Origin of the sequence: Novosphingobium sp. (assembly GCF_041905565.1) — a bacterium.
Lineage (GTDB): Bacteria > Pseudomonadota > Alphaproteobacteria > Sphingomonadales > Sphingomonadaceae > Novosphingobium.
The window spans coordinates 1-55,767 of the sequence record NZ_JAYRKX010000007.1 but is presented as its reverse complement, the minus strand read 5'-3'; the positions used below and the strand labels follow the sequence as shown (position 1 = coordinate 55,767).

Below are 55,767 nucleotides of genomic sequence, written 5' to 3'. Positions count from 1 at the left end.
GCATGGACCTGAAGCAAGGGAAACACGCAATGCCGACCAAGCCAGCAACGACCAGCGCCAAGCAGCCGAAAGCCGCTTCCAGCCAGCGTCCGAAGGGTCCAAGCGAAACCGAACTGTCCGAACAGCTGGCCGAACGGTTCGCCGAAGTGGCCACGCTGACCCGCCTGCTGGCCGAGGCCGAGCAATCGAGGCAGGGTGGCGACTGGCGGTTCGAATGGCTGTGCAAGGTGGCGCCGTTGATGCGCAGCCACATGCTGGCGCGCGGCCGCTTCGGGCTTGCCGCACCCAGCGACGAGCGGCTGATGAGCCAGCTGCGCGACGCTAAGCTGTTCGATCCGGACGCCTATCTGGCCAGCAATCCGGATGTCCGCGATGCAGGCGTCGATGCTCTGCAGCACTTTCTTTCGCACGGCCTGGCCGAAGGGCGTTCACTGGGCGTCTGAGGAGGCGTGCTGCACATGCATTGTGATTATTGCATCGTCGGTGGCGGGATTGTCGGCCTGGCGACGGCGTGGGCGATCAGCAACCAGCGCCCGGATGCCAGCATCGTCCTGCTGGAAAAGGAAACCACCCTCGCCGCGCACCAGACCGGGCACAACAGCGGGGTCATCCACGCGGGGATCTATTACGCACCCGACAGCCTGAAGGCGCGCCTGTGCCGCGAGGGGCTCGACGAGACGCTCGAGTTCTGCCGCACCCACGAAATCGCCCATGACCAGTGCGGCAAGCTGATCGTCGCCACCAATCCACTGGAGGAACAGCGCATCGCCGCCCTGTTCGAACGGGCCAAGGCGAACGGCCTGGACCTGCAGCAACTTGACCCGGAAGAGCTGAAGGAACGCGAACCGGCGATCCGGGGCACCACGGCGCTGCTTTCCCCGAAGACCGCGATTGTCGACTACCCGGCCATGGCCCGCAAGCTTGCCGACCTGCTGCGCGCGCGGGGCGCTTCGATCCTGCTGGGCGAACAGGTCACCCGGATCGAGGAATATCCCGACCGCGTCGCGATCAGCACGCCGGGCGGCACCTGGACCGCGGATCGCCTGGTGGTATGCGGCGGCCTGCAGGCCGACCGTCTGGCGCGCATGGCGGGACTGCCGATCGATTTCCGGATCGTTCCGTTCCGGGGTGAATATTTTCAGCTCCCGGCCAGCCGTAACGCGATCATCCGGCACCTGATCTATCCCGCGCCGGATCCAGCCCTGCCGTTTCTCGGAGTCCATCTCACCCGGATGATCGACGGCAGCGTGACCGTCGGCCCCAATGCGGTGATCGGCTTTGCCCGTGAAGGTTATCCGAAGTTCTCGCTCGACCTGGCCGACGTCGCCTCGTTCGCCAGCTATCCCGGCTTCTGGCGCCTGGTCTGGGCCAATCGCGGCCACGCGGTCCACGAGCTCAAGGGCTCGCTGCTGCGCTCGGAATATCTCAAGGAATGCCGCAAGTACTGCCCGGAACTGGGCCTGGACGACCTGCAACCCTATCGCGCCGGGATCCGCGCGCAGGTGGTGATGCGCGACGGCACCGCGATGCACGACTTCCTGTTTCGCAAGACATCGCGCTCGGTCCATGTCTGCAATGCGCCCTCGCCCGCGGCGACTGCCGCGCTGCCGATCGGCCGCATGATCGCCCAGGAACTGTTCTGACCTGACCCCCGACCACCAGGGTGCCGCTTGGCGCAGCCGCGCTGCCGGCCACGAATTAACCAAGGATACCAGATGCTTCCGACTGTCCGCCAAATCTATGACCGGGTTCGCTTCGCGCGGGTCAGCCAGTTCGATCTCAAGGCAGTCAACCTGCGCCTGGTGTCGCGGATGAAGCGGCAGTTCGATCACGACGAGGCGATGGAGCGCGCCATCGGCGGCGGCTTCGAGGAATTCGGCAAGATCGAACTGGCAGTGCTGCGGCAATTCGGCCTGGAGCCGGACCACAGCCTGATCGACGTCGGCTGCGGGGCCGGACGACTGGCCAGGCCGCTGTCCGAGTACCTGACCGGATCCTACCTGGGGATCGATCTCGTCCCGGACCTCATCCAGCACGCCCGCAAGATCAGCGCCAGGCCCGATTGGCGTTTTGAAGTGATCGACCATATCGGCATTCCCGCACCGGACAATTCGGCCGATTTCGTCTGCTTCTTCTCGGTCCTGACCCACCTGCTGCACGAACACAGCTACTGGTATCTCGAAGAAGCCAAGCGCGTGCTCAAGCCGGGCGGCCGGGTGGTGTTTTCGTTCCTCGAAGTGCGCAACCCGCTGCACCAGGAAGTGTTCTGGAAGACCGTGCGGCTGGCCAAGGCACGGGCAGTCGAACCGCTCAACGTATTCATCGAGCGCGACGCGATCGAATTCTGGGCGCGCTCGCTGGAAATGGAACTGGAGCACCTGGTGTCCGGCGATCAGGCGATCGTCGCGGAAGGCGCGCTGGGCCAATCCTGCGCGGTGCTGCGCAAACCCGGCTACTGAATCGATCGTCCGCATCTGCGGCTTGTGACCGAATGCACATCGCGAGTTGTTGATGTTAACAATGATTCGAACTATCGCGTTGCCTGAATCCTGGTCGATCCGGGTTTGCCCGTAGTCGATCTGAAAGACTGGCGGGGACGATTGCTCCCGTCTTGGACCAACCTGTCGTAGCCGAGCCTACCGATCGATTATATCGGATGGCAACGGTCCGACACATGTTGAAAGAACTTGATCAGATGCATGTCCTTATCACCGGCGGTGCTGGTTATCTTGGTTCGATACTTGTCCCCGAGCTGCTCAATCGCGGCCACAGCGTGACGGTGATCGATACCTTCCAGCGCAACGATGCCTCGCTGGCCCATGTCATTGCCAACCCCAAGTTCGAACCGGTCCGCGGCGATGCCCGCGACGAAGACCTGGTCAAGAGCCATGTCGCCAAGGCCGACCTCGCCATTCCGCTCGCCGCCCTGGTTGGCGCTCCGCTGTGCAAGCAGGACCCGATCGCGGCGACCACGCTGAACCGCGACGCGATCCTGATGATGCTGAGCCACATGTCCAAGGACCAGCGCATCATCTACCCGACCACCAATTCGGGTTACGGGGTTGGCCAGAAGGGCATCTTCTGCACCGAGGAAACCCCGCTCAACCCGATTTCGCTGTACGGCACGACCAAGGTGGAAGCCGAGCGCGCGATCCTCGATCGGGGCAACGGCATCACCCTGCGCCTGGCCACGGTGTTCGGCATGGCGCCGCGCATGCGCCTGGACCTGCTGGTCAACGATTTCACCTATCGCGCGGTGACCGACCGGGCCGTGGTGATTTTCGAGGGCGAAGCCAAGCGCAACTACATCCACGTCCGCGACGTGGCCAAGGCGTTCATCCACGGCATCGACAACTACGAAACCATGAACGGCGAGCCGTACAACGTCGGCCTGTCGTCGGCGAACCTCTCGAAGCTTGAGCTGTGCGACAAGATCCGCCAGTTCGTGCCCGGTTTTGTCAGCCTGACCGCGCCGATCGGCGAAGATCCCGACAAGCGGGACTATATCGTTTCGAACGAAAAGCTGGAAAAGACCGGCTGGACCCCCGATCACACGATCGAAATGGGCATCCAGGAACTGATCCGGGGCTACCGGACGATCCGCAACGGCATCTTCAGCAACGTCTGAGCCGAACATGCTCCTGTCATCCCGAACCCCGCTCCGGGTCAGTTTCTTCGGTGGAGGAACTGACTATCCCGATTATTTCGAACGCTTTCCCGGCGCCGTGGTCGGGATGGCGATCGACCGCTATGTCTATGTCAGCGCCCTGCGCCTGTCGGACATCATCAACTACAAATACCGGCTGAGCTATTCCCGGCTTGAAATGGTGAATGACAGCAGCGAGCTGGAGCATCCGGTGGTTCGGGCCGTGCTCGATCACTACGGGATCGAACAGCCGCTAGACATCTCGATCCAGGCCGATCTGCCCGCCTCCAGCGGGCTGGGCAGCTCGTCCGCCTTCACGGTCGGGCTGGTCAACCTGATCGGGGCGCTCAAGGGCCGCACGCTGACCCGGCTCGACCTGGGGCAGGCGGCGATCCACGTGGAGCAGGTCCTGCTCAAGGAAAACGTGGGCGTGCAGGACCAGCTGCATGCCGCCTTCGGGGGGCTCAACCGGTTCGACTTTGTCGATGGCAGGACCCGGATCACTCCGGTGCAGATGACCTCTGCCTGCGAAAGCCACCTGCTCAATTCGCTGGTGCTGGTCTATACCGGCCAGACCCGCTTCGCTTCGAAGGTCCTGACCGAACAGGTCCAGGCCACCCGCGAACGCAAGATCGATGCCGAACTGTCGCACTTGCTGGCCCTGGTCAGCCAGTCGATCGATGTCCTCGAAGGCCCCGATCCGGAAGCCATGCTGAAGGATTTCGGCGCGATGATGCACGAAGGCTGGCAGACCAAGCGGCGCCTTTCGGCCGGGGTGTCCAACCCCGCGATCGACGAATTGTACGACGCCGCACTGGCGGCGGGCGCGCTCGGCGGCAAGCTGTGCGGTGCGGGCGGGGGCGGCTTCCTGCTGATGGTCGTGCCGCCTGAACGCCGCGCCGCCTTTGAAAGTGCAATGCAGGGTTGCAGCCTGATCCCGGTTGGCATGGATCGCCACGGATCGGTCATCCTGACCCAATAGAAAGACAGCTACTGTGACGAAGAAGATTCTGCTTACCGGCGCGACCGGCTTTCTCGGACGCCATGCCCGCCCCGTGCTGGAAGAACGCTATGGCGCGGAAAACGTCGCCAGCGTCTGCTCGGCCGACTATGACCTGATGCAGCCCGACCAGGTGCGCCGCATGTTCGACGAGATCGCCCCGGACGTGGTGGTCCACCTGGCCGCCTATTCGGGCGGCATCGGCGCCAACCGCGCCTTTCCGGCCGACTTCTATTTCCGCAACACGATCCTGACCGCGCTGACCTTCGAAGAAGCCGCGCGGCGCAAGGTCGACAAGCTGGTCTATACCATGGGCGGCTGCTCCTATCCCGCCAAGGCGACCAGCCCGATCGACGAGGACCAGCTGTTCTGCGGCTATCCGCAGCCCGAAAGCGCCGGCTATTCAACCGCGAAGATGATGGGTGTTGTCGCCGCCCGGTCCTATCGTGACCAGTACGGGTTGAACGCCACCGTGCTCATCCCCGGCAACCTCTACGGCGAATTCGACAACTTCCGGAACAGCGAATCGCACGTCGTGCCGGCCATGGTGCGGCGCTATTTCGAAGCGATGCGGGACAAGGTCCCCGCGGTCGAAATGTGGGGCACGGGCGCCCCGACGCGCGATTTCACCTATGCCGGCGATGTGGCCCGGATGCTGCCGTTCTTCATCGAATCCTACGATGAAGTCGGGCCGGTGAACCTGTGCACCGCCACTTCGACCTCGATCCGCACGCTGGCGGAAACGATCGCACGCCTGGTCAACTACCAGGGCGAGATCCGCTGGGACGAAACCAAGCCCGACGGCCAGATGATCAAGATCTTCTCCAACGAACGGATGAAGGCGCTGGGCCTGACCTGCGAGACGCCGCTTGAGGAAGGGCTGCGCCGCACGATCGCCTGGCTCGAAAAGAACTACGACGACCGCGGCGAGGGGCTGCGCCTGTGATCTTTCTGCTCGGCGGAAACGGCTTTGTCGGCAGCGGCTTTGTCCGCGCCATGGAAACGCGCGGACTTGCGTTCCGCGTCATCACCAGGGCCAACTATGCCGAATTCGCCGGGCAGGAATGCGACCTTTTCATCAATGCCAACGGCAATTCCAGCAAGCTGCTGGGCCGCGACAACCCCAAGCTTGATTTCCAGGCCTCGGTGGCTTCGGTGCGCGACTCGCTCTGCGACTTTCGCTTCAGGCGCTACCTGTTCCTGTCGACCAGCGACATCTATCCCGATTGCTCGTCGCCCGAGATCACGCGCGAGACCGAGACGCCGCCGGTCGAACGGCAAAGCCCCTACGGTTTTCACAAGTACCTGGCCGAACAGCTGGTCCGCCATGCCGCGCCCGACTGGATGGTCGTGCGCCAGGGCGGCTTTGTCGGCCCGGGGCTGAAGAAGAACGCGGTTTACGACGTGCTCAACGCCGACCGGATCTGGGTCCACCCGGAAAGCCGGTTCCAGTACATCCATGTCGACGATTCGGCCCATGCGATCCTTGATCTGCTGGACCGCGCGCCGCGCAACGAAATCTACAATCTGACCGCCCGCGGGACCGTTGCCGTCCAGGACGTGATGGCGCTGGCGGGGCGGACCTGCACCGCGCCGGACGATGCCCGCCCGGCAACCTACGAGATTTCGACCGACAAGGCAGCGCAATATGTCGATCTGCCGACCACCCGGGACTGCGTGATGCGCTACCTGACCGAACAGGGTATGGGCTGATGAAAGTACTGTTGATCCTGGTCGATCTGTACAAGGACGTCGGGGGCGGCCAGACAGTCTATCGCAAGATCATCGAAGAAACGCCCGACGTCGAATTCTTCTATTTCCGTTCGCAGGAACCGGCCGATGCCAAGCGGCCGGCCAATGCACGGGCCATTCCGCTGGCGCCCCGGCGCGAACTGGTGGTCAATGCCCCTCCGCCCCATCCCGAACATCTGCTGGGCGGACTGAACGAAGCGGACAGCTATGCCCGTTCGGTCGCCGGCCGCTCGTTCGACATCGTCGAACTGCCCGATTTCTTCACCTGCGGCGCGTTCCTGCGCGCGGCCTTTGCCCATCACGGCGTCAAGGTGGGCCGCACGGTGCTGTCGCTGCACGGCAACATCTCGACCTCGATCGACCTGAACTGGTCCAGCCCCGGCGACCGCACCTTCGAATTGCAGCAGCTGGAACGGCTGCAATTCGATAGCGTCGACGCGGTCTACGGGATTTCCAGGCGGTATATCGCACAGTGGCAGGAACAGGTCCCGCGCGAGGTGTCGTTCCTGGATCCGGCGCATTTCGTGCCCCGCTCCAAGCGCGAGAGCTGGAAGGCCGAGCCGGATACCCTGCCGTCGCTGTACTGCATCGGCCGATCCGAACGCCTCAAGGGCAATGACCTGTTCGTCGAGCTGGCGCGCTGGACCAATCCGAACCTGTACCGGACGGCCGAACATATCGGCGGGGTCGACCGGACCGAGGGGATCGCGTCGAGCACGCGGCTGAGCAACTTTGCCGATGTGCGCCAGGCGCTGGTATCCTATCGCGGGACGCTCACCCATGACGCCTTGCTCGACCTGTTCGCCCACAAGTCGTTGGTCGTCCTGCCTGTCCGGTTCGATACCCTCAATCTGGTGGTGCTCGAGGCGCTGTTTGCGGGCTGCCCGGTCATGGTTTCGACCAAGGCCGGGGTATGCGACTACCTCGACGAATTCCATCCCAAGCTGCCCTACACCAAGATTGACCTCGAGGACTTCTATGGTGCCCTGCCGCAGCTTGAAGACCTGTTGCAGAACTATGACCAGCATCGCCAGGCCCTGAACCGGGCGCTCGACCGCAATTCGCCGTGGCCAAGCAAGCCGCTGGACATGCGCGGGCTCTATGCCTCGTTCCTCGCTCGTCCCGAGCGCGTGCCGACGCTGACCTACGGCTTCAAGACGCTGGGCGGATTGCCGGCCTACGGGATCCCCGACCGCCAGCCGGAAGCCAACCCCGAACAGGCCAGGGAAGCGATCCATTCGGCCGGCCTGTCGATCGATCCGCACATTTCGGCACTGGCGGCCAGCTCGTCGGCGGTCCTGCATCATCTGGGCGATGCCGGGCGCATGACCGAGCGTAACGCCGACGCGCTGTCCGACAAGCTGTCCTATCTTTACGGGGTCGCGCCGCACGTGCTGCTGCGCGGCAATTTCTGGATGGAAATCGCCCGGGTGCACCGGATGCGCGGGCAGGAACACATGGCCGCGACCTATGAACTACGGATGCTGCGGTCGATGGGCGACGATCGCTTCGGCCTGCTGCCCCGGATTACCGAAACCCTGGCGCGGCGCGGCGCCACCAGCGAGGCGGAAGCCGCCGAAGCGCTCTATGCCGACCCGATGCAGGCGGCAGACCGGGTCCATGGCCTGCTCAAGGCCCGCTACGAGCGCCTGCGGACCTACAAGGAACGGCCCCTGGCAATCCGCGACGATCGCCGCCGCAATGCCAAGCCGCGGCTTTCGGTGATCGTCTCGCTCTACAACGCGGCCGACAAGCTGTACAATTTCCTGACCATGCTGTGCCGGCAGACGATGCTGCGGCGCGGCGAGGTCGAAGTGATCCTGGTCGACAGCGGATCGCCGTCCGACGAACGCTCGGTGTTCGAGGCGTTCCACCGCGATCATCCCTTCGATGCGCTGTATGTCAGGTCTGCCGACCGCGAAACCATCCAGGCGGCCTGGAACCGCGGCATCGCGCTGGCCCGTGCGCCCTACCTCGCGTTCCTCGGCGTCGATGAGGCGGTCTATCCCGAAGCGTTCGACCTGCTGGCCGAACACCTCGAGCAAAACCCCTCGGTTGACTGGGTGCAGGGCAATTCGATCGTCACCGATGTCGACGATTTCGGCCTGCACAAGAACGATGTCATGCCCTACAACCGGCAGGGCGGAACGGACGTCCATCCGATCCTCGACACGTGCTACCTCACGTTCGTCGGCGGGATCTATCGCCGCAACCTGCACGATCGCTTCGGCTACTTCGACGAACAGTTCCGCGGCGCCGGCGATACCGAGTTCAAGAACCGGATCCTGCCGCACATCGGGGTCGGATATGTCGACTGGCGGCTGGGCCTGTTCATGAACTATGCCGATGGCCAGACGACGTCGAGCCCGATGGCCGAGCTGGAAGACAACCGCTCGTGGTACCTGTTCCGCTCGGAAGGGGGGCTGCGCTACCTGTTCGACGACCGGCCGGTCGAGGATGCCGAACGGCTGCTCCTGCATTGCCTGGGCTATCGCAAGTCCTACTGCGGGCACACCAGCTGCGATGTCGACCTGGGGGTGCACACCGCCAACTACATCCTCAAGCGCAAGCCGCATTCCGCGCTGGCCCGGTTCGTCCGCGGCGATCTGCAACAGTTGCAGGAAGCCTATCGCTCGCTCGAAGTGATCGACGCCAGGGTTTCGGCTGAAGAACTGCAGACGCGGGTCTATCGGGCCTGGCTGCTGTGCCAGACCATCCAGGCGCGCCATGCGTCCGGCCTGGCCCGCCTGGGGCTGCATGGCCAGCCGACCTATCTGCTGACCAACGACAACCGCTACGAGCAGCATTCCTGGCTCTGGAAGAGTCTCTGATCATGGTGCATTGGACGCTATATGGTTGAAAACGATACCGCCTCGCTCAATCGCCAGATCCGGCAGATCACTGCCGAACGCGATGCGCTGCAGTTGCAGGTGGCCGAACTGGTCAACGAACTGCGCCAGCTCGGCAAGGCGCCGAAGACGGCAGACAATGCCGCCGACGGGGGCCAGTTCGATGCGGCGTGGTATCGCCAGCAATATCCCGATGTCGATCAGCTCGGCATGGATCCGCAGGAACATTACGACTGGATCGGTCGGCGGCTGGGCAGGGCACCCAATGCAAGGGCGATAAAAAAAAAGGTAACGGCGCTCGCTGGATTTTGGCAGACCCCTCGCTAAGGGACTACGCCGGACACTGCGCCAATTACCTGCTGGCGATCGGCCGTGGGGTCAGGAGCCGCGGTGATACGGCAGTGATAGTCGGCAACCGCGCCCTGGCAGAGCAAGCGGCTGGCCTGCAACTGGGCCATCCCGGATTCAGCCTCGGCTGCGATGAAACCCCCGCAAACCTGGCACACACCACGAATGATGCCGCGCAGCGCAAGGCCATGCTGGCCGCGCATGCCCGCGAAATCGAAGCCGACCTGCGCATTCTCGACGGCCGGCTGTCCTTCCAGGCCGATGACGTCCTGCTGATCAATAGCCTGCGCCAATGGCAACTGGGCGGGATCGCGAACTGGCTCGCCGCGCTGGACCCCGACCGGCTGCCGACAGTGGTGCTGATCCTGCACTACACGCCGTTTCCCGTTCCCGGCCGGCTGGACCCGGAAGCGGACGAATACCGGACTGCGCTCGCCCGGTTCCAGGAGCTGGCGCCGGCACGGCGGCCGCTCCTGTTCACGGATTCGAACATCCTGCAGGACCAGTTCGGCCAGCTGACCGACCTGCCGATCGGCCTGCTCCCGATCCCCCACTGCGAACCGGGGGAGCCGAAACCGGCCCGGCGCGCGGTGCGCCAGGGGCGCAACGCCGTGTTCCTGGGGCAGGCCCGGCGCAACAAGGGCTTTGCCCTGCTGGACCAGGCAATCGAACGGACCCAGACGCTGGTGCCAGCCGGCGCGCTGCATTTCCGGCTACAGGCCGTCGATCCCGACTTTCCCGACGAGGAATGGAACCGCCTGCACCAACGGCTTGATGCGCTGGGCGCCGAGATGATCGCCCAGACCCTGGACGAGGAGGAATATGCAGCGCTGCTGCAAGCCGCCGACATCGTCCTGCTGCCCTACCTGAAGGCGCACTACGATTCGCAAACCTCAGGCGTGCTGGCCGAAGCGCTGGCGCTGGGCAAGCCGGTCGTCGTGCCCTCGGGGACCTGGATGGCCGAACAGGTCGACGGGCACGGCAATGCCGAACTGTTCGTATCCGGCGATGCCGCCAGCCTGGGCGATGCGATTGCCGCGATCGCCAATGACTTCGACCGCTACAGCCGGGCCGCACAAGTGCTGGCCCAAAGCTGGGGGCGGTTTCACAATGCCGACAACCTGATCACCACCATTGCCCGCCAGGCCCTTGCCCTGCGGCACCGGGAGACCATGACGTGACGTTTCATCCGGAACCCGGAACCTTTGCCATGCGGTTCACGCCCGGCGCCTTTGCCGGGAGCCCGTGCCTGTTCCTCGACCGCGACGGGGTCGTGGTCGAGGAAACCAATTACCTGCACCGGATCGACGATGTCCGCTTCATCCCCGGCGTTGCGCAGGCGGTCGCCCGGATCAACGCCGCGGGCCTGCCGGTGGTCATGGTCACCAACCAGGCCGGGATCGGCCGGGGCTATTACAGCTGGAGCGAATTCATGGCGGTGCAGCAGCACATCTATGACCACTATGCCCAGCACGGCGCGCATTTCGACATGGTGCTGGCCTGCGCCTATCACGAGGACGGCCGGGAGCCTTATGCCGTGGCCCGGCATCCCTGGCGCAAGCCCGAGCCGGGCATGTTGCTGCATGCCGCCGGGCATCTTCAGGTCGATTTGCCGCAATCCTACATCGTCGGCGATGCGGCCACCGACCTGCGCGCGGGCCAGGCCGCCGGGCTGGCGGCCGGGGCCATGGTCCTGACCGGACATGGCCAGCGCGAATGGCAAGCCGTGGACGAGGACCAGCTGCTGCGGTGGAGCGGGTCGGGCTTCAAGGCCAGCCGGCAGCCCGACGCGGCCCACGCCATCGCCGCCTGGCGTCCATGACGCCCAGGCCAGGCGCGGATCAATCGGGCGCGGATCAATCGGGCTGGGCTTGTCCCAGGTGTTCGTGGACGAAAGCTTCGGCCTGGCTGATCGTTTCGGGCGTGCCGATATCGATGAACGGCGCCTCGCCAGCGCCGATCACCCGCAGGTTGGCACCAGCCGCCAGCATCTCGGGAAACAGGTCGGTTTCGATGCTGAGATTGCCGGGACGGTACAGCGCGCGCAGCAGCTCGGTCCGTAGCAGATAGATCCCGCCGTTGATCAGCCCGCGCCCCGGCACTTTCTCGCGAAAACCGGTCAGCCTGCCATCGGCATCGCTTTCCAGGCTGCCATAGCGGCTCGTATCGTCAACCTCGACCCCCAGCAGGCCGCCATCGCCGGGCGCATCGGCCAGCGCCAGCAGCTGCGCCATGCCGCGCATCACCAGCCCGTCGCCATTGACCACCATGGTCCACTCACCGCAGCGGTCGATGCAGTTCATCAGCCCCCCACCGGTGCCCAAGGGAACGTCCTCGCGCACGCATTCGCGTTTGAGGTCGGGCATCGATGCGTCGGCAGCCCACTCCTCGACCTGCTGCGAGAGGTGGCCGGTCGAATAGACGAAGTGCTGCGGGCCGTGCAGCGCGATCCAGCGCGTGATCCAGTGCAGGAACGGCTTGCCCGCCACCGGGATCATCGGCTTTGGCGTATCGGGATACAGCCCCTTGAGCCGGGTACCCTTGCCCCCGGCTAGCACCACCACGGTAATCTGGCTGGCGACGGTCATGCCGCCAGCTTTGCTTCGACCATTTCGCAGATGTAATGGTACAGGCAGATGTGGACCTGCTGGATGAACGGGGTCGAGCGCGACGGCACGTCGATCAGGATGTCGCTCCATTCGGCCATCTTGCCGCCGCCTTCGCCGGTCAGGCCGATGGTCGTCATGCCATGGGCGCGCGCCACCTTGAACGCTTCGACCACGTTGCCGGAATTGCCCGAGGTGCTGATCCCCAGGATCACGCCGCCACGCTTGGCATAGGCTTCGGTCTGGCGCGAAAAGACAGTTTCATAGGAGTAGTCGTTCGACCAGGCGGTCAGCACCGAGGGGTTCGACGACAGGCAGATGCAGTTGAGCGCGCGCCGTTCCTTCAGGAACCGCCCGACCAGTTCGCCGGTGATGTGCATGGCATCCGACGCCGAACCGCCATTGCCGCAAACCAGCAAGGGAAGATCGACCGCCAGTGCGGCAGCGATGGTCTCGATTGCCGGTTCGCAATTGCGCACGCCAGCATAATTGCGCGACGCGGCCAGAACTTCTTCGGAGCGCGCAAGATATTCAAGTACATCCATTGTTACGAACTCCATTGTCCAGTCGAGACGATAGTACAGAGAGATATTGCTTGCCAACTACTTCAGGTGAATAGGTAGAGGCAACAAGTCTTTGTCCCGCAGCGGCAATTTCCCTTGCCAGTGCGCGATCCGCGAAAATCTGCCGCATCTGGCTGGCCGCAGCGTCCAGATCAGGTTCGGCCCATTCCAGCCCTTCGCCGAACGGATAGTCCCCGGCGGCCAGTTCGCGCAGCTGCCAGGGCACCACCATGCTGGTGTCCGGCCGGACGAAATCGGCGTTGCCGGAAAAGCCGGTGGCGATCACCGGCCGCCCCAACAGCATCGCCTCGGCAATATTGCGCCCAAAGCCCTCGCTGCGGTGCAGGGATACAAAACAGTCGATCGAGCGGAACAGGTCGAGCAGGGCGCCGCGACTGAACGATCCGGTCAGCAGATGAATGCGCGGATCTTCGCGGGCGGCCAGCTGCAATTCGCGCCAGCGCGGGTCGTCTTCCACGCGCAGCCCCTTCAGCACCAGGCCAACCGGTTCGTCCCCCCGGGGAAAGGCGCTGCGGAAGGCCTGCACGCAGCCCTGCGGGTTCTTGCGCCGGAACGAGGAGAGGCCATCGAACGCGAAGGCGAACAGGAACGGGGCGGCCGGCAGGCCGAAATCAGCCCGGCCCAGTCCGTCCGACTGATCGACACTGACCGCCATCGGCATCTGATGAACTGGCCTTGGCGAACTGAGCCGGAACGCCTCTGCCGCAAACGCGCTGGATGCCCAGACTTCGTCGACATAGTCATAGGCGTGCTGCCACAGCTCGGGCCAGCGCGGCAGCTCCCAGGGCCAAAACCCGATGTTGAGATGGTCGTCGAAACTGCCCCGCCCTCGCGCCAGCATGGTCGATACGGTTTCCATCCCGGTCATGCAGAACAGGTTGATGGCATAGGGCATCGCCGTGGTGATGTGCTGGTCGAACCCGGTTTCCTCGGGGCTGATCTGCCCTGCCGCGACATCGCAGATGACAAAGGGTACCCCGGCTTCGGCCAGGGCCAGCGAAGCCATGCGAACATCCTCACCCACGCCCAGCCGCGCCCGGGCATGCCCGAACAGATTGACCCCGAACGGCAAGCGGCGAAGCGGAACCGCCGGAGAACGGCGCGGCGGCGCCAGGCCGATCAGGGGATGGGCCAGGATCGGCCAGCGGGTCCGGCCATGTTCGCGGCACCAATCGACAATTGCCGGATCGGCCGGATCGGGAAAGCTGCGCTGCAATTCGGCGTCGGCATCCCAGATCAGCCTGACCAGGCGCGGCACCCCGCCCTGGCCGCCGAGCGGTTCGAGCAAGGCGCGCGCCTGGGCCTGATCCAGCAGGCCCAGCAGGTTCGCTTCCGCCAGGCCGGAGGTGAAATACCAGGCCAGCAGCCGGGCCTGTTCGCCGCGCCGATTGATCCCGCCATAGCGCCGCTGCCAGGCCCGCCGCAGCCGCCGCAGGCGGCGGTGCAGCCATCCGCTGGCGGCGGGACCGGCCGCCTGGCCGGATCGGCGCGTGTGCAGCTCGTGCATCAGGCGCGAAATGGGAACGAATCCGCGCTGCCTGACCCCGGGCTGGTGCTGGTTGAGGTATTTGCCATGATCGTCCGGCCGGGGTTCAAGCCCCATTTCGCGGAAACCGTGGAGGAAATACCACCAGACCAGATTGGCGGCACCGGACGGGGTGGCGGGATCGAACGCGGCCTGCAAATCCGGGCGCGCGCGCCAGATCGCCAGCGCCCGCGCCGGAATCGCGGCGAACGGATTGCCCGAAACAGAATCGGAGCTTGCGGGTGACAGCGGTTCGCTACGATCCATCGCCGCACGAGCTATCGCGCACTGCCTAGGCGGTCAATGCGATTGAAGCCACTTGTGATGGATATCGCATTATCCAGCCAAGGCAAGAACTTGCCGGGACAGCCGCGCGGGCGATGGGCAAAAGACACATTGTGCCAGCCCAAGCGAAGCCTTATTGGCAGCGCGTCTACAGGCGCTGCCTGTTCGATCTGGAGACTATCATTGCGCCCACAGGCACCGACCGCACAGGCCCTGGCCACCACCACGCTTGCGCTTGTTTTACTGGCCCTGGGCGGATGCAGCTCGCTTGGCTCATCCGGGCCCACCACCAAGGCCGTCCGCAGCGCCGGAACGAAGGGGGCGGTCGGAAACGCCGACATCAAGGTTGTCGAACTGTCCGAGCCGACCGCCAAGCGGGTCATGTCGGCGCAGCGCGAGCAGCGTTTTTCGGACTCGCTGGGCGATGGGTCGGCCTATGGAGCCGTCATCGGCCGGGGCGATGTGCTGGATGTGGCGATCTGGGAAGCGCCGCCTGCGGCACTCTATGGTTCGGCGCTGGGTGATCCCCGCCTGACCTCGTCCGGTTCGACCGCGCGCGGCACCTCGCTACCTGAACAGATGGTCGATGCCGCCGGCCAGATCAACGTGCCCTTCGTGGGCGCGGTGCGCGTGGCCGGGCGCACGCCCCAGCAGATCGAACGGGAAATCGTGCAGCGGCTGACCGGTCTGGCCCACCAGCCGCAGGCGATCGTGCGCGTCATCCGCAATGCCACCGCCAACGTGACGATTGTCGGCGAAGTGACCAACAACACCCGCATCCCGCTCACCCCGAAGGGCGAACGGTTGCTCGACGTGCTGGCCACTGCCGGCGGGGTGCGCCAGCCCGTGGGCAAGACCACGATCCAGATTTCCCGCTTGGGCAAGGTCGCGTCGATGCCGCTCGACCAGATCATCCGCGATCCCGATCAGAACATCCGGATGCAGGCCGACGATGTCGTCACGGCCCTGTTCCAGCCGTTCAGCTTCACCGCCCTGGGAGCGGTGGGCAACAATGCCGAAATCTCGTTCGAAGGGACCGGCATCACGCTGGCCCAGGCCCTTGGCCGGATCGGCGGCCTGCGCGACGACCGGGCCGACGTTCGCGGCGTGTTCGTATTCCGGCTGGAAGAGCCCGACGCGCTCGACAGCAGCCTGGCCGGATCAGCCCGGCGCACGCTCGATGGCAAGATTCCGGTGATCTACCGACTTGACCTGCATGACCCGGCGAGTTTCTTTGTCGCGCAAAGCTTTCCGATCAGAAACCGCGATGTGGTCTATGTATCGAATGCCCCGGTTGCCGACCTGCAGAAATTCGTGAATATTGTATCGTCGATGGCATTTTCGATTGTAGGCGTGGCCAATACGCTGTGATTTGAATATAGTTCAAGCTTACGCCTTATTGGCCGATTGATAAGAAGCAGTCGTATCAGAACGGTTGTTTGCAGTTATGAGGATTGGACCAGACTTGCCCGAACCTGGTGAACAGGCCAGCCTGGCCAATTTTGACTGCATTGAGCGCGGGCGCAGTGTCATCACGGCCGAACAGCAGGCCCTTGCCGCGCTGGCCGACACGATCGACGAATCGTTTACGGCCGCCTGCGAAGCGATCCTGGCCACCCGGCGGCAACTGGCGGTTACCGGCATGGGCAAGTCCGGCCATATCGGCCGCAAGATTGCGGCCACCTTCGCCGCCACCGGCACCCCGTCGATCTTTGTCCATCCCAGCGAAGCCGGGCATGGCGATCTTGGCATGGTGACGACCGGCGACACCCTGCTGGTGCTGTCCAATTCGGGCAACACGGCCGAATTGCGGACGATCCTGCGCTTCGCCCGGCTCAACAAGATCCCGATCATCGGCATCGCCTCGCGCAAGAACTCGCTGGTGTGCGAGCTGGCCGATATCCCGATCCTGCTGCCCTCCGTGCGCGAGGCCTGCGCGGCGAATATCGCCCCGACGACCTCGACCACCATGCAACTTGCCCTGGGCGACGCCCTGGCCATGACAGTCATGGACATGCGCGGGGTTTCGAAAAACCATTTGCAGCGCCTGCACCCGGCCGGCTCGATCGGGCTGGCGCTCGCTCCGGTCAGCGAACTGATGCACGGCGCCGATCGCCTGCCCCTGGTCGATACGCATGCCGGCATGCCCGAGGCGATTTCGGTGATGACCTCGGGCTGCTTCGGACTGGCCGGCGTGGTTGACCAGACCGGCGTGCTGGTCGGGATCATCACAGATGGTGACCTGCGGCGCCGCTTCGGGGTGCTCAGCACCGCCTTCGCGCACGAGGTGATGACCTCGTCGCCCAAGGTCATCCCGGCCGACATGCCCGCCGGAGAGGCGCTGGTGTTCCTCAACGACAGCAAGATCACCGCCGCCTTCGTGGTCGAAGATCCCACCACCGGGCCGCAAGTGCCGCTGGGGATCATCCACATCCACGACCTGCTGCGCCACGGCCTCAACTGACGCCGGGCATGACCGCCGATTTCGCGATCCTGATCCCGGCGCGCTATGCCTCGACGCGCTATCCCGGCAAGCCGCTGGCGAGCCTGCGCGGCGCGGATGGCCAGCCGCGCAGCCTGATCCAGCGCAGCTGGGAGGCCGCTGTTGGGGTAGCCTCGGCCGACCGGGTCTGGGTCGCCACCGACGATCAGCGCATTGCCGATGCCGTGCGGGCCTTTGGCGGCCAGGTGGTGATGACCCTCGAGAGCTGCCGCAACGGCACCGAACGCTGCGCTGCGGCGCTGGACGTGCTGGGCAATGTCGCCCCGATCGTGGTCAACCTGCAGGGCGATGCTCCGCTGACCCCCGATTTCGTGGTCGCCGACCTAGTCAGGGCGCTGGCCGCAGACCCGGACGCGGCGATGGCCACCCCGGCGGTGCGCTGTTCGGACAGCCTTTACCGCCACCTGGTGACCGACCAGGCGGCGGGCCGCGTCGGCGGCACGACGGTGGTATTCAACGCCCATCACACCGCGCTCTATTTCTCGAAGCGGGTCATCCCCCATGTCGCGCCGGACCGGGCCGATGCCCATGCCCATGTCCACCTGCACCTGGGTGTCTATGCCTATCGCCCGGCCGCGCTGGCTGACTATGCCGCCACGCTGCCCAGCCCGCTCGAGGAACTGGAAGGGCTGGAGCAGCTGCGCTTCCTTGAAACCGGGCGGCGCATCCGGGTGGTGCCGTTCGATCCGATCGGCTGGGATTGCATCGAGCTCAACAACCCCGAGGATGTCCCCGCGATCGAAGCCATTTTGCGCGAACGCGGGATCCGGTAAGGGGACGGCATGACCGGCCCTCGCATCACGCTTCCCAACGGGATCACTTTCGCCAACGACGCCCCTTTCGTGCTGATCGGCGGCATGAACGTGATGGAAAGCGCCGAGCTGATGCACGAGGTGGCGTCACACTTCGTCGACGTCACGACGCGGCTCGGCATTCCCTATGTGTTCAAGGCCAGCTTCGACAAGGCCAACCGCTCGTCGATCCATTCGTTTCGCGGGCCGGGTCTGAATCGCGGCCTCGACATGCTGGCCGAGATCAAGCAGCGCTTCGGCCTGGCAGTGCTGACCGACGTGCACGAGCCGCACCAGGCCGCCCCCGCAGCCGAAGTGGCCGACATCATCCAGCTGCCCGCGTTCCTCGCCCGGCAGACCGACCTGGTCACGGCCATGGCCCGCACCAGCGCGGTGATCAACGTCAAGAAGCCGCAGTTCCTGGCGCCAGAGGAGATGCGCCATATCCTGAACAAGTGCCGCGAGGCCGGGAACGAACGCGTGCTGCTGTGCGAGCGGGGCACCAGTTTCGGCTACAACAACCTGGTGGTCGACATGCTGGGAATGGACCTGATGAAGCCGCTGGCGCCGGTGGTGTTTGACGTCACCCATGCCCTGCAGAAGCCCGGCGGGCGGGCCGACAGCGCGGATGGGCGCGGGCCGCAGGCCGCCGCCCTGGCGCGGGCCGGGATCGCCGTGGGCATCGCCGGGCTGTTCCTCGAAGCGCACCCCGATCCGGCCAAGGCGCTGTGCGACGGCCCGAGCGCCCTGCCGCTGGCCGAGCTTGAACCCTTCCTGGCGCAGCTCAAGGCCGTCGATGCCGCGGTCAAGGGCTGACCGGCATCTTGCCTCTGCCCTTCCTTCGCATTCCGCCCTTTCCCGGCCGCCGCGCCGCGCCGCTGGCGCAAGTAACGGCTGACCCTGGCACGGCGTTCGACGCGGATGGCGTCGCGGCGGCGCTGCGCAGCGAACGGGTCGGGGGAAGCTTCTGGGCGGCGCAGCCCGCGCTGCCATCCGGCCGCGACATCCTGCTGGCCCCGGCCAATGCCGCGCAGCTTGCCGAAATGGTTGCCGCGCTGACGCCGGATGAGCAGGCCCGCGCCTGCGTCCTGGTGCCGGAAGGCGGCGGGGTGCGAACCGCGCTGCCCGTCCTGCACGCGCCGTGCGATCCGTGGTGGCTGGCAGAACGGGCCGCCTTGATCCTGTGCGATGCCAATGCCGAACTGGCCTTGGTCGCCGCGCTGGAAGGGGCGGCGCTGCGCCTGTTCGGCGCCGGGCGCTTTGCCGGCAGCACCGATTCGCTCACCCCGGCCCTGCGCAGCGCCATCGGCACACTGGCCTGCCGCGATCCGTTCAGCGGTGAAGCCATCGGCCCGCTGGCGGCCATCGCCCAGCTGGGCGAATGGCGCCGGCTGATTGACGCCAACCGCAGCATCGCCGCCGTGTTCGGCGTAGCGCGGTGGAAGCGGGTTACCGCCGATGCGATGCTGTGGGACGGTTCCGGCCCGGTCCGCTACCGGCACCGCCCTTCCCCGGACCTGGCCCCGGGCGGGCGCGTGCTGGCCTGGAAATCCCGCACGCCGCCCACGGTGCTGGCCGATCTTGGGGCCAGCGACCTGGCCCTGGGCGAACTGGAAGACGGCTTCATCCGTTCGGTTGGCCTTGGTGCCAACTGCGTCCCGCCGCTGTCGCTGATCGCGGATTTCGCCGGGGTTTACTTCGATCCGGGAGGTCCCAGCGACCTGGAAGCGATTCTGGAAAGAAATCACATTCCGGATGAACTTCGTGGACGGGCGGAGGCGCTTCGGCAAATGCTCGTTAAGGCTGCGATCAGCAAGTATGGGCATGGTGGCACCGCAGTAAGCCGCCCGGCGGGAAACCGGCGGCGGGTTCTGGTTACGGGGCAAGTCGAAGATGACCGATCAGTACTCAGCGGCGGCGCAGGAACATCCAATCTGGAACTACTTGCCCGGGCGCGGGCCTTGGAAGGCGATGCCTGGATCATCTACAAACCCCATCCAGATGTTGAAGCCGGTCACCGCAAAGGCCATGTCCCCGAACCAGACGCCTTGCGTTATGCAGACGAAGTGCAACGCGATGCCCCGATCATTCCGCTCATCGATTCGGTCGATGCGCTCCACGTCATCACTTCGCTGGCGGGGTTCGAAGCGCTGCTCAGGGGCAAACCGGTGACGACCCACGGCGTGCCCTTCTATGCCGGCTGGGGCCTGACCCGCGACCTGGCGCCGATCCCGCCGCGCCGCAGCCGCCAGCGCAGCCTGGATGAACTGGTGGCGGCGACGCTGCTGCTCTACCCCCGTTATCTCGATCCGGTCACCCGCCTGCCCTGCCCGGCCGAAGTGGTGGTGCGCCGGATGGCCGCGGGCGAGGCGCGGATCACATCGCCCCTGATCCGGCTGCGCGAATGGCAAGGCCGCGCGCAGCTGCTCTGGCGGCGCTTGCGGGGTGTGCGATGATGATGCCGCCAGGCGCGCCGCGCCGCGAATTCCTGTTCCTGCAAGGCCCGCCGGGCCCCTTCTTTCGCGAGTTGGGCACCGCCCTGGCCGAACGCGGCGTGGGCGTACACCGGATCAACCTGTCGGGCGGGGACCTGTATGATTGGCCCGAAGGCGGGACCGATTATCGCGGGCGGATGCGCGACTGGCCGATGTTTGTCGACCGCTACCTGCGCGCCCACCGGATCACCGACATCGTCCTGTTCGGCGATTGCCGGCCGATGCACCAGGCCGCGCTGCGCATGGCCAAGCTGCGCGGGGTCCACCTGCATGTGTTCGAAGAAGGCTACATCCGGCCCGACTGGATGACGCTGGAACGCGACGGGGTGAACGGCCATTCCCCGATGGAACGCGACCCGGAAGTGATCCTGGCATCGGCCAGGTGGCTGCCGCCCGTGCCGAAGCTTCCGCCGATCACCGCCGATTTCAAGCGCCGCGCCCGCGACAGCTACTGGCATTACCACCACGTGGTCACGGGCAAGCTGCGCTTCCCGTTCTATCGCAGCCATCGCCAGGGTTCGATCATGCTGGACGGGATCGGCTGGGCCTTCAAGTTCCTGCGCGCCAGGCGGCGCGAGCGCCAGGCTAACGAAACACTCGCCGCGATCGCCGGGCGCAAGTACTTCCTGTTTCCGCTGCAACTGACCGGCGACTACCAGATCCGCGCCCATTCCCCGTTCGGATCGATGGGCGTGGCGGTCGATTACGTGCTGGAAAGCTTTGCCCGCTTCGCCCCGGCCGATACCGTGCTGCTGGTCAAGGAGCATCCGCTCGACAGCGGCTTTCGCAACTGGCGGCGGTGGCTGTTCAAGCGCGCCCGGCGGCTCAACATCGAGGAACGCATCCTCCACATCGACGGGGGCGAATTGCAGGACCTGGCCGAACATGCCGTCGGCATGGTCTGCGTCAATTCGACTTCGGGCACCCTGGCGCTGGAAGTGGGGCTGCCGGTGGTGGTGCTGGGCGACGCGGTCTACGATGTGCGCGGCGTCACCCACCAGGCCGGCCTCGATCGCTTCTGGCTCGATCCCGAAGTGCCCGACAGCGGGCTGTACGAGGCGTTCAAGCAGGTCCTCCATGCCAAGTGCCTTGTGCGCGGCGGCCTGGCCAGCGCTTCGGCCATGGAAACCCTGGTCCGCAACAGCATCGAACGGCTGCTGGCGGAACCCGCGGCCGTGCCGGTCCGCGGCGCCCACACCGCAGCCCCGGCCAAGGGCCTCATGCTGAAGGGGTAAGCCCTTCGTCAGGCAGGCGTCCCCTGGCCCGCAACATACGGAACAGCGCGTTGATTACCGGATTGGACCAGCCGCAGTTCGTCGCGAAATCGCGTTGCAGGGTGTCATGGTGCACCTGGTGCGCGGCCGGGGTCATCAGCAGCCCGGCCCGGCGCAGCAGGACGATGAACCAGGGATTGTTCAGCCGGTGCAGCGAACCGTGGAAGTATTGCGCAAAGGCCCCGCCCAGCAGGAAGCTGAACAGGCCGGCCATGATCCAGCCCGGCACGGGCCAGAACGCCGCCAGCACATTGCCCAGCAGCGACAGCGGCAAGGCGGCGAGGATCACCGTCGATCCGATCAGCCGCCACAGCGGCCGCCGGCCCAGCGCATCGGGGCGCGGATGATGGTTCTTGAAATCGTAGGAAATCCGCTCGAACGGGCCGATCGAAGCCATCCGCTCGCGCAGCATGGCCAGGTATTCCTCGGATTCGCGGGACCCTTCGTAAAAGAAGATGTCGTTCAGCCGCTTGCCCGGCGTGCAGGGACGATAGTCCATGTACATGTGGATCAGGCCCGACAGCATGTCGGCCAGATACCAGCCCAGCAGCAGGGCCGGCAGCGCCAGCCAGGCCGGATCGCGCACTGCGGCCAGCGCATTGGCACCCAGCGAGGCAAGGAACAGGGCAAGGATCACTTTCTGGCGCAGCATGTCGGCTCCGTTACTCCATGGCATGATAGCGCAGTTTCGCGATGCTGTGTGACCCGTATCGTTGACCGGATAGGCAAGGCCGACCGATGTCTTGCCGGTTCGCGCCTCAGCCCTTCCTTGTCAAGCCGCCATTCATCGGGCTAGGGCCATGACTTCAAGCACTTGGCTTTCCCCTGGATCCTCTCCCGACCAAGACCCCATGGCCGACCGTCCCATCCTGTTCGATGCCAGCCGCCTTATCTGGCGGGTCTGGACCGGCCGCCTGCCGACCGGGATCGACCGGGTGTGCTTTGCCTACCTCGATCATTTCGGCCCGCGCGCGCAGGCGGTGGTGCAGCGCGGGCGGCTGCGGCTGGTGATGTCGCCGCGCCGCAGCCAGGAACTGTTCGCCCTGTTGCACAAGGGCGGTCCGGGCTTTCGCGGGGCGCTGGTGGCACTGCTCGCCGGCGCCGCCGCATCCGGAGCGTGGCGGCGCGGCTTGCGCGGGGCGCTGTACCTCAACATCGGGCACACCGGGCTTGATTACAAAGGCTTGCCGGGCTGGCTGCGGCAGCTTGGCGTCAAGCCGGTGTTCCTGGTGCATGACCTGATTCCGATCACGCACCCGCAATTCTGCCGCGCCGGCGAAGCGGATCGGCACCGGGACCGGATGCTGCACGTGCTGCATGCCGCGCGCGGGATCATTGCCAATTCGGACGCCACGCGCGATGCTCTGGCGGCATTTGCGAGCGAAGAAGACCTGGCCCTGCCCGAAACCCTGGTCGCCTGGCTGGGCACGGACGAGCACGACCGACCGGCCAGGCTTGCCCCGCGCCGGCGGCCCTACTTCGTGATGATCGGCACGATCGAGGCGCGCAAGAACCACCTGCTGATGCTGCGCGCCTGGCAGGCAATGGTCGCCGAACTGGGCGATGCCGCGCCCGAATTGCTGATCGTGGGGCAACGCGGCTGGGAGGCCGACCACGTTTTCGACCTGCTCGATGGCGATGCCGAACTTGCCGACCACGTCCATGAACTTGGCCGGTGCGACGATGCGACGATGATGGCCCTGCTCCACGGGGCGCGGGCGCTGCTGATGCCCAGCTTCATCGAAGGCTTTGGCATCCCGGTGATCGAGGCTCTGCAGCGCGGCGTCCCGGTGATCGCCAGCGACCTGCCGGTGTTTCGCGAGATTTCGGCCCAGATTCCGCTGTTCCTGGACCCGGCCGACCAGTCGGCCTGGCAAGCCGCAGTGCTGGACTTCTGCGGTGACAGCAGCGAACGCAGCCGCCAGCTGGCGCTGATGCCCGCCTATGTCGCGCCCAGCTGGAAGCAGCACTTCGATAAGGTGGAAGCCTGGCTTTCCGGGCTTTGACCGACCGGGGCCAGCCTCAGTTCGGCTGAGGAGCCTCCTGCTTGGCTGCTTCCTCGGCCCGCGCCTTCTGGCGGGCCTCGATTTCCTTTTCGAGCGCTTCGACCCGGGCCTGGGTGTCAGCCGCGTCCTTGTCGATCGTCGACAGGCGCCGGGCGCGTTCCTCGGCGATCAGCTCGCTGAACTTGACGTCGGGCGCGCCCTTCTTCTCGGCATAGGCCGCTTCGATCAGCTTGCCCGAGCAGCCGGTCCAGCCGCCCGCGCCAACCGGGGTGCAGCTCATCGTGCCGGTCCGGCCGACGCGTTCATAGGCCATGACGCGGTTGGTCCAGGCCTCGTTCTGGGGCGAGGCGCTTTCGCGCAGAGCGGACGGAATGCGGTAACGCTCGGCCTCGGCCTTGCGGGCGCAGACGGTGATAGTGTCCTCACCGTCCGCCACGGGGCACTTGTCATCGCCGTAGATGATCAGCTGGTTGACCTTCGGCTCGGGCGCGTCCTGCGCCAGGGCGGGTCCGCCCAGCGCCAGCGCGGCGAGGAACGAGGCGGAAGCAACGAAGATCGGGCGCATGACGGACTCCTTGGCGCGGGTTCGGCCGATATTAGGCGACCTGCGGACTGAATGCCACCTGAAGCGCGCCGCGGCTTTGCGTGGCGTCAAATCCGCTCGGCCAGGCGAATCGCCACGCGGCACCCCAGGCGGATCGCGCCCGACAGCAGCGGAAAGGCCGGCGCGCGCTCGGCCCCGGCGGCCAATGCGGCATCACGGTGCGCGCGCTCGTCATCGCGGAATTCGCGGATCGTCGCGGCCAGCTCGGGCTCGGCATCGCCCAGCTCGTCAAGCTGCTGGGTATAGTGCCGGTCGATCTCCTCCTCGATCGCGGCGGTGCAGGCCATCGCCGCTTCGGGGCCAACCAGCGCGGTCGCCGCGCCCAGGGCAAAGCCGGCCAGATCCCAGAACGGCTGGAGCGCGGTGGGCCGCACCCCGCGTTCGGCCAGCAGCGCATCGAAGCGCGCCTTGTGCGCCGCTTCCTGCGCGGCCATGTGCTCGATCTCGGCGCTGTGCGGGGCGCGGTTGCCCATCACTGCCAGTTGCCCGGCATAGATCCGGGTCGCGCCATATTCCCCGGCATGATCGACCCGGATCATGCGTTCGATGCGGTCCTGGTTCATGCGGCCTCCGGCTTGCGCAGCAGCGCCGCGATCAGCAGCGCGGCCCCCGTCGAGATCAGGAAGTTGAAGCCCGCCAGGCTGATGCCCATAAGCGACCATTGCACATCGTCGCAGCGCACCAGCGGCGCATCCCAGATCGCTTTCATCGGATCGCCGCCGCCAGCCCCGCTCGCGCTGCAGGCGGTCAGCCCTTCCCACCAGCCATATTCGACCCCGGCGTGATAGGCGCCGATCAGCCCCGAGGCGAGGATGCACAGCGCCGCCAGCAGGGTCACGCCGCGCGACGGGCGCAGCAACGCCAGCAGCCCGAGCGGCAGCGCGGCGAAGTGCGGGTAGCGCTGCCACCAGCACATTTCGCAGGGGTACAGGTCGAAGGCATATTGTCCGATATAGGCCCCGCCCAGCAGGAACGCCGGGGTCAGCAGCGCCAGCAGCGCGGCAGCGCGGGATGGCTGGTCAAGAAGCTTCATCGCCGTACCCCTACTTGCCCTTGGTCGCCAGGGCGGTCACCCCGGCGCCGGTGCGGCGCAGCGTCTCGATCGCATAATACAGCTGGAAATCATTGATGTTTTTGGCCTTCAGCTCTTCCGCCGTCATCTTGAAGCGCGGATCGTCCTGGCGGTCGCTTTCCAGCTGCTTGTCATCAATCCCGGCCTCGTTGACGAGGTGGCGGCGCAGGTCGCTTTCACGCAGCGCCATTTGCGAGCGCCGCCGCGCATCCGGGTCGGACAGCTGGGGCACGCGGATATCGGGTTCGATCCCGCCTTCCTGCACCGAGCGGCCCGACGGCGTGTAGTAGCGCGCCGTGGTCAGCTTGACCGCGCGCTTGTGCTGCGGATCGAGGTAGAACAACGACTGGACCGAGCCCTTGCCAAAGCTGCGCTGCCCCATGACCAGCGCGCGGCGCTGGTCCTGCAGCGCCCCGGCAACGATTTCCGAGGCCGAGGCCGAGCCTTCGTCGATCAGCACGATGATCGGCAGTCCGCGGGCGATGTCGCCCTTGAAAGTGGCGGCCACGGCCGGGGGCAGATCGGGATAGTTGCGCATGTCATCGGCGCGGAAATACATGTCCTCCGACGTCACCCGCCCGCGCTGCGAGACAATATCGCCCGAGGACAGGAACAGGTCCGACAGGGCCACGGCCTCCTCGAGCGAGCCGCCCGGATTCTCGCGCAGGTCAAGCACCAGGCCGCCCAGCTTGCCGCCCGCCTGCTTGCGCAGGTCGGTGATGCCATCGCGCACGAAATTGCCGACATCGCGCGAAAACTCGTTGACCGTCAGCACCCCGATCTGGCCTTCAAGCTTCCATGTCACCGGCTCAAGCTTGATCTCGCGGCGGGTCACGGTCACGTCGAACGGCTCGTCCCGGCCGGGGCGGAAGATCGTCAGGCGTATCTGCGTACCCACTTCGCCGCGCATCTGCGCCACCGCCTCGTCCAGCGGCACACCGTAGATCAGCTTGCCATCAAGATGAGTGATATAGTCCCCCGCCTTGACCCCGGCTTCGGCCGCCGGGCTGCCGCGCAGCGGGCTGATCACCTTGACCGTGTCCTGGTCCATTCCGACCGACAGGCCCAGCCCGGCATAGCCGCCGTCGATCATGGTGTTGAGCCGTTCGAGCGAATTGCCTTCGAGATAGGCCGAATGCGGATCGAGCGAGGCGAGCATCCCCTCGATCGCGCCATTGATCAGCTTGGTGTCGTCGACCTGTTCGACATACTGCGCCTTGACCAGCTGGTAGACCGTGCTCAGCCGCGCGAACTGCGGCCCCGACCGGGCATCGACCGCCGCAAGCCCCGCAGTGGTGGCGGGAACCAGCGCCAGAACGCTGGTGGCAAGCGCGGCGCGCAGCAGAACGGCGGACTTCATCGACAAGACGGGCCTTTCACGAAACTATCCCGCCGAACCTATCGCGCAGCGCGGCTTAACGCCAGATGGATTGGTGGGCAGGTTGCCTTCTTCCCGGCCGACCTTGCTACCCGCGCACGAAGTCCAGCGGATTGACTGGCTGGCCAGCACGGCGCAGCTCAAGGGTAACGACCGGGCGGCCCGGCCCGGCAATGCCGAGCGGCGCGCCGATAACCAGTTGCTGACCGACCCGGGCGGACAGATCGGCGAGGCCGGTGACCAGGCTGGTCCAGCCGCCGCCATGTTCGATGATCACGATATTGCCGTAGCCCTGGTACGGCCCGGCGAACACGACGCGACCCGCCGCCGGGGCGACCGCCTGAGCGCCGCCGCGCGGGGCCAGGCTGATCCCGCGCGAGGCGGGACGGCCCGGGCCGCTATCGCCGAACCCGGCAACCAGCCGTCCGGCCAGCGGCAGCATGTAGCCCGGGGGCGCTGCGGCAAGATCGGGCAGGGGCACGGCCAGATCGGCCGGGGTCTGGGCGCTTTGCGGCTGGGCCGGGCGCAGTACCGGGCCGGGCAGCGCCGCCAGTTGGGCGCGCAGTTCGCCCGCCTTGGACAGATCGCCGATCAGCCCGGTGAGGTCGCGGGCCTGTTCGGCCAGGGCCAGGGCGCGTTCGGACTCGCGGTCTGCCACGCCGCTGGCGGCGCGGCTGGCGAGGCGCTGCTGGCTTTCCAGTGCGGCCAGCGCCTGGCGGCGCGTGGCCAGGTCGCGCTCGCTGGCGCGCAGCGCCTCGCTCGCGGCGCGGGCCTGGGCCTGGAGCGCGCGGCCGCGTTCCAGTTCGGCGCGCAGACCGGCGGTGCGGCGCCGCACTTCGGGCAGCATGGTTTCCAGCACGGCGCGCAGGTAAACCGCATCGCGCAGCGAGCCCGGTCGCAGCAGCGACAGCACCGGCGGGCGGCGCGACAGGCGTTGCAACGCCGCGGTCAGCTGGACCAGCGGGCGCTGGCGTTCGGCCAGCCGCGCGCGCAGGGCCACGCGCTGGCGGTCGATCAGCTTGATCCGCGCCTCGTTCGCGGCGATCGCGGCTTCGCCCTGCTGGATGCGGGCAGCCACGGCGGCGGCTTGTTCGGCGGTCTTGTCAGCCTGGGCGGTGGCTTTCGCAGCTTCGGCTTCAAGCGCTTCAGCTCGCCGCCGTGCGGCTTCGCCCTGGGCCTGGGCCTGGGTCAGCGCCTGCTGCGTATCCTCGACCGTTTCCAGCGCCAGGTGATCCTGGGCCACGAGGCCGCCCAGCGCGGCAAGCGCGGCCAGCGGCAACAGGGACAGGATCAGGCGCGGGCGCATCGAAGCTGCCTTAAAGCGCGGCGCGGCAAATGGGAATCGCGATTGCGCGCCGCGCCCTAACCGGCGCGGTGATAGGGGTGCCCGGCGAGGATGCTGGTCGCGCGCCACAGCTGTTCGGCCAGCATGGCGCGGGCCAGCATGTGCGGCCAGGTCATCGCGCCGAAAGCGATCAGCAAGTCGGCCTGGTCGCGCGCCGGGGCGCCGTGGCCATCGGCGGCGCCGATCAGGAAGCGCGCCTCGCGCACCCCGTCGTCGCGCCATTTGCCCAGCAGCTGGGCGAATTGTTCGGACGAAAGCTGTTTGCCGCGCTCATCCAGCAGCACTTCGCGGTGCGGGCTGAGCGGGGCGGGCAGGGAGCCACCCACATCGGGCAGCTCGGTCAGCTTGAACGGCCAGGCGACCCGCTTGACGTAGCGATCGACCAGTTCCGCTTCGGGCGAGCGGCCGATCTTGCCCCGCGCGATGATGTGCAGGCGCATTGGGGGTCAGGCGTTGCCCGAATCCCCGAAGGCCCACATCCGTTCAAGGTTGTAGAAGCTGCGCACTTCCGGGCGGAACAGGTGAACGACCACGTCGCCGGCATCGACCAGCACCCAGTCAGCCGCGGGCAGGCCTTCGATGCGGACATGGCCGAAGCCACCCTGCTTGATCCGTTCGGCCAGCTTCTGCGCCATGGCGGCGACCTGGCGGGTCGAACGGCCCGAGGCGATCACCATGTGATCGGCGATCGAGCTTTTCCCTTCGAGCGGGATCGAGACCAGGTCCTGGGCCTGGTCGTCATCGAGCGATTGCAGCACCAGCGCGTGCAGCGTGCCCGGTTCGGCATGCGGCAGCGGGGCGGGGGTTCCGGTACTGGCCGGATCGGGTTGGGCAGGGGTAGTCAAGGAAATGGGCGCTCCAATGGGCGGGCAAGGCGGATGAGCGAACAGCCGCTCATGCGATGTCTGGATCGACAGGATGGTGCGTGACGGGATCGCGCCGGGCGAGGCCGCGATAACGGGCGGCCCAGTCTGGATCGGCGTGGCGCAGGGCCGTGGCCGAGCGCGGGTCCGGATCGAAACGCAGTTGTATCAGCGCGGGGGCGCTCCATCCTGCCCGGTGCTTCACACTGGCTGCAGACCGCCGGTATCGGCCGAGCCAGGCCGCCGCGGGGCTCGCGGCAGCGCGGCCATCATAGCCGGGACGGGCGATGACCGCAATCGGCATGAGCCGGGCCACATCGCGCCAGGCCTTCCACTGGTGGAACTGGGCGAGGTTGTCGCTGCCCATCAACCAGATGAAGCGGTGGCGCGGATAGCGCCGCTGCAATGCGCGCAGGGTGTCGATGGTGTAACGCGTGCCCAGTTCACGCTCGATTCCCGTGGCGCGAATCGGCGCGCGGCGGCTGTGCGTGCAGGCCGAGGCGAGCCGCCCGGCCAGCGGGGCCATCCCCGCCCGGGGCTTGAGCGGATTGCCCGGCGAAACCAGCCACCACACTTCGTCCAGCCCCAGCGCATCGCGGGCAAACAGGCTGATCCGGCGGTGGCCGCCATGGGCCGGATTGAACGACCCGCCCAGCAGACCAATGACGCTCAGGGCCGCACTTGCCCGGTGCCGCGCACCTGCCACTTGTAAGTCGTCAACCCTTCCAGCGCGACGGGACCGCGCGCATGAAGCCGTCCGGTGGCAATGCCGATTTCCGCACCCAGGCCGAATTCACCGCCATCGGCGAACTGGGTCGAGGCGTTGACCATGACGATCGCCGAATCGACTTCGGCAAGGAATCGTTCGGCCGCTGCGTCATCTTCGGTGACGATCGCGTCGGTGTGGTTCGAGCTGTGCCGTTCGATGTGCGCCAGCGCCGCATCGAGCCCATCGACCACCGCGACCGAGAGGATCGCGTCGAGGTATTCCGTGTCCCAATCCTCGTCGCTGGCGGGCAGCACGCGCGGATCGAGCGCGCGGGCGCGGGCATCGCCGCGCAGCTCGCACCCGGCGTCGAGCAGGTCGGCGACCACCGCCTGGTTGGCGGGGAACTGCGCGTCGAGCAGCAGCGTTTCCATCGAGCCGCAAATCCCGGTGCGGCGCAGCTTGGCATTGCGGGCGATGGCGCAGGCCTTGTCCGGATCGGCGGCGGCGTGGACATAGGTGTGGCAGATGCCATCAAGGTGGGCCAGCACCGGCACCCGCGCATCGGCCTGGACTCGCGCGACCAGGCTTTTCCCGCCGCGCGGAATGATCATGTCGATCAGCCCCGCCGCGGTCAGCATCGCGCCCACTGCGTCGCGGTCCTGCGTAGGGAGCAGTTGCACCGCGTCCGCCGGCACGCCCGCGCTCGCCAGCCCGGCAACCATCGCGGCGTGGATCGCGCGGTTGGAATGAACCGCTTCCGAACCGCCGCGCAGCAGCACCGCATTGCCCGAACGCACGCACAGCGCGGCGGCATCGGCGGTCACATTGGGGCGGCTTTCATAGATGATCCCGATCAGCCCGACCGGCACCCGCACGCGGGACAGCACCAGTCCGTTGGGCCGGACCGCGCTGTCGATCACCGCACCGACCGGATCGGGCAGGTCGGCCACCTGGTCAACCGCATCGGCAATGGCGGCCAGCCGCCCCGCATCAAGCGACAGCCGGTCGAGCATCGCCCCGCTCAGCCCGCGTTCGGCCCCGGCGGCCATGTCCCGCGCATTGGCGGCCAGGATCTCGGCCTCGGCCGCGCGCAGGGCGGCGGCGGCGGCGTGCAGCGCGCGCGCCTTGGCCGGGGCGTCGAGCCGGGCCAGCACGCGCTGCGCGGCGCGGCCGGCCCTGGCCAGACGGTCAACCAGCGCTGCGGCGCTTTCGGCGGCGGGATCGGTCAGGGCGTTCATAACGCCGCAGCGCCTAGCATTCACGGCCCAGCTTGTCACCGCCGGGGCGCGAATCGCTGCAATGGTTTGCAGGCAGTCTCGCCGCGCGGGGCTGACAATTGGTAACCTTCACAAACGATTCGTCGCGCGAGTCTTTCGTTTCAACGACTCACGGCATCAGGAGATTCGCGTGCACGTGGGCAAGCTGCTAGCGCGCCGCCAACTGGAAGATCAGGACTTAGGGGTCGCTTTGCAGAAATTGGCCGACGGGCGGTTTACCGACCGCCTGCGGGCCTGGTTCCCCGACCGCGAATTTTTCATGCGGTCGCAGGGGCAGGTTCGTTTCATCAAGCTTTCGTCGCGCCTGCAGATGCGGGTAGCCGGACTGGTGGCTGTGCTGCTGGTCGTGTGGGTCGTGTCGATCGGCGGCATGGCGATCTCGCAATATCTGTCGAGCCGCGACCGCATGTCGCTGCTGGACCGCGAAGCCAAAGTCGCCAGCGCGGAAAGCCGCGTGTCCGAATACCGCGACGACCTCAAGGGCGTGGCCGACGACCTGGGCAAGCGCCAGGAATTCCTCGAAAAGATGGCCAAGGCCCACCTTGGCGACCTGCCGGTCGATGCCAAGGCCGGCGAAACCGTGTCCAATTCGTCGAGCGAAGCAGCCAAGACCGTCGACAAGGTCAGCGCGCTGCTGCCCGAAGCCGGGGCGCTGGCCCGGATCGAGGCGCGCCAGCTGGCCTTCGTCGAAGCGCTGACCCGCGCTGCCGACCGCCGCGCCGCGCAAGCTTCGGACAAGATCCGCCGGCTGGGGATCAACCCCGGGATGATGCTCGCCTCGCTCGACGATCGCAGTGCGATGGGTGGTCCGCTGATCGAACTGGCCACCGGCCGCAAGGGGCACATCGACCCGCGGTTTGAACGCCTGGGGCTGAGCCTGGCGCGGATGGACGCGCTGGAACGCGGCCTGGCCGGTATTCCGCAGGTGCTGCCGGCCAGCCTCGAATTCGTCTCGTCCGGCTTCGGATTCCGGGCCGATCCGTTCACCGGCGGCGGCGCGTTCCACGCCGGGCTGGACTTCAAGGGGCCGATCGGCGCGCCGATCTATGCCGCGGCCAAAGGCGTGGTCAGCTTCGCCGGGGTGCGCCAGGGCTATGGCAACTGCATCGAGGTCGATCACGGCAACGGGCTGCTGACCCGTTATGCCCACATGTCGCGCTTCGTGGCGCGGCTGGGCCAGCCGGTTTCGGCCGGGCAGGTGATCGGCGCGATCGGCAACACCGGCCGTTCCACCGGCCCCCACCTGCACTTCGAAGTGCGGCTGCACGATCAGCCGCTCAACCCGCGTCCCTTTCTGGAGGCTGCGCCCCATGTTCTCGAAAAAGGCGCCGTCGGCGCCGCACCGTCCGCAGGTTAACGCCATGGGCCATTCCACTTTCTCCGTGTTCGGCGCCGACACCCACATCAAGGGCGATGTCCAGGCCGGAGCCGACCTGCACGTCGATGGCGTGATCGAAGGCGACGTGTCCTGCACCTCGCTCGTCCAGGGCGAATCGAGCCGCATCGAAGGCGCGATCCGCGCCGAAAGCGCGCGGCTGGCGGGCACGGTCCACGGCACGATCACCGTGCGCGAACTGGTGGTGCTGAAGACGGCGCGAATTCGCGGCGACGTGCATTACGACGCGCTGACGATCGAGCAGGGCGCGCAGGTTGACGGCCGCTTCGCCCCGCGCGCGGCGGGCGAGGACAGCACCGTGGTGCCGATCACCGCCTGATCCGGCCCGAGGGGCGTTACAGCCCCAGTTCGGCCCGCAGCGCCTTGCGATCGAGCTTGCCGATCATCGTTTTCGGCATGGCATCGCGCACCACCACCTGATCAACCCGTTCGTGTTTGCCGATCCGGGCGTTGAGCCAGTCGCGCAGGGCTTCGCCGCTGGTCTGCGCCCCCGCGTTCAGCGTGACATAGGCGCGCGGTACTTCACCGAGGTAAGCGTCGGGCACGCCGATCACCAGCACTTCCTTGACCGCGTCATGGTCTTCCAGCACGGCTTCGACCTGGCTGGGGAAGACCTTGAAGCCGCCCACCGCGATCATGTCCTTGATCCGGTCAACCACCCGCAGGTAACCGCCCGGTTCCAGCACGGCGACATCGCCGGTGCGCAGCCAGGCACCATCGGGCCGCTGGGCAAAGGCGGCGCCGGCGGCATCGGGGCGGTTCCAGTAGCCGCGCATCACCTGCGGGCCCTGCACCGCCAGTTCCCCCGGTTCGCCCGGCGCGGCATCGACTTCGGGATCGTCGCGACCCAGTAGGCGGATGCGCGTGCCGGGCAGCGGCTGGCCGATCGTGCCGACGCGGTTTTCCCCTTCATAGGGATTGGTCGAGACCACGCCCGAGGTTTCGGTCAGCCCGTAGCCTTCGACCAGCCGCGCGCCGCTGGCCACCTCGAACCGGTCCTTGACCGGGCCGGGCAGCGGCGCCCCGCCCGAAATGCACACCCTGAGCGAGGAAAAGTCGGTCCGCGCCATGCCCGGATGGTCCAGCAACGCCTGGTACATGGTCGGCACCCCGGGGAAGGCGGTGGCCCGGACCCGCTGCAAGGTTTTCAGCGCTTGCCCGGCATCGAAGCGCGGCAGCATGGCAATGCACCCGCCGTTGACCACCGTGCGGTTGAGCACCGCGACATTGGCGAAGACGTGGAACAGCGGCAGCACCCCCATGATCACGTCACGCTCCCCGGCGCGGGGGTCGATCGCGTTGACCTGGCGGGCATTGGCGCTGATGTTCTGGTGGGTCAGCATCGCCCCCTTGGGCGTTCCGGTAGTCCCGCCAGTGTACTGGATCAGCGCCAGGTCAACCTCCGGGTCGAGCGGCACGGCCTGCGGCGCGGCGGACGATAGCACCTGCGCCCAGTGCAGCACATCCGGCCGCGCGGGGATCGGTGTGAGCGACTTGCGCCCGAACAGCCGCAGCGCCAGCCCCTTGAGCACCGGTAGCAGCGCGGGCAGCGAGCCGACCACCAGCCGTTCCAGCTCCGATCCTTCCAGCACTTTCAGCGCGGTCGGCAGCAGCGCCGCCGAATCGATCGTCACCAGCAACCGCGCGCCCGAATCCGCAACCTGCGCCTGCAATTCGTGCGCGGTGTAGAGCGGGCTGAAATTGACCACCACCGCCCCGGCCAGCAAGGCCCCGTAATAGGCCGAGACATAGAGCGGGACGTTGGGCAGGTAGAGCCCGATGCGGTCGCCCTTGCGTACCCCCAGCGCCTGCAGCCCGGCAGCAAAGGCGCGCGATTCGGCCAGCAGCGCGGCGTAGCTGAAGCTGCGCCCCATGAATTCGACCAGCGGCCGGTCACCATGCGCTGCGGCGCTGGCAGCGAACATGGCCGGCAGGGTCAGCGGCGGAAACTGCTGATCCCAGGCGCAGGGGTGGCCATAATGTTCGCGCCAGGGCTCGTCAGCTTTGCTTACAGTCATGTCAGCAGGATGCCCTGTGCGGCCATCGAGGGCAAGCATTTGGCGACGAAACGAAAAGGGGCCGCCCAGCCGGGCAGCCCCCTTGTTCCTTGCCCCGTGGGCGTGGCGGGATCAGTCCTCGCCGGCGGCCTCGGCAGCGCGCTTGGCTTCGAGCCAGGCCTGAGCTTCCGCTTCCTGCGCGGCTTCGGAGGCGGCCTTGGCCTGGGCTTCGCGCTGGGCGCGCAGCTCCTCGATCAGCGCCTCGCGGTCATCGCCCAGGCGCGCATCGTCGCCCGCTTCGTCCTGCAGGCCGGCCTTCTTGGCCGCCTTGGCAACAATCGCGTCCAGCTCGCGCTGGCTGCACAGGCCCAGAGTCACCGGGTCCTTCGCCTGGATGTTCGAGATGTTCCAGTGGCTGCGATCGCGGATCGCGGCGATGGTGTTGCGGGTGGTGCCGATCAGCTTGCCGATCTGCGCATCCGACACTTCGGGGTGGTTGCGCAGGATCCAGGCGATGCCATCGGGCTTGTCCTGGCGCTTCGACACCGGGGTATAGCGCGGGCCCTTGGTGCGGCTGACCGTGACCGGCGCCTTCTGCATCTTCAGGCTGTAGTTGGGATCGTCCTGGCCCTTTTCGATTTCGGCCATGGTCAGTTCGCCAGCGCGCACCGGATCGCGCCCGGTGTACTTGCTGCTGGCGAGATCGTCGGCCATCGCCTGGACTTCGAGGATGTGCAAGCCGCAGAATTCTGCGATCTGTTCAAAGGTCAGCGCGGTGTTGTCGACCAGCCACGAAGCGGTGGCATGCGGCATCAACGGGGTCGGCTGGGACACGGTTTTTCTCCGTTACAAATAGATAGGGCCGCCCCTTGCGGAGCGGCCGTTCGCCCCTCGCTTTAAGGCGATTCATGCCAAAGGGCAAGGATTCTTCCGCGTTTCAGGCCACCTGCAGCACGATCTTGCCGATGTGGCTGCCCGCTTCCATCCGGGCATGGGCGGCCGCGGCCTCGGCCAGGGGGAAGGCCTGATCCATCACCGGGCGCAGTTGACCGCTTTCGACCAGCGGCCAGGCAAGCCGCGCGATTTCCTGGGCAAGCAGCGCCTTGAACTCGTTCGAGCGTGGCCGCAGGGTCGATCCGGTCAGGGTCAGGCGGCGGCTCATCACCTGGGCCATGTTGATCGTCGCCTGGAGGCCGCCCTGCACCGCGATGGTCACGTGGCGTCCGTCTTCGGCCAGGCACTTGAGGTTGCGCGGCACATAATCGCCCGCGACCATGTCGAGCACCAGTTGTACGCCCTTGCCGCCGGTGATCCGGGCCACTTCCTCGACAAAGTCGGTCGCCTTGTAGTCGATCGCGTGATCGGCACCGATCGCCAGCGCCTGGGCGCACTTGTCGGCCCCGCCGCAAGTGACGATGACGGTCAGCCCGAACAGCTTGCCCAGCATGATCGCCATTGTCCCGATCCCGCTGGTCCCGCCGTGGACCAGGATCGTCTCCCCTTCGCGGGCATAGCCGCGTTCGAACACGTTGTGCCACACGGTAAACAGGGTTTCGGGCAGCGCGGCCGCCTGATCCAGCGGCAGTTCAGCCGGGACCGGCAGGCAGTGATCGGCCACGGCCAGGCAATATTCGGCGTAGCCCCCGCCCGCAACCAGCGCGCAGACCGGCTGGCCGAGCAGCGCCGCATCCACCCATTCGCCCAAGGCCACGACGGTGCCGGAAATCTCCAGCCCGGGGATCGGCGAGGCGCCCGGCGGCGGGGGATAGAAGCCCTGGCGCTGGATCACGTCGGGGCGGTTGACCCCGGCATAGGCGACCCGCACCAGCACCTGTCCCGGCCCCGGCGCGGGCACCGGCAGTGTCTCAGTCCGCAGCACCTCTGGCCCGCCGGGCGCATCAAAGCCCGCAGCCTGCATGAATTCAGGAATGGTTCCAGCCATTTGGATTGCCCCGTTGCGCAAGTGCCACGCCTGTAACGCGTAACGCGCTGCTCGGTTGACAGCAAGCCCATCAGGCCCGATTCTGCCTGGCGATGGACGATGATGATCGCCCCCGCCCGCGCGGCGATGCCGCCGACGCGCTCAGCCGCGAAAGCCTCGACAGCTATTCGCAGGACGAGTTGAGCGCGCGAATCGCCTTGCTCGAAGCGGAGATCGCCCGCGTCCGCGCCCACCGCGACAAGGCCGCCGCGCACCGCGCCGCCGCCGATGCCCTGTTCGGGCCGCGATGCTGACCATGCACGGCGCCCCTCCCCTTTTTGCGGAGGCGCACCATATAGGGTTGGTTAACCACGCCTGTTCATACTCCTCCCGCATCGGGGGGAAACCTTCGCCAGTGAAAGTCAGCTGATGCCCAGTTTCGCGCAAAGCCTTGAAAAGACGCTCCATGCCGCGCTCGCCAACGCGTCGGAGCGCGCGCACGAATATGCGACGCTCGAGCATCTGCTGCTCGCCCTGATCGACGATCCGGATGCGCTGCAGGTGATGCAGGCCTGCGGCGTGGACCTGGGTGAACTGGGCGACGTGGTGCGCCAGTACCTCGACCAGGAATACCAGAGCCTCAAGACCGAGGAAAAGGGCGACCCGGCCCCCACCGCCGGTTTCCAGCGGGTGATCCAGCGCGCGATCCTGCACGTGCAAAGCAGCGGCAAGGACACCGTGACCGGCGCCAACGTGCTGGTCGCGCTGTTTTCCGAACGCGATTCCTATGCCGTCTATTTCCTGCAGCAGCAGGACATGAGCCGGCTGGATGCGGTCAGCTACATCAGCCACGGCATCGGCAAGGGCGGCAAGCGGATCGAGGACCGCAGCCCCAAGGGCAGCGACAGCGAAACCCCCGCCCAGGACGACAAGGCCCAGGCCAAGGACGGCAAGAAGGAAACCGCGCTCGACCAGTTCTGCGTCAACCTCAACGAGAAGGCGCTGAACGGCAAGGTCGATCCGCTGATCGGGCGCGGCCCGGAAGTGGACCGCACGATCCAGATCCTGTGCCGCCGGTCGAAGAACAACCCGCTCTATGTCGGCGATCCGGGCGTCGGCAAGACCGCCATCGCCGAAGGCCTGGCACGCAAGATCGTCGAAGGCGAAGTGCCCGAAGTGCTGAGCGAGGCGGTGATCTATTCGCTCGACATGGGGGCGCTGCTCGCCGGCACACGCTATCGCGGCGATTTCGAGGAGCGGCTCAAGCAAGTCGTCAACGAGCTTGAAAAGATGCCGCACGCGGTGCTGTTCATCGACGAAATCCACACCGTGATCGGCGCCGGGGCGACCAGCGGCGGGGCGATGGACGCGTCCAACCTGCTGAAGCCCGCGCTGTCGGGCGGGACGATCCGCTGCATCGGGTCGACCACCTACAAGGAATTCCGCAACCACTTCGAAAAGGACCGCGCGCTGCTGCGCCGGTTCCAGAAGATCGACGTCAACGAGCCCACGATCGAGGACACGATCAAGATCCTCAAGGGCCTGCGCACGGCCTTCGAGGAACATCACAAGGTCAAGTACACGCCCGACGCGATAAAGACCGCGGTCGAACTGTCGGCGCGCTACATCAACGACCGCAAGCTGCCCGACAAGGCGATCGACGTGATCGACGAAGTGGGCGCGATGCAGATGCTGGTCCCCCCCAGCAAGCGCAAGAAGACCATCACCGCGCGCGAGATCGAGGCGGTGATTGCCACCATGGCCCGGATCCCGCCAAAGTCGGTGTCGAGTGATGACCGCACCGCGCTGGAACACCTGGAAAAGGACCTCAAGCGCGTGGTCTTCGGCCAGGATCAGGCGATCGAGGTGCTGTCGAGCGCGATGAAGCTGAGCCGCGCCGGGCTGCGCGATCCGGACAAGCCGATCGGCTCGTTCCTGTTTTCAGGGCCCACCGGCGTCGGCAAGACCGAAGTGTCGAAGCAGCTCGCCGCGATCCTCGGCATCCCGATGCAGCGTTTCGACATGTCGGAATACATGGAACGCCACTCGGTCAGCCGCCTGATCGGCGCGCCTCCGGGCTATGTCGGCTATGACCAGGGCGGGCTGCTCACCGATGCGATCGACCAGCAGCCGCACTGCGTCCTGCTGCTCGACGAAATCGAAAAGGCCCACCCCGACCTGTTCAACATCCTGCTGCAGGTGATGGACAACGGCCGGCTGACCGACCACCACGGCAAGACGGTCGATTTCCGAAATGTCGTGCTGATCATGACCACCAATGCCGGCGCCAGCGACATGGCCAAACAGGGCATCGGCTTTGGTGACGTGTCCAAGGCGGACGCGGGCGACGAGGCGGTGAAGCGCATGTTCAGCCCGGAATTCCGCAACCGGCTCGATGCGGTGGTGCCCTTCGCCTACCTTGGCACAGATGTGATCGCGCGGGTGGTGGACAAGTTCGTGCTGCAGCTCGAACTGCAACTTGCCGACCAGAACGTCCACATCCAGTTCGACGGCGACGCGCGCGAATGGCTGGGCAAGCGCGGCTATGACAAGCTCTATGGCGCGCGGCCGATGGCCCGCCTGATCCAGGAGAAGGTCAAGCAGCCGCTGGCCGAGGAACTGCTGTTCGGCAAGCTGCGCCACGGCGGCGAAGTCCACGTCAGCGTCAAGGACGATGCACTGGCCTTCGAGCTGACCCCGGCCCCGCCCAAGCTGGACCGCAAGGCGAAGAAGGCCGCCTCGGGCAAGGCAAAGACTGCGGGCAAGGGCAAGGCCGAGCAGGAACCCGGCGGCGAAAGCGACCTGGATTGACCGGAGCGGATTGACGGAGGCCGATTGACCTTCGTCAATTCACTCACCCGCGCACCCGGCTAGGCACGGTCTGCAAAGTCCTGCCTGAGAAAGTGCGCGAAGTGAGCGAAGCCGAGACCATCGATGCCCCCGCCGCCACCCCGTTCGAACGTATCGGCGGGCTGGATGTGCTGCGCGAGATCACCCAGCGGTTCTACGACCTGATGGAGCAGGACCCGGCCTATGCCGAGCTGCGCGCGATGCACGCCCCGGACCTGATCGAGATGCGCCGCGCGCTGCCGCTGTTCCTGGCCGGCTGGTCGGGCGGCCCGCGCACCTGGTGGGAAGAAAACCCCGGCAAGTGCATGATGAGCGCCCACGGAGGCTTCAGAATCGACAAGCAGACCGGCGCGCAATGGGCAGACGCGATGCGCCGCGCGATTGCCGATACCCCCGTGGCCGACCGCGAAATCGGCGATGCCATGGCCGACGTGCTGGACCGCATGGCCCGGGGCATGGCGCGCGATTGACTTGTGGGGAGCGGCCCTGACGGGTTAGGCTCCGCCCCATGCACAGCTACGACATTCCGCGCCGCGCGCTGGCCGTGGCCGCCGCCACTTTAGCGGGCTATGTCGATGCGGCCGGGTTTCTTTCGGCCAATCGCTATTTCGTCTCGTTCATGTCCGGCAATACCACGCGGCTGGGGGTCGACTTGGTCGAGGATCCCGCCGCCGCCCGAATTCCGGCGATGCTGCTGGCGCTGTTCGTTGCCGGGGTGACCGGCGGCGCGCTGCTGGCCGGCAAGGCGGGCGAACGGCGCAAGCCGATGGTGCTGGGCGCGGTGGCGCTGCTGCTCGGGCTGGCGGCGACGACGCATGCCCTGGTCCTGCCCATGGCCACGCTGGCGCTGCTGGTGCTGGCGATGGGGGCGATCAACAACACCTTCCAGCGCCAGGGCGAAGTGGCCGTGGGGCTGACCTACATGACCGGCGCACTGGTCAAGCTGGGCCAGGGACTGGCAGGCCGGATCATGGGCCAGCGCGACACCCGGTGGAGCGGCTGGCTGCTGCTGTGGCTGGGACTGGCTTCGGGCGCGGTGGCCGGGGCGGCGAGCTGGCTGCACTGGCCGTGGCTGGCGCTGTGGCTGGCCTGCGGCTGGGCCGCGGTGCTGGCCTGGTTCGCCACGCGGCTGCGCTAGGGTCAGGCCCCCTAGAGGTCCAGTTGCACCAGCTTGTCGCGTCCGGTTGCGCCGCGCAACATCCGCAGTCGTGACGTCGCGATCCCCAGCGCCGCCGCCAGCAATTCAAGCACGGCGGCATTGGCCTTGCCGTCCTCGGGCTTGACCCGAACCTTTACCAGCAACTTGCCTTCGCCCAGTTCCAGGCTTTCCACCCGCGCGCCGGGAGTGACGCGCAGCGCCAGCCGGCCTTCACCATCGGCCAGCGCACGGATTGCCTCGGCCGGGGGGAAATCAGCCCTGGGCCGGGCCATCGCTCATCGCGCCCAGCGCGGCCTGGTGGTTCTTCGCGTTGACCACGTAATGCTTCACCCCCAGCTGCAGGCCGGCCAGCGCCGCGTCGGTCAACTCGCGCATGAAAGTCGCGGGGCGGCCGCTCCACAGCTGGCGGCTGGGAATGCGCTTGTTCGGGGCGAGCAGCGCCCCGGCGGCCAGCATCCCGTCCGCCTCGATCACGCAGCCGTTCATGGTCTGCGCGGCAAAGCCGACGAAGCCGCGATTCTCGATGATCGTTCCATGGATCATCGCCATGTGGCCGATCAGCACGTCTTCCCCGATCAGCGTGGGGAACCCATCGGGCGCGCCCGGCATCGGGCTGTCGCAATGGATCACCGTGCCGTCCTGCACGTTGGTCCGCGCGCCGATCACGATCCGGCTGACATCGCCGCGCAGCACGCAGTTGTACCAGATGCTGGCATCCGGCCCGATCTCGACATCGCCGATGATCCGGCAGCCGGGGGCAACGAAAGCGCTGTCGTGGATGCGCGGGGTCTTGCCGTTGATGGGGATGATCGAAACGTCGGGTCGGGCGGTCATTTGGGTGCTCCCAGGAAATTGCGCCACTGCACATAGGGCAGGATCGAGGCGTGGTCATCGGTCCAGACGCGCGGCGCGGGCTTGACCAGCGCTCGCCACTCCTTGTCGGGTGCGGCCTGGGCGATGCGCTGCAACTGCTGCGGGTCGCGGCTGACCGCGACGAAGCTGGACGGGGTCCATTCGCTGTCGGGATCGGGATAGTCGTCGCGGACCATGGCGTGCAGCCCGCGTTCGGCCAGCAAGGCGGCCAGCGGCGGCTCCAGGTCGATGAAGCGGTTGGAAATGTGCACCATGATCACCCCCCGCGGGCTGAGCGCGCGCAGGTAGACCCCGAAGGCTTCGTGGGTGAACAGGTGCAGGGGAATCGAATCGGATGAGAAGGCGTCCATCGCCAACATGTCGAAACTGCCCGGCGGCAGTTGGGCGAGCGCCAGCCGGGCATCGCCCAGTTCGATCCGGGCGCCCGGCGTGCACTGGCGCAGGAACGTAAAGGTGCCCCGCGTGGAATAGGCCAGCACCGCCGGGTCGATCTCGAAGAAGGTCCAGTGCTGCCCGGGCCTGGCAAAGCAGGCCAGCGTGCCGGTGCCCAGCCCCAGCACGCCCATGCGGGCCTGCGGACCGAACAGGTGCTGCGCCTCGCCAAAGGCGATCGCGACGCCCGAGCCTTGGCCATAATAGGTCAGCGGGGTGCGGCTCAGCGCCGGATCGGTCGATTGTTCGCCGTGCAGCGTGGTGCCGTGGGCCAGGGTGCGCAGGCGCTTGTCCGGGTATTCGCGCACCGTGTTGATCCCGAAATAGGAGCGGGTGCGGATTCCGTCGCGGCTTTCCTGCAGCGTCTCCAATCCGCCCTGGGCCAGCATCGCCCCCAGCAGGACCGGCAGGACCAGCATGCGCCAGGGAACCAGCGCAAAGCCGATCAGCGCCAGCGCCGCGCCCCACGGACCGCGCAAATACTCGGTTTCCTGGTACTGGGTGACGTCATGGATCTGCCACAGGCACAGCCCGGCAAGCCCGATCAGCATGGCAAGACCCAACCGCACCATGTCCGGCTCCAGCCCCGGCAGGCGGCGCCAGTCGGGAAACGAGTCGCGCGGGAGCAAGGCGGCGGCGGCCAGGACCAGCAGCGGATGTTCCCACACCCAGTCGAACAGCACCGGCGCGACCAGCGCGGTAAACACCCCGCCCAGCGCGCCGCCGGCCGACATGGTCAGGTAGAACAGGGTCAGCTGATCGGGTTCAGGCCGCAGATCGTACATCCGCGCGTGCAGCGCGGTGCAGACGAAGAACAGCAGCGTGATGCTCGCAATCACCGGCAGCAGCCCCTGCGAGCCGCGCGCGATCATCGCCAGGCTGCCAGCAGTCAGCACTGCCCCCCAGGCCAGCGCGGAAATCACGTGGGCGGGAACGCGGTTGTCGGCAAAGGCGATCGAGAACGACAGCAGGTAAATCCCCAGCGGGATCACCCACAGCAGCGGCATGGCGAACAGGTCGGTCGTCAGGTGCGTGGTGGTTGACAGCATCAGCCCCGAAGGGACCATGGCAAGCAGCAGCCACAGCGCGATTCGGCGGCGCGGCACCGGCGCGGCCGGGGCAGCGGCAGGGGCCTGGGCTTCGGGTGCGGACCAGCGGGCCCGGGCGCACAGCGCGATCAGGACCAGCAGCAGGACATAGCCCGCGCTCCATGCCCAACTTTGCGCGCGCAGCGGCAGCAGCGGTTCGGCCAGCAGGGGATAGGCAATCAGTCCGCCAAAGCTGCCGAGGTTCGACGCGGCATAGAGCGCCCAGGGCTGCCCGGCCTGCGGATCGGCGGCAAACCAGCGCTGCATCAGCGGGGCCTGGGCCGACACCAGGAAGAACACCGGGCCGATCGACAGCGCCAGCAGCGCAGGCACCCACAGCACTTCCATGCCGGGGCGCGGCGCGGGCAGGCTGTATAGCCCGACCGGCAGGGTCAGCGCGGCCAGCGCGAACAAGGCAAGGTGGATCCGCGCCTGCCGATGCAGCGGCAGCTGCGACAGGCGGTGGGCATACCAGTAACCGCCCAGCAGCAACGCCTGGTAGACCAGCATCGCGCTGTTCCACACGTTGGGCGCCCCGCCCAGCCGCGGCAGGGCCATGCGCGCGACCATCGGCTGGACCAGGAACAGCAGGAAGCTGCCAGCCAGGATGGTCAGGACGAACAGCGGGCGCGCGGCGCGGGTCATGCGCGGCGGACCAGCCGATAGGTGACGTGGCGCAGTAGCGGATCCCCGGGCGCCAGCCTGGGATGATCGAAATCGAGCCCCGGCTGATAGGCCATGCCCAGCCGCTCCATCACCGCGCGGCTGCGCAGGTTGCCGCTGCTGGTGATCGCCCAGATCGCCTCATCGGCGCGATTGGCAAAGAACCAGTCGGCGCAGGCCCGCGCCGCTTCGGAGATATAGCCCTGCCCCCAGCAGTCCGCGGCCAGCCGCCAGCCAATCTCGGGCAGGTTCAGGATCGGTTCGACCCGCCCACGAATCACCCCGCACTTGCCGATCAGGCGCTGGTCGGCGCGGCGTTCGACCACCCAGAAGGTATGACCCAGCGCGGCTTCGAACGCGCGCTCGCGCGCGACCAGGGCTTCGGTTTCCTCCAGCGACATCACCGGCCCGAGCGTGGCCATGACCACCGGGTCACTGCAGATCGCATGGAACGCGGCGATGTCCTCGTCGCGCCACGATCGGATCACCAGCCGCTCGGTTTCGAGCCGGAACTCAGCCAAGCAGCTTCGCCGCGTGGGCCGCGTGATAGGTCAGCACGCCCGAACAACCGGCGCGCTTGAAGCTCATCAGCGTTTCCAGCACCAACGCGTCGCGCTCACCCGCGCCGGCGGCGACAGCAGCCTCGATCATCGCGTACTCGCCGCTGACCTGGTAAGCGAATACCGGCACTTCGAAAGCATCCTTCACCCGGCGCACGATGTCGAGATAGGGCAGCCCGGGCTTGACCATCACGCTGTCCGCGCCTTCGGCTAGGTCCAGCTCGACCTCGCGCAGGGCTTCCTCGGCATTGGCCGGGTCCATCTGGTAGGTCTTCTTGTCACCCTTGAGCAGCCCGCGCGAACCGACCGCGTCGCGGAACGGGCCGTAGAAGGCGCTGGCATACTTGGCCGCATAGCTCATGATCTGGACGTTGGGATGGCCAGCGCTTTCCAGCGCCTCGCGAATGGCGGAAATCCGCCCGTCCATCATGTCGCTCGGAGCAATGACGTCAGCCCCGGCGGCCGCCTGGTTAAGGCTTTGCCCGACCAGCACCTCGACCGTCGCATCGTTCAGCACATAGCCGGCGGCGTCGACCAGCCCGTCCTGACCATGGCTGGTATAGGGGTCGAGCGCGACGTCGGTAAGCACGCCGATGTCATCGCCGCAGGCCTGCTTGATCGCGCGGATCGCGCGGCACATCAGGTTGTCGGGGTTGAGCGCTTCGCGGCCATCCTCACTGCGGCGATCGGGCTGGGTGTTGGGAAACAGCGCCAGGCAGGGAATGCCCAAGGCAACCGCTTCCTTCGCGCGGGCGACGATCAGGTCGACCGACCAGCGCGACACACCCGGCAGCGATGCGATCGGTTCTTCCACGCCTGTGCCTTCGGTCACGAACAGCGGCCAGATCAGGTCGGCGGGGGTCAGCACCGTTTCGCGGTGCAAGTTGCGGCTCCACGCGCTGGCGCGGTTGCGGCGCAGGCGGGTCAGGGGGTACATTCCGGTCATGCCCGTTCCCTAGACCCGCGCGGGCAGGGCTTCAATCACTTCCCAGCTTGTCGATTTCCCGCCCGGAGGCCATGGCGATTGTCGCCTGGCGCGGGGCCAAGCTGACCAGCGCCGCCCCCGGCTGGACCGACTTGAGCGTGGCAAGGCGCGCCTTGAACGCGGCCAGTTCCTTCTGGTCGACCTGGTTGTTGACCGTGAAGCGGACCGACAGCGGATTCACCGTCGCCCCGCCCCTGTAGAGTTCGTAATGCAGGTGCGGCCCGGTCGACAGCCCGGTCGAGCCGACATAGCCGATCACTTGCCCCGCACGCACGCGCCCGCCCGCCCCCACCGCGATCCGGCTCATATGCGCATAGCCGGTGGCAAAGCCGCCGCCATGTTCCAGCCGGACATAGTTGCCGTGGCCGCCATGCCAGCCGGCCAGCGCCACCACCCCATCGCCCACCGCATAGATCGGCGAGCCATAGGCCGCGCCGAAATCGATCCCGGCGTGCATCCGGGTATAGCCCAGGATCGGATGGCGCCGCGCGCCGTAGCTTGAGGTGATCCGCCCGACCACCGGCATGATCAGCCCGGTGCGCTGCGCGCCCATCCCGCTGGCTTCGAAGAACTGGCCGTCGCTGCCCCAGCGCAGCAACTGCGCCTGCGCCCGTCCGCCGCGTTCGACCCCGGCATAGAGCAGTTCGCCCACCTGGGCTTCACCGCTGCCCGACCGCTTGTAGGCAACCACCATGTCGAAAGTATCGCCCGGCTCCACCGCGCTATCGAGCGAAAGGTGCTGGTCGAGCACCTGGAGGTATTGCTGGATCGCCTCGATCGGCGCGCCTGCGGCCCGCGCGGACCGGTACAGGCTGGTGCCGACCGTGCCGCGAATCCGCAAAGGCGTGGTATCGACCGCGATCGGCCGGGGCTTCATCACGAAGCCGCCGGGCGCACGCTCGATCGCCAGGTTGAGGTCGAACCGCGCGCGAAAGGCGATGCGCTCCAGCGGGCGGCCCTGCGCGGCGGCATCGCGGCGGCCCAGCGTGATGTCCACTTGCGTGCCAGGCAGCAGATCGCCCAGCGGGACCACACCCGCAACCATGCCTTCAACCCGCGCCGCATCGCCTGCGCTGACCCCGGCGCGTTGCAGCACGTGGGCAAAGCTGTCGCCTTGCCCCAGCGTTGCGGTAACCTGGACCAGCGCCCGTTCCGGCGCGGATTGCAGCGGCACGACCAGGGCGGAAAGCCCCATCCGCGCGCCGCTATCGCCCCCCAGCGCCAGCGGGGCGATGGTCTGGCTGCGGAATTCGTCGCGCTGGCGCGCATCGAGCGGCATGGCCGGCGGCGCGGTGATCGCGGTGAAATCGGGCCAGAACGAGAGCGCGCAAAGCGCGAGGCCCAGCATGGTCCCCAGCCCCCGGAACCAGCGGCGGCTGCCGATGTCCTCGGCAAGGTCCGGTGCCAGGTCATAGCTTTGCAGACGGTAGAGCCAGTCATCGCGCAGCGCGATTATTCGCGCTGGCCAGGCCGTTTCCGGTTCAGGACTGTGGATTAAGGCGTGCGTCAGCGCCGCTGCTTCAGCGGGCGGGCCGCCATGGCCCGATTCCGGCACTTCGCGCGGCTTGAACAAGGCCGTGTCCCCATTTCGCGTAACGCACGGAAATCCCTGCACAAGGAAAGTTAATCTTGTCCTAATTCGATACAATGTCGTGCCGAATCAGGCACAAAGGGGAATCGCTTCCCGGCCCGCCTTGCCGGGCGCGGGGGCACTGTGTCACACCTCCGGCGTGAGCGCGCATAGCAAATCAAGCGGAACGGACGGCCGGATCAAGGCCGTGCTGGGTCCCACCAACACGGGCAAGACGCACCTGGCGATCGAGCGGCTGTGCGCGCATTCGTCAGGCGCAATCGGCTTTCCGCTGCGACTGCTGGCGCGCGAGGTCTATGACCGGGTCTGCGCGATCAAGGGCCCGGAACGCGTCGCGCTGATCACCGGCGAGGAACGGATCGAGCCCAAACACGCCCGCTGGCTGCTGTGCACCGCCGAGGCGATGCCGGTGGGGGCGGACCTCGCCTTCGTCGCGCTGGACGAAGCGCAACTCGCCGCCGACCGCGAGCGCGGCCACGTGTTTACCGACCGGCTGCTCCATGCCCGCGGGCGCGAGGAGACGATGATCCTGGGTTCGTCCACGCTCGAACCGCTGGTGCGCAGCCTGCTGCCCCAGGCCGAAGTGGTCAGCCGCCCGCGCTTTTCCACCCTGACCCATGCCGGGGCGCGCAAGCTGTCGCGCATCCCGCCGCGCAGCGCGATCGTCGCCTTCAGCGCCGAACAGGTCTATGCCGTGGCTGAAATGCTGCGCCGGTTCCGCGGCGGCGCTGCCGTGGTGATGGGCGCGCTCAGCCCGGAAACCCGCAACAAGCAGGTAGCATTATACCAGTCGGGCGAAGTCGATTACCTTGTCGCCACCGATGCGATCGGGATGGGGCTGAACCTCGACATCGGCCATGTCGCCTTTGCCGCGCTGTCGAAGTTCGACGGGCAGCGCCAGCGCCGGCTGACCCCCAGCGAGATGGCCCAGATCGCCGGACGCGCCGGGCGGCACCAGCGCGACGGCACATTCGGCACGCTCGCCGGCACCGGCGGACATGACGCCGAATTCACGCCCGAAGAAATCTACGCGATCGAGGAACACCGCTTTCCCCCGCTGACCAAGCTGTTCTGGCGTGAGGCGGACCCCGATTGCACCAGCCTGCGCAGCCTGATCGCCGATCTTGAGCGTGGACCCGATCGCCCCGAACTGGCCCCCGCCCCGCTGGCGATCGACCTGGCCGTGCTGAAACGGCTGGCGGAGGAACCCGACACAACCGGCGCGGTGCGCGGCGCGGCGATGGTCCGCCGCCTGTGGGAGGCCTGCTGCCTGCCCGATTTCCGCCAGGCCGGGGTCGATACGCACAGCCGCTTCGTGGCGCGGCTGTGGCAGGACCTGCGTCATGGCCAGCTGGGGAGCGACTATGTCGCCCGCTCGATCGCGGAACTGGACAACCCTTCGGGCGATATCGACACCTTGCAGATGCGCATCGCCGCGATCCGCAGCTGGGCCTATATCAGCCAGCGGCCCGATTGGGTGCTGGCGCGCGAGGAAATGGCCGCCCGCGCCCGCGCCGCCGAAGCGCGCCTGTCGGACGCGCTGCATGCGCGGCTGACCGAACGCTTCGTCAATCGCCGCACCGCCGTGCTGATGAAGAAGCTGGGCGGCGATGCCGCGCTGCTGCCGGTCACTCTGCGCGAGGACGAAGTGCTGGTCGATGGCGAGATGATCGGCCACCTCGCCGCGTTCCGCTTTGCCGTCGATCCGCAGGCGCGGCTGGCCGACCGCAAACTGCTGCTGGCCGCGGCCGAGCGGCACCTGCCCGCCCTGCTTGCCCAGCGCGCCGCCGCATTGGTGGCAGCGCTGGCCGATGGCACGGCGTCATTGCAGCTCGACGGCGCAACGGTGCGCTGGGACGGCGAGGCGATTGCCCGCCTGCAACCCGGGCGGGCCCGGCTGGATCTGCGGCTGGTCGGCGATCGTTCGCTCGATGCGCTGGCCCCGGAATGGCGCCAGCAGGTGCTCGGCGCGGCCGATCGCTGGCTGGCCGAAACCCTGGCCCCGCTTGAGCCGCTGCGCACGCTGGTCGCGGCCAGCGCCGATCCTGAGGCCGGGCCGGAACTGCGCGCGCTGCTGATCCGGCTGGGCGAAGGCGGCGGGGTGCTGGCCCGCGCCGAATCGGGCCTCGACAGCCTGTCCGCCGAACAGCGCGCGCGGCTGCGCCAGCTGGGCGTGCGGATCGGCGGGCTGGACCTGTTCCTGCCGGCCATGCTCAAGCCTGCGCCGCTGGCCGCCTGGCGCGCCTTGCAGGCCGCGCGCGGGGTGGACCTGGCCGTGCCCGTGCCCAACATGCCAGTGGTAGTGCCGCTGCCCGGCAAGACCCGCCTGCCCCCCGGCTACCGCGGTCTGGGCGGCCAGGCGATTCGCATCGACATGGCCGAACGGCTGCTGCTGGAAGCGCACGAAGCGCGCAACCGGGCGAAACGGCGGGCCTGGCCGCTCGATCCGGCGCGCGCCGTATCGATGGGGCTGACCGAAGCCAGCTTTGGCCGGTTGCTGTGGCTGGCAGGTTTCCGCCCGCAGCAGCCCCGGCATCCGCTTCCCGCCGGGGCATATGGCCCCCCCGCCCCGGTGCTGTGGCGCTGGCTTGCGACGCCGACCCGGCGCAAGGGCGATGGCCCCGCCGCCGCTGCGCCGCCCGCGCCGACCGGCGCCTTTGCCGCCCTGGCAAAGCTGGTCCGGTAGGGCGCGCCCGGGCATGCGGATCGACAAGCTGCTGTGGTTCCTGCGGCTGACCAAGACCCGCCCGATCGCCCAGGCCATGGTCGGCGAAGGACATATCCGGCTCAACGGGCGGCGGGTTGAAAAGCCCGGCACCGCGATTCGCTGCGGCGATGTGCTGGCCCTGCCGCTGTCGCGCGGGGTGCTGGTGATCGAAGTGCTGGCCCTGCCGGAACGTCGCGGACCGGCCGCCGAAGCGCAATCATGCTATCGGGTGCTTGACGAGCGCAGCGCAGTTCCCTTAGCAGCAGGTAACAACGAAACGCCTCAGGGGATCCGCCTGCCATGACCTATGTCGTCACCGAAGCCTGCATCAAGTGCAAGTACATGGACTGCGTCGAGGTCTGCCCGGTAGACTGCTTCTACGAAGGCGAGAACATGCTGGTGATCAATCCCAGCGAATGCATCGACTGCGGCGTGTGCGAACCCGAATGCCCGGCCGAAGCGATCTTGCCCGATACCGAAAGCGGGCTGGAACAGTGGCTTGAACTGAACGCCAAGTATTCGGCCGAATGGCCCAACCTGACCTCGAAGAAGGACACTCCGCCCGACGCCGACGAGCACAAGGGCGAAGAAGGCAAGTTCGACAAGTACTTCTCGGCCGAGCCCGGCGAAGGCGACTGATTCCGGCGCGAATCGGGCTGCCGCAGGCGGCCCGGTGCGTCATCGATTGCAGCTGAAAGCCCCTGTGCCGGCGTGGGATTCTCCGCGCTGGCAATATTGTTGCGGATATGCTATATAATCCGCGACTGCCGGGGCCGCGCGCCCCATTCGGCAGCCGACGATCATGAAAGGCAGGGCTGGCAAGACGGTTGATGGACACATCGGACCGGGTCGCAATTCTTTACCCGTTCGCTGTCCCAGTGCCCCGTTTGCAACGCGCGAAGTTCCGCGCATGGCAGTCCTGACGAGTGAAAGGACGTTACATGGTGGCCAAGGCGCACGCCTTCGAAGTTGGTGACTACGTCGTTTATCCCAAGCACGGTGTCGGGCGGGTGATCGAACTGCTTGAGCAGGAAATCGCCGGGATGAAGCTGGAACTTTATGTACTGCGGTTTGAAAAGGAGCGCATGACCCTGCGCGTGCCGACCAACAAGGTCGAAGCGATCGGGATGCGCAAGCTGTCTTCGGACAAGACCCTGCGCGAAGCGCTCGATACGCTGAAGGGCAAGCCCAAGGTCAAGCGCACCATGTGGTCGCGCCGCGCCCAGGAATACGAAGCCAAGATCAATTCGGGCGACCTGGTGTCGATCGCCGAAGTGACCCGCGACCTGTTCCGCGCCGACGATCAGCCGGAACAGAGCTATTCGGAACGGCAGATTTTCGAAGCAGCCTCCTCGCGCCTCGCGCGCGAGCTGGCCGCGATGGAAAAAACTGACGAGCCGGCCGCGCTGAAGAAGATCCTCGCGATCCTCAACGAGCACGCGCCCAAATACTATGCGGAGCAGGCCACGGCCTGATCCTGCCCGGCTTCTGCCGGCTGAAAGGGGCCGTCCCGCAAGGGGCGGCCCTTTTTCGTTGCGCGCGCCCCTTGAAATATCTGCCTTGCCGTATTACTACATTAATACACATGGCAGGAGGTAACAATGAAGCTCAAGCTGGACAGGATCGTCAGGTCGTTTGCCCCGGCGCTGGCACTGGTTCTCGCCGCCGGGGTTTCGGGCTGCGACGGCGCGAACATCAAGCTCAACGGTGAAGAGGGCAAACCGCTCGCCGAACTCGACCTGTCGGGCGCGCCGCCGCAGGAACTGGTGCTGCTTGGCCCGGACGAAGTCCGCATCACATCAGGCGACAAGCTGGCGATCAGCGTTGATGGCGATGCCGAGGCAAAGGACGCGCTGCGCTTCACCCTGAAGGACGGGTCGCTCGGGATCCTGCGCAAGGACAAGGTATTCGGCAAGGACGGCAAGATCGCGGTGATCACCGTGACCATGCCGGCCCCGCGCGAAGTCGTGATGGCCGGTTCGGGCAAGATCCACGCCGAGGCCCTGGCCAGCGAGGCCAAGGTGACCATCGCCGGTTCAGGCAACATCGAATCGCCCAGCGTAGCGGCAGAAAAGCTCGACCTGACCATTGCCGGATCGGGTAATTTCCGCGGCGCGGGCAATGTCAGGAAACTGGACGTGACGGTCGCCGGCAGCGGTTCGGCCGCGATGGATGCGCTCAAGGCCGAAAGCGCCAAGGTGACCATAGCTGGTTCGGGCGACGCCAGCTTCGCCTCGGACGGCGAGGTCGAGGCCAGCATTGTCGGCTCGGGCAATATCACGGTCAAGGGCCGCGCCCGCTGCAAGCTGAGCGCGATGGGTTCCGGCAAGCTGGTCTGCGAAACGGTCACCAAGGGCGAATAGGCCGCCCTGCCCCGCTCCTGCGATGAACCACCGCCCCCGGTTCATCGCAGTGCAACCCCGCGCTGCTACGATGTCACGGATCGTCACGCAGTGCGGGGTTGCTTCATGTCTGGACGAATGACCGCGGCCTTCCTGATCTTGCCGCTATCGGGCTGCGGCGCCGCCGGAGCGGTTGTCGATCTGGCCAGCATGCCGGTGCGCGGCACGGGCCGGGCGATCGACGCCGGCAGCACGCTGGTCGATGTCGCCACGGTCAGCCAGTCCGAACGCGACGAAAAGCGCGGCCGCGAAATCCGCCGCCGCGAGGAGCGCCTGGGGCAGCTTGACCGCGAATACCGCAAGCAGAGCGAAAAGTGCGGGCGCGGCGATGCCGAAGCCTGCCGCAAGCGCGAGACCGCCTGGTACGAAATGCAGCGCCTGATGCCGAGCGTGCCTTACGAAGCGCGCTGATTTCCGCCTTACGGCGGTGCGGACAGGCCATCCGGCCTGTCCTAACAACACCAGCCCGCTCCCCCGGCCCAACCACCCGTTAAAGGTACCCTGTGGGTGGTTGGGCCGGGGGAGCGGGCTGGTGTTGCAAGCTGATCGCGGAGGCGATCAGCGCACCAAACAAGGACTCAACCTAAACCGCGGCGCGGCGCAAGCGGTCGTTGATCGCGATGCCGATGCCTTCATCGGGGATCGGCGCAATGGCGATGCGCGGCTGAGCGGCACCGGCCGCCTGATGCAGGCAATCGTAGAGCCGCGCCGCCGCTTCGGCCAGGTCGCCCGCAGACGACAGACTGACCGCGCCCGCGACAGGACCAAAACCGATCAGGAACTCGTCCGGATGGGCTGCGGCAGCGTTCAGGCGCACCGGCTTGCCGGGGGCATAGTGGCTCGCCAATTGTCCCGGCGCTTCGATCCGGTCTGACGTCACGAGGCCAGCCGGAGCGCCAAGAATGGCGGAAATCTGCGCCTCGGTAATCGGGCCGGGGCGCAGCACCTGCCAGCTGCCATCGGCACGCAGGGCAACAATGGTCGATTCGATCCCCGCCGCGCAGGCCCCGCCATCGAGCACCAGCGGCACCTGCTCACCCAGCGATTGCACCACATGCGCCGCCGTGGTCGGGCTGACCCCGCCGCTGCGGTTGGCCGATGGGGCGGCCAGCGCCAGGTCGCCTTCCTCCAGCAGGGCACGCATCGCCGGGTGCGCGGGGCAGCGCAGCGCCAGGGTGGGCAGGCCCGCGGTGACGGCCGGGGCGATTCGCGCGCCATCGCGCAGCGGCAGGACCATGGTCAGCGCGCCTGGCCAGAACGCTGCGGCCAATTTTCTGGCGCGATCGTCGATCATGACCAGTTCTTCGGCCCGGGCCAGGTCGGGGACGTGGACGATCAGCGGGTTGAAATCGGGCCGCCCCTTGGCGCGGTAGATTGCCGCTACGGCATCGGCACTGTCCGCCCGCGCGGCCAGGCCATAGACCGTTTCGGTCGGCACGGCGACCAGCCCGCCGCCGCGCAGCAGGGCCGCCGCAGCGGCGATTCCCGCCGCATCGGCCACGCGCACCTGGGGACTGTCATGCTTGCCGGACATCGTCCTCCCGCTATAGGCGAAGGGAACCAAAGCCAAGGAAAAGCGCGCATGGAATACACCGCCGCCACCGCCGACCAGATCCTGGCCATCCGCGTCAACGCGGGGATCGAGGAACTGGCCGCACACGATCGCTTCGCTGCCGCCAGCCCCGACATGGTCGAAGCCATCGTCGAAGGGATCGGCCAATTCGCCGCCGGCGAATGGGCGCCGCTCAACCGCGTGGGCGATCAACAGGGCGCCGTGCTGGCCGATGGCCGGGTGACCCTGCCGGCCGGCTTTGCCGAGGCCTACCGCGGCTATGTCGAACAGGGCTGGAACGCGATTTCGGGCGACAGCGAATTCGGCGGCCAAGGCCTGCCGTTCACCCTTGCAGCCAACGTGATCGAGAATGTCGGCACGGCCAACATGGCCTTCGGCCTGCTGCCGATGCTGACCGTTGGCGCGATCGAGGCGCTGAGCCACCACGGCAGCGCGGCGCAGAAGGCGCTCTACCTCGAAAAGCTGATCAGCGGGCAGTGGTCGGGAACGATGAACCTGACCGAGCCGCAGGCCGGCAGCGATGTCGGCGCGCTGCGCACCACCGCCGTGCCGATCAGCGATGGCGAACACACCGGCAAGTACCTGATCAAGGGGACCAAGATCTTCATCACCTGGGGTGAGCATGACTTGGCCGAGAACATCGTCCACCTGGTGCTGGCCCGCACCCCCGGTGCCCCGGCGGGCAGCCGCGGGATCAGCCTGTTCGTGGTGCCCAAGTTCCACGTCGCGGTGGACGGGACGCTGGGCGCGCGCAACGACGTGCGCGTCGTCGGCCTGGAACACAAGCTGGGGATCATGGCCAGCCCGACCTGCGTGATGAGCTTTGGCGACAATGACGCCTGCGTGGGTGAACTGGTCGGTCACGAGAACGAAGGCCTGAAGGCCATGTTCACGATGATGAATTCGGCGCGCATCAACGTCGGCAGCCAGGGCGTGCAGATTGCCGAACGCGCACTGCAGCAGGCGCAGTATTACGCGCGCGAGCGGGTGCAATCGGCCCGCGCCGGCGCGCCCGGCAAGGATCCGGTGGCGATTGTCGAGCATCCCGACGTGCGGCGCATGCTGCTGCGGATGCGCGCGTTGACCGAAGGGGCGCGGGCGCTGCTCTATTACACCGCCGGCCAGGTCGATCGCGGTGCGCTAAGCGTCGATGGGGCGCAGGCCCGCGCCGATTGCCTGGTGCCGCTGATCAAGGCCTGGGGCACCGATGTGGGCTGCGAAGTGGCCAGCCTCGGCGTGCAGATCCACGGCGGCATGGGCTTTGTCGAGGAAACCGGCGCGGCGCAGCATTACCGCGATGCGCGGATCGCGCCGATCTATGAAGGGACCAACGGCATCCAGGCCGCCGACTTGGTGACCCGCAAGCTGGGCTATGAAGGCGGGGCAGTGCTGACCGCGCTGCTGGCCGATGTCGCGCGCGCCGCCGATGGCGCGGCCCCGCAGCTCAAGGCGCTGGCGGACGACTGCATCGAGGTCGCGCACTGGATGGCCGGCGAGGCGAGCCTGGACGACAAACTGGCGGGATCGGTGCCGTTCTGCACGATGTGCGCGGTGGCCGTGGCCGGGTGGCAGCTGCTGCGCCAGGTTGGCGCGGCCGAAGGCAAGCTGGCGCAAACCAAGCCGGTGATTGCGGGCTATTTCAACACTCACCTGGTGCCCGAAGCACGCGGACTGAAAGCCGCCGCCACGGACGGAGCCGGGCTGCTCTATGCCCTCGACGCCGAGGCGCTGGCCGGATGAGCGATCAGGGCGATCCCTTGGCGCGGATTGCCGCGGCGCTGGAACGGCTGGCCCCGCCCGCTGTCCCGGTGCCGGACTGGAGCGCCGACCCGGCCTATGTCTGGGACCAGCACGGCGCGCGCGCCGTGGCCCGGATCGTCGCCCCGCCGCTGGACCTGCTGCAGGGGATCGACGAGCAGAAGCAGCGCGTGGTCGACAATGTCGCCCGGCTGGCGGCAGGCCACGCCGCGCATGACATGCTGCTGTGGGGATCGCGCGGGATGGGCAAGAGCGCGCTGCTGCGCGCCAGCGTGGTTGCCGCGCAGGCCGGTGATCCGGGCCGCGTCGCCCTGATCCAGGTCGCACCCGAGGCGCTGTCGGCGCTGGCCCCGCTGTTCGGCCAGCTCGGCCGTCTGGAGCGGCGTTTCCTGGTGTTCATCGACGATCTGGGCTTCGAGGATGGCGATTCGGCTGGGCCGCGCGCGCTGCGTTCGTGGCTGGAAGGCGGGGTCGAGGCGCGCCCGGGCAATGTTCGGCTGGCGGTAACGTCAAACCGCCGCGCGATTGTTCCCCGGCACCTCGCCGAACAGGACGATCCGATCAACCCGCGCGACGCGGTGGACGACCGGCTGGCGCTGGCTGACCGCTTTGGCCTGTCGATCGGGTTCCACAACTGCACCCAGGACCAGTACCTGGCGATTGTCGGCGGCTATTGCGCGCAGCACGGCCTCGACTGGAACGAGGGCGATGCGCTGGAATGGTCGAAGCGGCGCGGGCAGCGTTCGGGCCGGGTCGCCTGGCAGTTCGTGACCGAGCTGGCCGGGCGGGCGGGAAAAGCGCTCTAGAATCCCTTGTTTGGTGCGCTGATCGCCTCCGCGATCAGCTAGCAACACCAGCCCGCTCCCCCGGCCCAACCACCCACAGGGTACCTTAAACGGG

Annotated in this window: 55 protein-coding genes; 32 read left to right on the top strand and 23 right to left on the bottom strand. The window is 67.1% G+C overall.

Annotated elements, in window-relative coordinates; genetic code table 11:
* Positions 1–29: 29 nt before the first annotated feature.
* From ACE3N9_RS07570 to ACE3N9_RS07520, 11 genes are all read left to right on the top strand, one after another.
* Positions 30–443 carry a hypothetical protein gene (locus ACE3N9_RS07570; protein ID WP_374282464.1) on the top strand — a complete coding sequence of 138 codons (414 nt, stop codon included), beginning with the start codon at positions 30–32 and terminating at the stop codon, positions 441–443.
* Between the two features lie 15 nt (positions 444–458).
* Complete coding sequence (lhgO, locus tag ACE3N9_RS07565; RefSeq protein ID WP_374282462.1) at positions 459–1,643, top strand: L-2-hydroxyglutarate oxidase; 1,185 nt, start codon at positions 459–461, stop codon at positions 1,641–1,643.
* 72 nt (positions 1,644–1,715) lie between these two features.
* Positions 1,716–2,459 (top strand): class I SAM-dependent methyltransferase, encoded by a 744-nt coding sequence (locus ACE3N9_RS07560; protein WP_374282460.1) that lies wholly within the window; start codon positions 1,716–1,718, stop codon positions 2,457–2,459.
* A 236-nt stretch (positions 2,460–2,695) separates the two neighbouring features.
* The gene (locus tag ACE3N9_RS07555) at positions 2,696–3,628 is read left to right on the top strand and encodes an NAD-dependent epimerase/dehydratase family protein (protein ID WP_374282458.1); all 933 of its coding nucleotides are present in this window, start codon (positions 2,696–2,698) and stop codon (positions 3,626–3,628) included.
* A 7-nt stretch (positions 3,629–3,635) separates the two neighbouring features.
* Positions 3,636–4,628 (top strand): hypothetical protein, encoded by a 993-nt coding sequence (locus ACE3N9_RS07550; RefSeq protein WP_374282456.1) that lies wholly within the window; start codon positions 3,636–3,638, stop codon positions 4,626–4,628.
* 13 nt (positions 4,629–4,641) lie between these two features.
* A complete protein-coding gene (locus ACE3N9_RS07545) occupies positions 4,642–5,592 on the top strand; it encodes an NAD-dependent epimerase/dehydratase family protein (RefSeq protein ID WP_374282454.1) in 951 nt (316 codons plus the stop codon).
* Positions 5,589–6,359, top strand: coding sequence for an NAD-dependent epimerase/dehydratase family protein (locus ACE3N9_RS07540; RefSeq protein ID WP_374282452.1), 771 nt, complete (start codon positions 5,589–5,591; stop codon positions 6,357–6,359). The genes ACE3N9_RS07545 and ACE3N9_RS07540 overlap by 4 nt, the downstream gene beginning before the upstream one ends.
* The gene (locus tag ACE3N9_RS07535; protein WP_374282450.1) at positions 6,359–9,229 is read left to right on the top strand and encodes a glycosyltransferase; all 2,871 of its coding nucleotides are present in this window, start codon (positions 6,359–6,361) and stop codon (positions 9,227–9,229) included. Before ACE3N9_RS07540 ends, ACE3N9_RS07535 begins: the two co-directional genes overlap by 1 nt.
* Positions 9,230–9,250: 21 nt before the next feature.
* Complete coding sequence (locus ACE3N9_RS07530; protein WP_374282448.1) at positions 9,251–9,574, top strand: hypothetical protein; 324 nt, start codon at positions 9,251–9,253, stop codon at positions 9,572–9,574.
* A gap of 74 nt (positions 9,575–9,648) precedes the next feature.
* Positions 9,649–10,776: a glycosyltransferase gene (locus tag ACE3N9_RS07525; protein WP_374282446.1), complete on the top strand. Its 1,128-nt coding sequence runs from the start codon at positions 9,649–9,651 to the stop codon at positions 10,774–10,776.
* Positions 10,773–11,417, top strand: coding sequence for a D-glycero-alpha-D-manno-heptose-1,7-bisphosphate 7-phosphatase (locus ACE3N9_RS07520; protein WP_374282444.1), 645 nt, complete (start codon positions 10,773–10,775; stop codon positions 11,415–11,417). Before ACE3N9_RS07525 ends, ACE3N9_RS07520 begins: the two co-directional genes overlap by 4 nt.
* Positions 11,418–11,451: 34 nt before the next feature.
* Here ACE3N9_RS07520 and ACE3N9_RS07515 read toward each other — a convergent pair whose 3' ends face one another.
* From ACE3N9_RS07515 to ACE3N9_RS07505, 3 genes are read right to left on the bottom strand one after another with little or no spacing between them, the layout of a single operon-like run.
* The gene (locus ACE3N9_RS07515; RefSeq protein ID WP_374282442.1) at positions 11,452–12,183 is read right to left on the bottom strand and encodes a sugar phosphate nucleotidyltransferase; all 732 of its coding nucleotides are present in this window, start codon (positions 12,181–12,183) and stop codon (positions 11,452–11,454) included.
* Positions 12,180–12,746 carry an SIS domain-containing protein gene (locus tag ACE3N9_RS07510; RefSeq protein ID WP_374282440.1) on the bottom strand — a complete coding sequence of 189 codons (567 nt, stop codon included), beginning with the start codon at positions 12,744–12,746 and terminating at the stop codon, positions 12,180–12,182. The genes ACE3N9_RS07515 and ACE3N9_RS07510 overlap by 4 nt, the downstream gene beginning before the upstream one ends.
* Entirely contained in the window at positions 12,733–14,577 is a 1,845-nt protein-coding gene (locus tag ACE3N9_RS07505; protein WP_374282438.1) for a glycosyltransferase family 4 protein, read from the bottom strand. Before ACE3N9_RS07505 ends, ACE3N9_RS07510 begins: the two co-directional genes overlap by 14 nt.
* Before the next feature lie 201 nt (positions 14,578–14,778).
* Between ACE3N9_RS07505 and ACE3N9_RS07500 the strand changes: the two genes are divergently transcribed.
* From ACE3N9_RS07500 to ACE3N9_RS07475, 6 genes are all read left to right on the top strand, one after another.
* On the top strand, positions 14,779–15,966 hold the full coding sequence (locus ACE3N9_RS07500) for a polysaccharide biosynthesis/export family protein (RefSeq protein WP_374282436.1): 1,188 nt from the start codon (positions 14,779–14,781) through the stop codon (positions 15,964–15,966).
* Positions 15,967–16,060: 94 nt separating this feature from the next.
* On the top strand, positions 16,061–17,059 hold the full coding sequence (locus ACE3N9_RS07495) for an SIS domain-containing protein (RefSeq protein ID WP_374282434.1): 999 nt from the start codon (positions 16,061–16,063) through the stop codon (positions 17,057–17,059).
* An 8-nt stretch (positions 17,060–17,067) separates the two neighbouring features.
* Positions 17,068–17,871 carry a 3-deoxy-manno-octulosonate cytidylyltransferase gene (locus ACE3N9_RS07490; protein WP_374282432.1) on the top strand — a complete coding sequence of 268 codons (804 nt, stop codon included), beginning with the start codon at positions 17,068–17,070 and terminating at the stop codon, positions 17,869–17,871.
* Between the two features lie 9 nt (positions 17,872–17,880).
* Positions 17,881–18,705, top strand: coding sequence for a 3-deoxy-8-phosphooctulonate synthase (kdsA, locus tag ACE3N9_RS07485; protein ID WP_374282430.1), 825 nt, complete (start codon positions 17,881–17,883; stop codon positions 18,703–18,705).
* A gap of 8 nt (positions 18,706–18,713) precedes the next feature.
* A complete protein-coding gene (locus ACE3N9_RS07480; protein ID WP_374282428.1) occupies positions 18,714–20,345 on the top strand; it encodes a hypothetical protein in 1,632 nt (543 codons plus the stop codon).
* Positions 20,342–21,619, top strand: coding sequence for a capsule biosynthesis protein (locus ACE3N9_RS07475; protein ID WP_374282426.1), 1,278 nt, complete (start codon positions 20,342–20,344; stop codon positions 21,617–21,619). Before ACE3N9_RS07480 ends, ACE3N9_RS07475 begins: the two co-directional genes overlap by 4 nt.
* Here ACE3N9_RS07475 and ACE3N9_RS07470 read toward each other — a convergent pair.
* Positions 21,603–22,310, bottom strand: coding sequence for a fatty acid desaturase CarF family protein (locus tag ACE3N9_RS07470; RefSeq protein ID WP_374282424.1), 708 nt, complete (start codon positions 22,308–22,310; stop codon positions 21,603–21,605). The two genes, ACE3N9_RS07475 and ACE3N9_RS07470, sit on opposite strands and share 17 nt — an antisense overlap.
* Before the next feature lie 199 nt (positions 22,311–22,509).
* Between ACE3N9_RS07470 and ACE3N9_RS07465 the strand changes: the two genes are divergently transcribed.
* Positions 22,510–23,664: a glycosyltransferase family 4 protein gene (locus tag ACE3N9_RS07465; protein ID WP_374282422.1), complete on the top strand. Its 1,155-nt coding sequence runs from the start codon at positions 22,510–22,512 to the stop codon at positions 23,662–23,664.
* 16 nt (positions 23,665–23,680) lie between these two features.
* Here ACE3N9_RS07465 and ACE3N9_RS07460 read toward each other — a convergent pair whose 3' ends face one another.
* The 9 genes from ACE3N9_RS07460 to ACE3N9_RS07420 all read right to left on the bottom strand — a co-directional run bounded on the left by ACE3N9_RS07460 (position 23,681) and on the right by ACE3N9_RS07420 (position 30,873).
* Positions 23,681–24,229, bottom strand: coding sequence for a hypothetical protein (locus tag ACE3N9_RS07460; protein ID WP_374282420.1), 549 nt, complete (start codon positions 24,227–24,229; stop codon positions 23,681–23,683).
* 86 nt (positions 24,230–24,315) lie between these two features.
* Positions 24,316–24,831 carry a demethoxyubiquinone hydroxylase family protein gene (locus tag ACE3N9_RS07455; protein ID WP_374282418.1) on the bottom strand — a complete coding sequence of 172 codons (516 nt, stop codon included), beginning with the start codon at positions 24,829–24,831 and terminating at the stop codon, positions 24,316–24,318.
* Positions 24,828–25,301: a disulfide bond formation protein B gene (locus ACE3N9_RS07450; RefSeq protein ID WP_374282416.1), complete on the bottom strand. Its 474-nt coding sequence runs from the start codon at positions 25,299–25,301 to the stop codon at positions 24,828–24,830. Before ACE3N9_RS07450 ends, ACE3N9_RS07455 begins: the two co-directional genes overlap by 4 nt.
* Before the next feature lie 10 nt (positions 25,302–25,311).
* A complete protein-coding gene (locus tag ACE3N9_RS07445; RefSeq protein WP_374282414.1) occupies positions 25,312–26,700 on the bottom strand; it encodes a S41 family peptidase in 1,389 nt (462 codons plus the stop codon).
* A gap of 106 nt (positions 26,701–26,806) precedes the next feature.
* Positions 26,807–28,024 carry a murein hydrolase activator EnvC gene (locus tag ACE3N9_RS07440; RefSeq protein WP_374282413.1) on the bottom strand — a complete coding sequence of 406 codons (1,218 nt, stop codon included), beginning with the start codon at positions 28,022–28,024 and terminating at the stop codon, positions 26,807–26,809.
* Between the two features lie 56 nt (positions 28,025–28,080).
* Positions 28,081–28,503, bottom strand: coding sequence for a 23S rRNA (pseudouridine(1915)-N(3))-methyltransferase RlmH (locus ACE3N9_RS07435; RefSeq protein ID WP_374282411.1), 423 nt, complete (start codon positions 28,501–28,503; stop codon positions 28,081–28,083).
* A gap of 6 nt (positions 28,504–28,509) precedes the next feature.
* Positions 28,510–28,908: a ribosome silencing factor gene (gene rsfS / locus ACE3N9_RS07430; RefSeq protein ID WP_374282409.1), complete on the bottom strand. Its 399-nt coding sequence runs from the start codon at positions 28,906–28,908 to the stop codon at positions 28,510–28,512.
* A gap of 49 nt (positions 28,909–28,957) precedes the next feature.
* On the bottom strand, positions 28,958–29,632 hold the full coding sequence (locus ACE3N9_RS07425) for a nicotinate-nucleotide adenylyltransferase (RefSeq protein ID WP_374282407.1): 675 nt from the start codon (positions 29,630–29,632) through the stop codon (positions 28,958–28,960).
* Positions 29,596–30,873 carry a glutamate-5-semialdehyde dehydrogenase gene (locus ACE3N9_RS07420; protein WP_374282405.1) on the bottom strand — a complete coding sequence of 426 codons (1,278 nt, stop codon included), beginning with the start codon at positions 30,871–30,873 and terminating at the stop codon, positions 29,596–29,598. The genes ACE3N9_RS07425 and ACE3N9_RS07420 overlap by 37 nt, the downstream gene beginning before the upstream one ends.
* Positions 30,874–31,048: 175 nt before the next feature.
* Between ACE3N9_RS07420 and ACE3N9_RS07415 the strand changes: the two genes are divergently transcribed.
* The gene (locus ACE3N9_RS07415) at positions 31,049–32,269 is read left to right on the top strand and encodes a M23 family metallopeptidase (protein WP_374282403.1); all 1,221 of its coding nucleotides are present in this window, start codon (positions 31,049–31,051) and stop codon (positions 32,267–32,269) included.
* 4 nt (positions 32,270–32,273) lie between these two features.
* Positions 32,274–32,627 (top strand): polymer-forming cytoskeletal protein, encoded by a 354-nt coding sequence (locus tag ACE3N9_RS07410; RefSeq protein WP_374282401.1) that lies wholly within the window; start codon positions 32,274–32,276, stop codon positions 32,625–32,627.
* 16 nt (positions 32,628–32,643) lie between these two features.
* On the opposite strand, the gene ACE3N9_RS07405 is transcribed toward ACE3N9_RS07410, so the two are convergent.
* The 3 genes from ACE3N9_RS07405 to ACE3N9_RS07395 all read right to left on the bottom strand — a co-directional run bounded on the left by ACE3N9_RS07405 (position 32,644) and on the right by ACE3N9_RS07395 (position 36,247).
* On the bottom strand, positions 32,644–34,326 hold the full coding sequence (locus tag ACE3N9_RS07405; RefSeq protein ID WP_374282399.1) for an AMP-binding protein: 1,683 nt from the start codon (positions 34,324–34,326) through the stop codon (positions 32,644–32,646).
* A gap of 111 nt (positions 34,327–34,437) precedes the next feature.
* Complete coding sequence (locus ACE3N9_RS07400) at positions 34,438–35,139, bottom strand: DUF1013 domain-containing protein (protein ID WP_374282397.1); 702 nt, start codon at positions 35,137–35,139, stop codon at positions 34,438–34,440.
* Positions 35,140–35,242: 103 nt separating this feature from the next.
* On the bottom strand, positions 35,243–36,247 hold the full coding sequence (locus ACE3N9_RS07395; protein WP_374282396.1) for an NAD(P)H-quinone oxidoreductase: 1,005 nt from the start codon (positions 36,245–36,247) through the stop codon (positions 35,243–35,245).
* Positions 36,248–36,339: 92 nt separating this feature from the next.
* On the opposite strand from ACE3N9_RS07395, the gene ACE3N9_RS07390 reads away from it, so the two are divergent.
* The 4 genes from ACE3N9_RS07390 to ACE3N9_RS07375 all read left to right on the top strand — a co-directional run bounded on the left by ACE3N9_RS07390 (position 36,340) and on the right by ACE3N9_RS07375 (position 40,214).
* Positions 36,340–36,540, top strand: a complete 201-nt coding sequence (locus ACE3N9_RS07390) for a DUF1192 family protein (RefSeq protein ID WP_374282394.1) — start codon at positions 36,340–36,342, stop codon at positions 36,538–36,540.
* Between the two features lie 115 nt (positions 36,541–36,655).
* Positions 36,656–39,037 carry an ATP-dependent Clp protease ATP-binding subunit ClpA gene (gene clpA / locus ACE3N9_RS07385; RefSeq protein ID WP_374282392.1) on the top strand — a complete coding sequence of 794 codons (2,382 nt, stop codon included), beginning with the start codon at positions 36,656–36,658 and terminating at the stop codon, positions 39,035–39,037.
* Between the two features lie 101 nt (positions 39,038–39,138).
* Positions 39,139–39,546 carry a globin gene (locus ACE3N9_RS07380; RefSeq protein WP_374282390.1) on the top strand — a complete coding sequence of 136 codons (408 nt, stop codon included), beginning with the start codon at positions 39,139–39,141 and terminating at the stop codon, positions 39,544–39,546.
* Positions 39,547–39,584: 38 nt separating this feature from the next.
* Complete coding sequence (locus ACE3N9_RS07375) at positions 39,585–40,214, top strand: YoaK family protein (RefSeq protein ID WP_374282388.1); 630 nt, start codon at positions 39,585–39,587, stop codon at positions 40,212–40,214.
* Between the two features lie 11 nt (positions 40,215–40,225).
* Here the strand turns inward: ACE3N9_RS07375 and ACE3N9_RS07370 are convergent, their stop codons facing one another.
* The 6 genes from ACE3N9_RS07370 to ACE3N9_RS07345 are packed head-to-tail and all read right to left on the bottom strand — an operon-like array spanning position 40,226 to position 46,409.
* Positions 40,226–40,507: a DUF167 domain-containing protein gene (locus ACE3N9_RS07370; protein ID WP_374282386.1), complete on the bottom strand. Its 282-nt coding sequence runs from the start codon at positions 40,505–40,507 to the stop codon at positions 40,226–40,228.
* Positions 40,488–41,069, bottom strand: a complete 582-nt coding sequence (locus ACE3N9_RS07365) for a gamma carbonic anhydrase family protein (protein WP_374282384.1) — start codon at positions 41,067–41,069, stop codon at positions 40,488–40,490. Before ACE3N9_RS07365 ends, ACE3N9_RS07370 begins: the two co-directional genes overlap by 20 nt.
* Positions 41,066–43,273, bottom strand: a complete 2,208-nt coding sequence (locus ACE3N9_RS07360; RefSeq protein WP_374282382.1) for a spermidine synthase — start codon at positions 43,271–43,273, stop codon at positions 41,066–41,068. Before ACE3N9_RS07360 ends, ACE3N9_RS07365 begins: the two co-directional genes overlap by 4 nt.
* Complete coding sequence (locus tag ACE3N9_RS07355; RefSeq protein WP_374282380.1) at positions 43,270–43,812, bottom strand: GNAT family N-acetyltransferase; 543 nt, start codon at positions 43,810–43,812, stop codon at positions 43,270–43,272. The genes ACE3N9_RS07360 and ACE3N9_RS07355 overlap by 4 nt, the downstream gene beginning before the upstream one ends.
* The gene (gene hemB / locus ACE3N9_RS07350) at positions 43,805–44,797 is read right to left on the bottom strand and encodes a porphobilinogen synthase (RefSeq protein ID WP_374282378.1); all 993 of its coding nucleotides are present in this window, start codon (positions 44,795–44,797) and stop codon (positions 43,805–43,807) included. The genes ACE3N9_RS07355 and hemB overlap by 8 nt, the downstream gene beginning before the upstream one ends.
* Positions 44,798–44,828: 31 nt before the next feature.
* Positions 44,829–46,409: a M23 family metallopeptidase gene (locus tag ACE3N9_RS07345; protein ID WP_374282376.1), complete on the bottom strand. Its 1,581-nt coding sequence runs from the start codon at positions 46,407–46,409 to the stop codon at positions 44,829–44,831.
* 157 nt (positions 46,410–46,566) lie between these two features.
* Here ACE3N9_RS07345 and ACE3N9_RS07340 point away from each other — a divergent pair, with 157 nt between their 5' ends.
* The 6 genes from ACE3N9_RS07340 to ACE3N9_RS07315 all read left to right on the top strand — a co-directional run bounded on the left by ACE3N9_RS07340 (position 46,567) and on the right by ACE3N9_RS07315 (position 51,947).
* Positions 46,567–49,113, top strand: a complete 2,547-nt coding sequence (locus ACE3N9_RS07340; RefSeq protein ID WP_374282374.1) for a helicase-related protein — start codon at positions 46,567–46,569, stop codon at positions 49,111–49,113.
* A 13-nt stretch (positions 49,114–49,126) separates the two neighbouring features.
* Positions 49,127–49,438 carry an RNA-binding S4 domain-containing protein gene (locus ACE3N9_RS07335; RefSeq protein ID WP_374282372.1) on the top strand — a complete coding sequence of 104 codons (312 nt, stop codon included), beginning with the start codon at positions 49,127–49,129 and terminating at the stop codon, positions 49,436–49,438.
* A complete protein-coding gene (gene fdxA, locus ACE3N9_RS07330) occupies positions 49,435–49,773 on the top strand; it encodes a ferredoxin FdxA (RefSeq protein WP_374282370.1) in 339 nt (112 codons plus the stop codon). The genes ACE3N9_RS07335 and fdxA overlap by 4 nt, the downstream gene beginning before the upstream one ends.
* A 302-nt stretch (positions 49,774–50,075) precedes the next feature.
* Complete coding sequence (locus ACE3N9_RS07325) at positions 50,076–50,609, top strand: CarD family transcriptional regulator (RefSeq protein WP_374282655.1); 534 nt, start codon at positions 50,076–50,078, stop codon at positions 50,607–50,609.
* A gap of 126 nt (positions 50,610–50,735) precedes the next feature.
* Positions 50,736–51,497 carry a head GIN domain-containing protein gene (locus ACE3N9_RS07320; RefSeq protein WP_374282368.1) on the top strand — a complete coding sequence of 254 codons (762 nt, stop codon included), beginning with the start codon at positions 50,736–50,738 and terminating at the stop codon, positions 51,495–51,497.
* A 117-nt stretch (positions 51,498–51,614) separates the two neighbouring features.
* The gene (locus ACE3N9_RS07315; RefSeq protein ID WP_374282366.1) at positions 51,615–51,947 is read left to right on the top strand and encodes a hypothetical protein; all 333 of its coding nucleotides are present in this window, start codon (positions 51,615–51,617) and stop codon (positions 51,945–51,947) included.
* Positions 51,948–52,119: 172 nt separating this feature from the next.
* Here ACE3N9_RS07315 and ACE3N9_RS07310 read toward each other — a convergent pair whose 3' ends face one another.
* Positions 52,120–53,070, bottom strand: a complete 951-nt coding sequence (locus ACE3N9_RS07310) for an L-threonylcarbamoyladenylate synthase (protein WP_374282364.1) — start codon at positions 53,068–53,070, stop codon at positions 52,120–52,122.
* A gap of 48 nt (positions 53,071–53,118) precedes the next feature.
* Between ACE3N9_RS07310 and ACE3N9_RS07305 the strand changes: the two genes are divergently transcribed.
* Together ACE3N9_RS07305 and ACE3N9_RS07300 are read left to right on the top strand one after the other, a co-directional pair.
* Positions 53,119–54,849: an acyl-CoA dehydrogenase gene (locus ACE3N9_RS07305; protein ID WP_374282362.1), complete on the top strand. Its 1,731-nt coding sequence runs from the start codon at positions 53,119–53,121 to the stop codon at positions 54,847–54,849.
* The gene (locus ACE3N9_RS07300; RefSeq protein ID WP_374282360.1) at positions 54,846–55,673 is read left to right on the top strand and encodes an ATP-binding protein; all 828 of its coding nucleotides are present in this window, start codon (positions 54,846–54,848) and stop codon (positions 55,671–55,673) included. The genes ACE3N9_RS07305 and ACE3N9_RS07300 overlap by 4 nt, the downstream gene beginning before the upstream one ends.
* Positions 55,674–55,767: the final 94 nt, after the last annotated feature.

What these genes read in the sequence shown, in the direction of transcription:
- kdsA (WP_374282430.1), top strand. Translation starts at nt 17,881, where the DNA reads ATGACCGGCCCTCGCATCACGCTTCCCAACGGGATCACTTTCGCCAAC.
- ACE3N9_RS07315 (WP_374282366.1), top strand. Translation starts at nt 51,615, where the DNA reads ATGACCGCGGCCTTCCTGATCTTGCCGCTATCGGGCTGCGGCGCCGCC.
- ACE3N9_RS07335 (WP_374282372.1), top strand. Translation starts at nt 49,127, where the DNA reads ATGCGGATCGACAAGCTGCTGTGGTTCCTGCGGCTGACCAAGACCCGC.
- lhgO (WP_374282462.1), top strand. Translation starts at nt 459, where the DNA reads ATGCATTGTGATTATTGCATCGTCGGTGGCGGGATTGTCGGCCTGGCG.
- ACE3N9_RS07450 (WP_374282416.1), bottom strand. Translation starts at nt 25,301, where the DNA reads ATGAAGCTTCTTGACCAGCCATCCCGCGCTGCCGCGCTGCTGGCGCTG.
- ACE3N9_RS07370 (WP_374282386.1), bottom strand. Translation starts at nt 40,507, where the DNA reads ATGGCCCGGCCCAGGGCTGATTTCCCCCCGGCCGAGGCAATCCGTGCG.
- clpA (WP_374282392.1), top strand. Translation starts at nt 36,656, where the DNA reads ATGCCCAGTTTCGCGCAAAGCCTTGAAAAGACGCTCCATGCCGCGCTC.
- ACE3N9_RS07310 (WP_374282364.1), bottom strand. Translation starts at nt 53,070, where the DNA reads ATGTCCGGCAAGCATGACAGTCCCCAGGTGCGCGTGGCCGATGCGGCG.
- fdxA (WP_374282370.1), top strand. Translation starts at nt 49,435, where the DNA reads ATGACCTATGTCGTCACCGAAGCCTGCATCAAGTGCAAGTACATGGAC.
- ACE3N9_RS07470 (WP_374282424.1), bottom strand. Translation starts at nt 22,310, where the DNA reads ATGCTGCGCCAGAAAGTGATCCTTGCCCTGTTCCTTGCCTCGCTGGGT.
- hemB (WP_374282378.1), bottom strand. Translation starts at nt 44,797, where the DNA reads ATGACCGGAATGTACCCCCTGACCCGCCTGCGCCGCAACCGCGCCAGC.
- ACE3N9_RS07550 (WP_374282456.1), top strand. Translation starts at nt 3,636, where the DNA reads ATGCTCCTGTCATCCCGAACCCCGCTCCGGGTCAGTTTCTTCGGTGGA.
- ACE3N9_RS07455 (WP_374282418.1), bottom strand. Translation starts at nt 24,831, where the DNA reads ATGAACCAGGACCGCATCGAACGCATGATCCGGGTCGATCATGCCGGG.
- ACE3N9_RS07325 (WP_374282655.1), top strand. Translation starts at nt 50,076, where the DNA reads ATGGTGGCCAAGGCGCACGCCTTCGAAGTTGGTGACTACGTCGTTTAT.
- ACE3N9_RS07460 (WP_374282420.1), bottom strand. Translation starts at nt 24,229, where the DNA reads ATGCGCCCGATCTTCGTTGCTTCCGCCTCGTTCCTCGCCGCGCTGGCG.
- ACE3N9_RS07320 (WP_374282368.1), top strand. Translation starts at nt 50,736, where the DNA reads ATGAAGCTCAAGCTGGACAGGATCGTCAGGTCGTTTGCCCCGGCGCTG.
- ACE3N9_RS07555 (WP_374282458.1), top strand. Translation starts at nt 2,696, where the DNA reads ATGCATGTCCTTATCACCGGCGGTGCTGGTTATCTTGGTTCGATACTT.
- ACE3N9_RS07445 (WP_374282414.1), bottom strand. Translation starts at nt 26,700, where the DNA reads ATGAAGTCCGCCGTTCTGCTGCGCGCCGCGCTTGCCACCAGCGTTCTG.
- ACE3N9_RS07530 (WP_374282448.1), top strand. Translation starts at nt 9,251, where the DNA reads ATGGTTGAAAACGATACCGCCTCGCTCAATCGCCAGATCCGGCAGATC.
- ACE3N9_RS07360 (WP_374282382.1), bottom strand. Translation starts at nt 43,273, where the DNA reads ATGACCCGCGCCGCGCGCCCGCTGTTCGTCCTGACCATCCTGGCTGGC.
- ACE3N9_RS07375 (WP_374282388.1), top strand. Translation starts at nt 39,585, where the DNA reads ATGCACAGCTACGACATTCCGCGCCGCGCGCTGGCCGTGGCCGCCGCC.
- ACE3N9_RS07410 (WP_374282401.1), top strand. Translation starts at nt 32,274, where the DNA reads ATGGGCCATTCCACTTTCTCCGTGTTCGGCGCCGACACCCACATCAAG.
- ACE3N9_RS07390 (WP_374282394.1), top strand. Translation starts at nt 36,340, where the DNA reads ATGGACGATGATGATCGCCCCCGCCCGCGCGGCGATGCCGCCGACGCG.
- ACE3N9_RS07405 (WP_374282399.1), bottom strand. Translation starts at nt 34,326, where the DNA reads ATGACTGTAAGCAAAGCTGACGAGCCCTGGCGCGAACATTATGGCCAC.
- ACE3N9_RS07560 (WP_374282460.1), top strand. Translation starts at nt 1,716, where the DNA reads ATGCTTCCGACTGTCCGCCAAATCTATGACCGGGTTCGCTTCGCGCGG.
- ACE3N9_RS07475 (WP_374282426.1), top strand. Translation starts at nt 20,342, where the DNA reads ATGATGATGCCGCCAGGCGCGCCGCGCCGCGAATTCCTGTTCCTGCAA.
- ACE3N9_RS07535 (WP_374282450.1), top strand. Translation starts at nt 6,359, where the DNA reads ATGAAAGTACTGTTGATCCTGGTCGATCTGTACAAGGACGTCGGGGGC.
- ACE3N9_RS07365 (WP_374282384.1), bottom strand. Translation starts at nt 41,069, where the DNA reads ATGACCGCCCGACCCGACGTTTCGATCATCCCCATCAACGGCAAGACC.
- ACE3N9_RS07570 (WP_374282464.1), top strand. Translation starts at nt 30, where the DNA reads ATGCCGACCAAGCCAGCAACGACCAGCGCCAAGCAGCCGAAAGCCGCT.
- ACE3N9_RS07440 (WP_374282413.1), bottom strand. Translation starts at nt 28,024, where the DNA reads ATGCGCCCGCGCCTGATCCTGTCCCTGTTGCCGCTGGCCGCGCTTGCC.
- ACE3N9_RS07435 (WP_374282411.1), bottom strand. Translation starts at nt 28,503, where the DNA reads ATGCGCCTGCACATCATCGCGCGGGGCAAGATCGGCCGCTCGCCCGAA.
- ACE3N9_RS07395 (WP_374282396.1), bottom strand. Translation starts at nt 36,247, where the DNA reads ATGGCTGGAACCATTCCTGAATTCATGCAGGCTGCGGGCTTTGATGCG.
- ACE3N9_RS07420 (WP_374282405.1), bottom strand. Translation starts at nt 30,873, where the DNA reads ATGAACGCCCTGACCGATCCCGCCGCCGAAAGCGCCGCAGCGCTGGTT.
- ACE3N9_RS07510 (WP_374282440.1), bottom strand. Translation starts at nt 12,746, where the DNA reads ATGGATGTACTTGAATATCTTGCGCGCTCCGAAGAAGTTCTGGCCGCG.
- ACE3N9_RS07490 (WP_374282432.1), top strand. Translation starts at nt 17,068, where the DNA reads ATGACCGCCGATTTCGCGATCCTGATCCCGGCGCGCTATGCCTCGACG.
- ACE3N9_RS07305 (WP_374282362.1), top strand. Translation starts at nt 53,119, where the DNA reads ATGGAATACACCGCCGCCACCGCCGACCAGATCCTGGCCATCCGCGTC.
- ACE3N9_RS07505 (WP_374282438.1), bottom strand. Translation starts at nt 14,577, where the DNA reads ATGGATCGTAGCGAACCGCTGTCACCCGCAAGCTCCGATTCTGTTTCG.
- ACE3N9_RS07300 (WP_374282360.1), top strand. Translation starts at nt 54,846, where the DNA reads ATGAGCGATCAGGGCGATCCCTTGGCGCGGATTGCCGCGGCGCTGGAA.
- ACE3N9_RS07515 (WP_374282442.1), bottom strand. Translation starts at nt 12,183, where the DNA reads ATGACCGTCGCCAGCCAGATTACCGTGGTGGTGCTAGCCGGGGGCAAG.
- ACE3N9_RS07465 (WP_374282422.1), top strand. Translation starts at nt 22,510, where the DNA reads ATGGCCGACCGTCCCATCCTGTTCGATGCCAGCCGCCTTATCTGGCGG.